Below are 57671 nucleotides of genomic sequence, written 5' to 3' on the forward strand. Positions count from 1 at the left end.
GTTTCAGGTTTCAGGTTTCAGGTTTCAGGTTTAATGCTCTAACTTTGTCAAAGTTTAAAACTTTGACAAAGTTTACATTTCTCATTCTCTAATTAGCGTCACACTCATCAAACCAATCACCACATCATTGGCAATAGTCTTTAAAGTCAAGCTTTTTAATGTCTTATTTTTATCTAATGGTAAATCTAAAATCGTTCCTGCCCCACCATCGACTCCATAACTTGTGAATCCTTTTATGCTTTTAAAATCTTTGAAATCTCTGGAAATTTCTCCTGTTTTAAAATAAACTCTTGGTGGTTTTGGCGCGCCAGTTGTAAAGGCTAAACCATCAATGAAATAATCCTGTTCGATTGGCCACCAGTTTTCAGGATTTTTTAAAGGCAGGATTTCCGAAGTTCCATCAGTATAATTAATGGTTATTTCTCCGTTTGTGATTCGGCTTTGCATTGGGTTTGTCGTTCCGGCCAGCATGAAATACGCATGTGACGCTTTTCCGTTTAGCGGAATATTGATACTCTGAGGAAAATTATCCCACATGGAGGTGAAGATGATATTTTTTTGATTTTCATCAGAAGGCGTTTGAAACGGAATTCCGTTTGGCGTTGTAATCTGTCCATTTGCTTTTGCTTTTTCACGTAAACCTTTATCATCTATTTTTACCGAAATATTGGGATAACACCAATTTCCAATTCCTTGTTTTGGCAGCTGTAAAGTAACTGTTTGTGGTCTTGGCGATAGATATTCATAATTGAAAATATCGACCACTTTTGAATTGAAAAATGAAGTAAGCGGAATTGTTTCTACACCTGCTGATCTATCCAACGGCAGATCCCAGTTTGTACTCTCTTTATTGAATTTATTTTCTTCTTTTACATTTACATGAATGGGTTTCCACCAAGATAATTCACCTTGCTTCAATTCTACAAAAAAGAGTTTCTTACCTGCCGAATTCACTTTTGCCCTGAGCGAATTTTCCGTTTTTGAAATTTCACTTAAAACGAATTGCGGATCGTATATGGATACAATTTTAGCCTGAGAAGTCTTCAAATCTAATATTTCATTGACAGCATAATTTTCTTTTGGCTGAACATCTTCTATTCTATTTCCTTTCCATTTAATGGTAATATCATAAACGGTATTATACGGAATTTCTATACTGATTTTAGGATCTCCTATGTTATCGGGAACCGATTTCCAGGAAACTAATTTTCCATTAACGGTAATACTTTCAACAGTTTCATAAGACGAATTCAAAACCAGATTTAAATTCATTTTAGTCGAAAAATGGTTTTTGATCTGGTATTTTTCCTGCTTATTTTCTCTTTTAAAATCAATTGAAATATCCGGAATTGCTAAAGAAGCCCGATTCCATTTTTCAGGAAATCCGGGTTTGATGGTTAAAACCTCAGCCAAAGCATCGGGCTGAATCCCGAAAAGTCCTTCAACTAGCGTTCTTGAGGCCATACCAATTGGGTCCGCAAAATCGCGATACAATTCCCCACGCATGGCATCCTGATATAAAAGCTGCTCGAATCCACCCGGTGAAGCGCCTAAATACATGCTCTCGACCAGAGCGCTTTCCCACATTGTAAAGGCTTTTTCTGATTGTCCACCTTGCCAAAACGCCAAAGAAGTATGCAATTGTTCGGCCAGTGCCACATTATTAGTTGACCATGTATAAGGCTGCCAATTGGTAGTACTAATGACATATAGGTCTTTTTTATCCAATCCTTCCGCCGAAATCGGAATGTGCAGAATCTGATTGTTGACATAATCCAGCATTTGATAACTCTCAAATGGATTCGATAATTCTGAATCGATGGTGTGGTAAATACTCCAGATTCCCGGCGTATCGTGCAATAATCTGTTTCCTAAAGCATCTTTATATTCGGCAAAAATTCCTTTATTGGCCACCCAAAGCTGGCTATTAGTAGCTGTTAAAATTTTATCTGCTTCTTTGGTAAACGGGTTTTCATCTTGTTGAATTTTCTTCGCAATTTGCGCCACTGTTTTATTGGCATAATAATTATAAGCCGAAGAATGAATGACTCCACCTCCGCTGTATTGCAAAGCATCACTGGCCCAAATTGACGCATAAGCATCGTATAATCCGTCTGAATCAGGATCAAAATTTCTTTTTTCCCAGTTTAAATGTCTTTGAATGGTTGGCCACATTTCTTTTATGAATGCGGTATCACCCGTCCATTTAAAGTGTCTGAGCATTTGATCTATAAAAACCAGATTCATATCATAATGATGCGGCACGTTATTCTTGTTTGGACTTCGGCTAATATACCCGCTGCTAAACATCGATGTTCCTATTTCTTCTTTTTGGCGGGCTAAATTTCGTTCTTCATCTAATACAATCGGGCCACTCTCAGGACTTGTTACCTGAGAATTGCTATAACTGGTAAAATGTGTTTTTGCCCTGTCATGCCAGCCTAAAGGATCAGCTGTATAAGCGCCTCGCCAGGCATTTAGATACATTCTCCAGGCAATGGCACCATGAAGATAAGCTGGACTCTCCCAAATTGCGTCGGCAGCGATGGCAAGCGCAGCTCCTAAAGTATTGATATAAGGATCCGGAGTTGAAACCTTCACTCTATTGGCCAAAAGCTGTGTTTGCTGAACTGACTTTTGGTAAAGTTGTGCTATATTTTTCTGATTGTAATTTGTTTTAGAATCTTCTGCCAAAAACAGCCAATAATCCCCTTTCTCACTAATTGATTTTATTTTTCCTGTAATGAGACTCAGTGATTCGGGATTTGAATTATAAAGTTCTAATGGGGTTTTCTGAGACTTTGCATTGGCTAAATGTGTTAAAGATTCCGGGAAAAATCCGGTAAGGTTTTTATTGTTTCCTGTTTTTTGTTTATTGCTTTCAGAGCCATATTCTAATAGAAATGATTGCTTTTTGATCGTGTATTTATTATTGACACAATAATCAGGCTGCAGATAAAAAACCGATTCGGGATCAGCACCAATATCCCCGTCCCGGCTAAACTTTTTTCCAGTTGCTCCGCCAAAAGCCCAAATTAAGCTGATGTTTTTAGATACATTTTTACCGTATACTTTCACGATAAAGCCTTCACTTTCTTTTAAGGCGGCCACATCTACAAATAGTTTTCCGTCTGCTAAAATCGGGTCTTCAATAGTATAATGCATCGTGCCCAAAACATATCGTGTATCAATTTTTGAAGTTTCAGTAATCCATTTGCTTTCATTTCCCTTTACCAGACCTAATTTAAAATTTCCTCCCATACCCGGCATATACATGGCAAACTCAGGCAAATCGCCAGTTTCTACCCTAAATCCTGTATTAGAGCCGTACAATGCTCTGTTGAATTTTCGGGTGCCATTTTTTAAAACAAAACTATTTCCCTGCGGCACATAATGTATTTTGCGTGGTGTTTTATTCTCTTGTGCAAAAATCATCATTGAACACATTAAAAATAAAGCTGTCAGGATTTGAATAGATTGTTTTTTAATTTCCATAGCGTTGTAAAAAATGAATTATCCTTAAATTCGGATAATAAAATTAATAGGTTCTAATTTTATTAATTCGGTAATGCCGATGCAATTTCTTTGTTTTTTAGTGGTATAGTATCCTGTACCTACCTGATTTTGCAATATAATAATTTAGAATACTCTTTTTTTTTTAACATCATAGTACAGGATACTTTATAAAAATAGAACTACTAGTTTTGAAATATCATCAAATTAACTATGCTATAAAAAAGTTTCAGGTTTCAGGTTTCCTGATAATGGCTTTTGCTTCGCTCTGCATGAAAATGTAAATGACTTTTACCACAAAGAGCGCTAAGGTCTAGGCAATCCCGAAGATTCGGGACATAAGGTTTTATTTTTCGCTTTGCTTTGAGCTCGCTAAGGGATTGCGAAAAAAGTACGCAGATGAAACGAGTCGATTGAAATTAAAAACTTCATTGACAGCGAAGGTTGGAGACTGGTTTACTTTTTTGAGTTTAGATTATTAAAATGTGCTAAATATTACTTTAAACAAAATACCTATTTCATGAAATCAATTAAACTATTAGCCCTGTTATCTCTGGCTTTCCTTTTTTTCAATTTCACACTAAAACAAGAAAATAAACCAACTGTTTTTATGGTTGGCGATTCGACTGTAAAAAATGGTAAAGGCGATGGTTCCGGCGGACTTTGGGGATGGGGCGATTATATTGGGCAATTTTTAGATACCACAAAACTCAATATCGAAAATCATGCTTTGGGCGGTACAAGCAGCAGAACTTTTCAGGATAAAGGTTTGTGGATTGCGGTTTTAAATAAACTCAAAAAAGGAGATTATGTCCTGATTCAGTTTGGGCATAATGATGATGGGCCTTTAAACGATAGTCTTCGCGCCCGAGGAACGATCAAAGGAATCGGAAACCAAACTCAGGAAATTGATAATATCCTTACTAAAAAACATGAAATTGTTCACAGCTACGGCTGGTACATTCAAAAGGTGATTCGTGAGGCAAAATCAAAAGGGGCGATTCCGATTGTTTGCTCTCCGATTCCGAGAAACGACTGGAAAGAAGGGAAAGTGCCGCGCAACAATAAATCATACGGTTTATGGGCCAAACAAATCGCTGAGAAAGAGAAAGTGACTTTTATCGATTTGAATGATAAAATGGCCCTGGAAATGGAAAAGTTGGGCGAACAAAAAGTGACGGGAACTTACTTTTATAAAAAAGACCATACGCATACCTCAGCAAAAGGTGCGGTGCTTTCTGCTTCGGTAATTATTGATCAATTAAAAGAAAGCAAAAACTCTTTGAAAAATTATATTTTAAAAAACCCAAAAATTGTGCTTCCTGCCAAAAGGAAAGTGTATTTAATTGGAGATTCTACAATGGCCAACAATAATGGCGATCAAAATGCTGTAGGCTGGGGAGTTCCGTTCCCCACGTATTGTGATACAACCAGAATTGAAGTCATTAACAAAGCCAGAGGCGGCAGAAGTACCCGAACTTATGATCATGAAGGCCTTTGGAATGAAGTTAAAAATGAGTTACAACCCGGAGATTATATACTAATTCAGTTTGGGCATAATGATGCCGGGGCTATTGATAAGGAAAAATTTAGAGGTTCCCTTAAAGGAAATGGCGATGAAACACAAGAAGTTACCCTTACAGATGGCTCTAAAGAAACTGTACATACTTTTGGATGGTACATGACCAAATTTATTCGCGAAGCCAAAGAAAAAGGTGCTATACCTATTGTTTTAAGCCAAACGCCAAGAAATGAATGGCCAAACGATAAAGTAGAAAGAAGAAATGATACATACGGAAATTGGTCGAAAGAAGCTGCTGAAAAGGAAAATGTCTTTTATATCGATTTAAATGAAATAGTTGCGCTTAAATATGAAGCTTTAGGCAAAGAAAAAGTAAAAGCCTTTTTCCCAAAAGATCATACGCACACTGGCGCAGAAGGCGCTAATCTCAATGCATTGACCGTAGCGGAAAGCATTAAAAAATTAAAAGACTGTGCACTTAGGGATTATGTGTTATGAATTTTGAATTTTGAGTTATGGGTTGCGTGACAATTTTAATTCATTCATAACTTCTAACATCTAACTTCTAAAGTCAAATTTTTCCCATAAAAAAACCTCGTTTAATTGCTTAAACGAGGTTTTATTTTGAATAAAAATATTATTTTTTTGATTCTTCGATAGAAACTTTTCTAAACTCTTTTAAAAGTTTTTCGATTTCTAAAGTAGCTTTACGAGCTCTTGGTCCAGCAGCTTTAACACCTTTTTCTGTTAAAGATTCAGCTTCTGCTCTAAATGTGTCAATTTCGGCGTTGATTTTTACTAATAGATCTTTCATGCTTATAATGATTAAATTAAGCCGCAAAAATAAAAGTTTGATTGATAGTTACAACATATTTCACGTTAAAATTATCAGTGTTTTTCAGGCTTCGGGTTAACATTAAATTTACTTCACTTTTTTTCGTGAAGCCCAGAAGAACCAAACAACTACTAATCAATCACTTATTTATCCAACTCTAAAAACAGAGGCTTACACGACGTGTAAAAACCCGTTGAAAATAATTTTATTTTTTTTCTCCAAATCTTAAAAAACAGTCTCAAATTTTAACTTTTAGGCAATAAACAACCTGAAATAAGATGAGAATTTGAGGAAAAATTACTCCACTAGCTGTTTATTCAGGTAAACATTTTTAAAATTCACCCCATTTATTATGCTTTTATCAATGTCGGTTTTGGTTGCCTGGATGTTAAAATTCTCAAATGTAAAATTGGATAAACGAACATTTGGATCATTTTCTACTCCGTAAAAAGTATCACACTTAAGATCGATATTTTTTAAAGTAACATGGTCTGCATACGACAACGGAACATCAGGGCGTCCTTTTAAGTCAAAAAATTGTTTCCACGCAAAAACAGCCAGACAGGTTTTGGCTTCTCCCTTAATATCTTCTACTCTAATATATTCATATCGTTGTGGTGTATCAGGTCTCATTTTGAGCCATAATAATCTCGAAGCTCCGTCTATTTTACAATTACGCATAATTACGTTTTTGTTATGAATAGATTCGCTTCCGTTTGTTAGCGCCGAATGACAGAATCCAAAATTGCAATCTTCGATGATAATATTGGCATTGGGTCCGTTGTTTTTATCCTGATCTGCATAAGGTCCTTTTCCTCCTTTTAAGGCAATTGCATCGTCATTAACAGACAAATAACAACCTTTTACCAAAAAGTTAGTGCAAATATCAATATCGATCGCATCTGTACTTGGCGCTTTTGAGGTAATGTGAGGAGAAAAAATATAAAGATCAAGCAGTTTTACATTATTACATTTATAAAAATGATTCGTCCAGAAACCAGAATTAATTAGTCTCACATCCTGAAACTGCACGTTATTGGAGTTCCATATAAAAACCAATCGCGGTCTTGAAACTTCGAGATTGGTGCATTTAGGATTCTCTTTGCGTCGCGCCCAAAAAGCATCCCAATACTTTTTTCCGTTTCCGTTAATGGTTCCTTTTCCTGAAATCGAAAAATTATCGACTCCGTATGCATTGACCAAAGCGGGGAAATAATCCAGATTTTGACCTTCCATTCTCGATGGCATTATTGGGAAATCGTCGATATTATCAGAACCTTTCAACACTCCGCCTTCAGAAACGTATAATGTAGTTTTAGGTTTAAAAAACAACGCGCCGCTTAAGTAAACTCCTTTTGGAATTACAATAACTCCGCCACCATTTGCAGCAGCTCTATCAATTACTTTCTGAATAGCAATTGTTTGAATTTTGGTACTGTCCTTTCCTACTCCAAAATCTGTAATAGTATATTTTTTGCCAAGATCTTTTAGCTGAATTTTAGAATAATCCTTAAACCAATTGGTGATTTCGCTTCCATCCGGAAATGTATCATTGGCATAATTCTGTGCAAAGGAACTCTGCGAAAAACCGATCATACAGATTAAAATTTTAAAAATATTTTTCATTTTGGTTATGTGTTAGTGTTAGTGTTAGTTGTTTTTTTAGGAGCCAATCCCACTATTAGTCTTCATAATAATATTTTATCTAATCGTGTAGTTATCTTACTTCACCTCAACCTTAATTTTAGCCGAAAGCTGCTTGGCTAAAGTCGTGACGTAATTGGTAAAATACTTCGAATCTTTAAAATTACTATCTGCGCTTAATTCCCAGCCCGCTATTGGGTAATAACTCACTTGTTGATTGTTTTTTGCAGAAAGTTTTATCAAATAAGAATCTGTTAACTTTCCTGTTTTAGGCGCTTCGATGTAACCTTTATAAACCGATTTTGGCACAATTACAGCAGTTCCTAAAATCCATTGGCGTTCGTAGGTCAGTTTATCATGCAATATGAAACATACAAAATCTCCGGCATCAATTATCTGCAAAGGGTTTTGATTGTTTAAATTCGAGTATGCAATTACAAGTGTTTCTTTTCCTTTTAAGCCATTAACCGAAATAGTGTTTTTATAACCGTACATTCCAGGCCAAATCGATGTAGTTTCCTGTGCCTGATATTTATTTCCTGAAGCTTCCCAATTTTGATAGTTATAACTTAAAATCGAATTTACCGGACCTTCACTTACGATTTTGAATGTTGTTTTTTCGATATTGTTTATGGTATCGCTTCCAATAATTCCAAGTCTGTTAATTTTATTATCGATCAGTAAAGCAAACCCCCCAAGTCCGGCTGAATTTCCGACAGGAAAAATATCTCTTCCCCAATCATGCATCACGTGATAATTGTCTTCAACAGCACCTTTGCTGTTTATACCAACATCTTCAGGAGTAATGGCAGGTATTTTTTTTCCGAAAACATCTTTTGAATTTCTTCCATCCAAATAATGCCTGAAGCCTACTTTATCATTTTCCCAAGATGGGCCATCGGTTTGGTATTTTTGATATCCTAATTTTTTATGTACCTCAGTGGCCATCAAGACTTCATCTCTTGCCGGATGAACAGGCAGGTTCTTGGCTTCTCTCTTTCCGAATCTTACACTTGTTTTTATTGTAAATTTTGGATCTGTATCAGACCAGCTTAAGGTGGCTGTTTTAACTTGTTTTGGTGAAAAATCAGTAACGATAAATAATTCATCCCATTTTCCATCTGCATCCAAATCGTTAACCTGCGCTGGAATTGTATCGTTTTTATAAATTAAAACAGGATACGTTCCTGTTGGGTTATTTAGGGAAAGTTGGTTTCTTTTTATCGAAATAGCTTTTTGAGGCACCTCTATATTAGAAGTATTTTTTAAAACAATGGTATTTGTGTTTGATTTTTTCTGTGCATTACAACTGGCAAAAATCAATACTGATAATGCAATAGGGGTGTATAATTTTACAGTATTTTTCATTCTTTTTTGTTTTTATTTAATGACAATTTACTCATTTAATCCAAATGAAAAACCTCTTTAAGCACAATGGTTTTTGGCGAATTATCTGCATTTGTTTCCATTATATCTCCCATATAGCTCCACCATTTCTTTACAAGGGGATGATTGGGCAAAAAATTCGTATCGAAATCTTTACTGAGTTTCTGAACAGCAAAAAGCGTTAAGGTTTCCTCGTCTAAAAAAATACTGTAATCCTGAATTCCGCTTTCTGAAAGTAAGGTTTGTAATTCAGGCCAGATTGCATCATGACGCAATTTATACTCGGCCTGAAAACCCGGTTTTAATTGCATGGTAAAAGCATTTCTCACTGTTGTATTATTTTCCATTTTTTCTAATGATTTTTATTTTTTTGTTGGGCGTAATTGTTTAAACACATAGATACATAAGTTTTAAATTGTCTCAAAAAGGCGTTTCACTTGTTTCAATTCACATAGCTTTGACCCTTTTTACCTTTGCCACTTTGTTCCTTGTAAATCAGCACCTTTTAAACTATTTTAAAAATGAATGCCGAAGCGGTCTGGTATTTTCCTCCTTGCGAAGCGGTAAATAAATAAGTCGCTTTTCCGTTTTGAAACAACAACTGGGGACGCTCTACCCTACCATACCGATTTAAATGCTTAGGCGCCTGGGGCTGATTGATATATTTGTTTAAGGGCTGATAGGCAATTTGCGGATCACTCCAATTCTTTCCGTCCTCAGAATCCATGTACAATCCGTAATCGATCCCGAAAACGCCCATATCTCTTGCCAGCATTTTGAATTTCTTATTTTCATACCAAACAAAGGCATCCTCGCATTGTTTATTATCTCCCAGTTTAGAGAAATCAATAACCGGATTGTGTTCGTATTTTTTATAAGGTCCTTCAAGGGATTTAGCTATCGCCAGTCCGTATTTTCTATTGCCTTTTACCGGAAATTTTGGATGCTCGTAATTTTCTGTATCCAATGATTTATAATAAAGCCAATATTCACCGTTTGGATGTTTTAAAAACGAAGGATTTGTAGTTAAAAGATCATCCCACTGGCCTTCTTTTCCCGGAAGTAATAATGGCTCATCGGGTCTTTGCCAGGGTCCGAAAAGAGAATCGGAAGTGGCCAGTCCAATGCGTTTTGTATTCATTTTTCCGTTGGAATTTCCCATGAAAAAAAGCGCATATTTTCCCTCTACAAAATGAATACTTGGATTATGACAGGTTGTTGCATCCCAAAAACCTTCGCCTCGGGGCGCTAATATAGTGCTGACATATTCATACGGACCTTCAGGATTCTGGGCAACTGCATGAGCAATTTCAGAGCTGTTGATCCATCCGCTCATTCCTTTTGCTTTGGGCCATCTGGAAAAAAACACGTGAATTTTACCATCGGGACCTTCAATTGGGCTGTTGCACCAAACATAATAATCCTCGAATTCTAAAGCGCGTCCCACTGGCCGAAGTCTTTTCTCGAAATCAGAAAGCTTTGGATCATCCCATAAAGTAATGGCTTTCGCTGAAAATGGAAGACACAGCGCCATCGCAGCGAGAGAATTTCCGATTATAAATTGTCTTCTATTCATTTTATATTCTTAATTTTTCTGCGAATTAATTTCCCAATCATCTGTTCTAAAAGGTGACGCGGGTAAATTTTCGTTATTGAATAAATTAGGCTCCGGTATGGCTTTCCATGCAAAACGAACGGCAAGAGGCTCTTTTACTTTTGAAGAGGAAACTACAATTGTTTTTCCTTCAATTTTGGCATCAGCCGGATAAAAAACCTGATCGTTTCCTGATATTTCGAATTCTTTCAGCACTTCTCCATTTTGTTTTAAACCCGATTCTGCGTAATCAAAAAACAATTGTGCTTTTTGTTTTTTAATTTTCATATGGTTAAAAATAGGTCCTGAATACACCAGTTTATTTTCTCCATACGTTTTCGCACGGGCAATTAAAGCCAGTCTATAACCCACGGTTTGTTTGTCTATTGGGTGAATGTTATTGGCATCTCCAAGATCTGTTGTCACGACCATTCCTGTATTTGGAATTGTTTTTAAAGACATTAATTGTGCTTCGCGTATTTCGGGATTTTGTCCTTTGTGAGGTGTAATTTGTACATAATAAAAAGGGAAATCACCCTGTTTCCATTCTTCTCTCCAGCTCTTTACCATTGCCGGAAATAAAGACCGGTACAAATAGGCTTTTGCTGAATTGCTCTCTCCCTGATACCAGATAGCGCCTTTTATAGTATAATTTACCAGAGGGTGAAGCATGGCATTGTAGAGGACATACGAGGTTTTGTTGGCTTCTTTTTTAGGCTTTTTTAATTGTGCTTTCTCGGCATTTGCAGCAGCTGCAATTCGCTCGTTGGTAAGACCTAAGTAATAGGCTTCGAGTTTTTCCTGATATACTTTTTCATTTTTTGCATCTTCCTGTAAAATCGGTAAAAAGGCAACATCCCCTTCTAAGACACTCTGAGCGGTCCAGGCTTCTGCTTTTGTTCCTCCCCAGGACGTCGAGATTAATCCGATGGGTACATTTAGTTTTTGATATAAATCCCTGCCAAAGAAATAGGCTACGGCAGAGAATGTCTGAATACTTTCAGGCGTACACACTTTCCAGCTTCCACTAACATCTTCAAGCGGTGTTTGCGCAGCATTAACCGCCACGGTAAAGAATCTAATATTAGGGAAAGAGGCGTTTTTAACTTCTTCTTGGTAATTTTTAACTCCGGTTTTCCAGGTTTTATCTTCTCTTCCCACAGGAAAAAACATATTGGACTGACCCGAACAAAGCCAGACTTCGCCAATTAGAATATTTCTTAAAGAGATAGTATTTGATGCATTGATCAAAATATCGTAGGCCTTGTCACTTCCATTGGGCGTGTCAACTGCTGTTTTCCAGTTTCCATTGACATCTGCGGTAATAGCCACCGGGGAGTTTGTCCACCCTAAATGAATTGTTATTTTTTCCCTTGGGGCTGCCCATCCCCATAAATTAACTTTTGCATTTTGCTGCAATACCATATTATCAGCCACTAAAGCTGGAAGTTTAACCTGTGCCCATACGCAGTATTTTGTACTAAAAACCAGTAGAATTAACAGAAGTCTTTTGAAATGCATCATTGGAATATTTTTAAATACTAAAACTTTAAATTTAAAACACTTAAACGGTAAAGGTATCCTGTGCTTTCCTGTTTATTTTGAATTTTAAAGCTAAAAAAAAGCTGTCTGAAAAAGACAGCTTTGTTCTAAAAAACAAAAATAAAAAAAATCAAAATATTAATCGTAACCCGGATTTTGATCATAAAGGCCAGGAACTGCTAAGATCTCTGATAGAGGAATTGGATATAACAACGAGTTGTTTTCGATTGTTCTAATTTTTCCTTCAGTATCTTCTGCCGCTTTCCAGGCGTTCATAGTAGTTACTGCTTTTCCTGATCTTATAAGGTCAAACCATCTTGTTCCTTCTGAGAAGAATTCTTTTCTTCTTTCTGTAAACAATTCATCGAGTTTAATATTAGATGCATTTGCCGCAACACCTGCTCTTGTTCTTACTTTATTTACAATATCATCTACTTCTGCCTGCGACCCCCCGCCACCGTGAAGCGTACACTCGGCCATCAGCATCAGTACATCGGTGTAACGTGTTACCATAAAATCAACACCCCAGTCTTCACGACCGTTTCCGTATCTGGCAGCATCGATGTATTTTTTGAAAACCGGCAGCGTATAACTTCCTTTATAGGTTCCCGTTGCAACAGTATAACTGGTGGCAATACCATATATTTTTCTTTTGTCTGTTGCTTCAAATAAATTCAAAAAACCAGTTGAAATTGGTTTTGCTTCCAGAGCTCCCTGCGCTGATAAATTTAATGAGGCAAAATAAGGCTCGTAACCTAACTCCACCATGAAATTACCTCCTACGGCAAGTGGCAAACTTTGAGTATAAGGAATCGTCAATACATTTTCTTTATTGGTAATTCCTTCTACTTTAAAAATAGATTCGTAATCTGTATTAAAGACATATAAACCACTTAGCTTAATATCGTTTAACTGTTGGTAGGCTTTGTCCCATTCGTTTAAGCCAAGTGTAGCCCCATCAATATTATAAGTTGGGCTTGAGCGGGTCATGTACACTAAACCTAATAATGCCTTTGCTCCATATTTAGTAACGCGGCCAAAATTGGCTGCATCGTATGAGGGAGCAAGATCCGCAATGGCTTGTTCAAGATCTGAAATGATCAGTTTATAAACATCTACCACCGGGGTTCTTGGTATTTTTGCAGCTTCGGTAGCCGTCATTGTTTTTTCCATTAAAGGAACCCTTCCAAACCATCTTACTAAATCAAAATAACAGAATGCTCTAAGAAAACGCGCCTCGGCAATCATGGAGGCTTTCTCAGCCGGATTGGTAAAAATCTGATCTCCTTTTTCAGCGATTTTCTCCAGTAACTGATTGGCTTTATTAATGGCATTATAATTACTCAAATAGGCTTCTTTCACGTAAGTGTTCGAACTTATCGAGGTGTAGAAACTATTGATTCCTTCCCAATCTCTTGAAGCCTGAGTGGTTGCCAGCAAATTATCTGATCTTACTTCACTTAAATTCAAAACCCTGTTGGCATAACCGTAGGTTCCCATTCCGTGAAAAGCTACAGAATAGGTTGCATTTCTAGCCTGAACAAAATCCCCAGGTGTAGCATAGAAATTCTCAATTGTTCCCTGTGATAATGGCAATTGATCCAATTCATCGGTGCAGGATGTCATTGCCAATACAATTGTTAGTAAATAAATATATTTTTTCATTTTATTTTAATTAAAATTAATGTTAAGTCCTATCACTAAAGATTTTGCCAAAGGAGCTCCTCCATAATCTACCGGTACAGAAAAATCGCTATTGGAACTTCCTGAGGTATTTACCGCTTCAGGATTAAAACCTACTTTATATTTGTTCCAATAGAACCAGTTTTCTCCTGTTACATACAATCTCATATTATCGATTCTGCTGAGTCCTTTTATGGCTTGTCTGAGGTTATATCCAATGGTAATATTTCTAACACTCACATAATCTGATTTGTATAACCAGTCTGAATTGGCCTGATATCCAAAAGAGGTTCTCCAGTTTCCTCTCACCGATGGATCTACATTTAATGAGTTTTCAACTGATCCCATTCCGGTACGGTCAATTGCTCTTCCTGTGAGTCCATAAACTGTTCCTCCGTTTTGTCCCTGAACCAGTATGTTTAGATCAATATCTTTATACTTGAAGGTATTGGTAATTCCCCAGGTATATTTTGGAGTTGGATTCCCTAAATCTACACGGTCATCTGCATTGATTTTTTTATCTCCATTCTGATCAATATATCTTGGATCTCCCAGAACCAGTTTGTTTCCTCCAATTGTAGTTCCTCCCGCGTCGATATCAGCTTGTGTCACTACTCCGTTTTGTTGTAATCCAAATATGGTGTACATGGGTTTTCCAACTTCTAATTTTACAAAGGGAACTCCTCCATCGTAGGCATTGCTAATTTCAATTTTACTCTGACCCGGGCCTAATGCCAATACTTTATTTTCGTTATGACTTAAATTGGCTGATGTTCTCCATTCGAAACTTGGTGTTTTCACATTTAAAGAACTTAGTTCAAATTCCCACCCCTGATTTTGTACTTCTCCCACATTGGTCAGGTAACTTGTAAATCCGGTCGCCCCAACGATAGGTACTCTTAAAAGTAATTCACTATTATTTTTTCTGTAGGTCTCAAATGTACCTGTAACTCTGTTTTTTAATATCCCAAAATCCAATCCGAAATCGACACTTCTTGATTCTTCCCAGTGCAATGAAGGGTTGGCTATTGATGATGCTCCTTGTCCTATTGCAGCAGCTCCGCCAATAGAATAATTATAAGTAGCCAGTGTTGCATAAGAAGCATAGCTGCCAATATTATTACTTCCGTTAAGACCTCCACTGGCTCTTAGTTTTAAATCACTAAGCCAGTCGATATTTTGCATAAACGCTTCCTGTTTTACTCTCCATGCTAATGATAACGAAGGAAAAACTCCCCACTGTTTGTCTGATCCAAATTTTGAAGAACCATCACGTCTTACACTTGCAGATAAGATGTATTTTTCTTTGTAATTGTATTGCAGCCTTGCGAAATAAGATAGTAATGTACTTTTTTCTGCATTTGTAGATCCTAATGATCCTGTTGGCAATGTTTCTACAGTTGAGCTGTTATATAATGCTCCAGAAGATAAGTTGGACCTCATGATTTCATAGGAACTAAAAGACTGTCCTAAAAGCACATTGAGGTTATGATTTCCGAATGATTTATCCCAGTTCAGGGTATTTTCATTTACTAAATTTTGTCTTCTGTACGTGTTATAAGCTCCTCTAATACTTGCCTGAACATCGTTGGGTGTATAACTCTCTGTTGTATTGTCTGAGTTATCAAAATTCAATGTTGTTTTCCATGTAAATCCTTTTGCAAACTGATAACTTGCATAGGTAGAGATCAAAGTTCTGTACATGGAGTTTTTTCCTGTTCTGGCCAGTGCGTTTAGCATATTTGTGGTGCTGCTTCCCCAGGCATATCTTGTGGTGTATTTTTCTCCTGCCGCATTAGAGGCGCTTTCAAAAACCGGAGTTGCCGTAAGGGCCTTAAATAAGGTATTGTCTTTTCCTTCTACTCCCGGATCATTTTTGATCGAATAGGAAGGGGCAATGTTTATTCCTGTTTTAAAATTTTCTGATAATTTAAAATCTACGTTGGCTCTGGCAGAAAACAAGGTGTAATCAGTTCCCACAATATATCCTGTATTTTTTTGATAATTGGCAGACACATAATAATTCACCACATCTGTAGCTCCCGAGGCCGATAATTGATAGTTATTGAATTCTCCTGTGCGGAAAACTTTATCTTGCCAGTCGATATAATCAAGTCCAGGATGTCCGGGAATATCCCATCTCTCATCATACAAATAGGAATAATACCTTGTGTTGGCAGTTGTAAGAGGCGCAGTTGGATTTTTTGCGTTATAAGCTGCAATTCTCTCGGCATTGTTCTGGCTTGCAGAAGCTCCCGCAATTCCTGATCCTACCCACTGGGAATCAATCATGGTTTTCGCCCTGTCAATCCATCCCTGAGCAGACAACATATCTACTCTGTTGGCCTCTTTGTTTACACCGCCATACATATTAAAGGTAAATTTAGTTTTTCCCTTTTTACCTTTTTTAGTGGTAATCAACACCACTCCGTTTGAAGCTCTTGATCCATAAATAGAAGCTGCCGCGGCATCTTTTAATACTTCGATCGATTCTACATCATTTGGGTTCATGTTATCCAACGGGCTTCCGCTTGAGAATCCCCCGTTGCTATTGGATCCTTCGGTATAAATAGGAAATCCATCCACCACATACAAAGGCTCGTTTCCTGCCGTAATGGATCCTGATCCCCTGATTTCTATACTAAAAGGCTGACCTGGTAATCCTGTTGTTTGCTTGACGCGCACACCGGCTACCTGACCAATTAAACCCTGATCGATTCTCGAGATAGGTCGTTCTGTAAAATTTTCTGTTTTGATTCCTGAAATGGCCCCCGTAGTTAATTTTTTCTTCTGGGTTCCGTAGCCTATCACTACCACTTCATTTAAGTTAGCGCTTTCTGCATCCAAAGAAACATTATAAGTAGTTGAAGTACCTACTTTTAGTTCTTTTTTCAAAAATCCCACGAAGGAAAAAACCAAAGTTTCTCCCTGGGATGCTTTTATGGTGAACTTTCCATCAAAATCAGTACTGGCTCCCCTGTTGGTTCCCTTAACAATTACGTTGACTCCCGGAATGGAGAGTTTAGAAGGGTCAGTAACTGTTCCTGTAACCGTTTTTTCTTGCCCATAAACCGATCCGTGCAATAAAGCAAAGAGGGTCATAATCAGCAAAAGATTAAGCTTATTTTTCATAAAAGTTAAATTTTGGTTAGTTTAATAGTTTTTCAAATTTATCCAGAACTTATTTCCGTGGCATCCTGTAGTATCCTGTTAGATTTCAATGCTTTATAGGAAATTTATATTTATTTTAAGACAAAAATCTCACAACTGGTTGATTTACAATCTTTAAAATAATTGAAAGATTATCAAATATCATATCAAAAAATTAATTAAAACATTTTTTAGCATTTCATAATTATTTTTACAAAAAACAAAGAATTATAAAACAAGTAACTGCATTGATTAAACATTCCGTTTTTTGAATATAATTATCAAAAACAGGATGCTACAGGATAGCCTTTTGATACCTTACTAATACTTTTACTTCATTGCTGCTACTAAAAAATTATCCCGACATAATTTTTTAATGCTGTGAAGTGATTAATTTAGTAACCACTAAAACTTTTGAGTAAATAATGAAACTAACCCAATCCAACCTCTTTATTGCCTTATTGTTTTGCGGCGCTCTTAGCGCTTTTGCGCAAGAAACCTCCACTTCTCCCTGGCCAGAATCCACAAACATCAATCAGCCTTGGGCGCGATGGTGGTGGATGGGAAGCGCTGTGGATAAACCCAACCTGAAAAAGAGCCTGATAGACTTTTATAAGGCCGGAATTGGCGGTGTGGAAATTACCCCCATATACGGTGTAAAAGGAGAAGAAAACAATTTTATTGATTATCTGTCTCCAAAATGGATGGACATGTTAGATTACACGATTCATATTGCCGATAGTCTTCATATGCAGGTTGATATGGTCCTAGGAACAGGCTGGCCTTACGGAGGCTCACATGTTACCTTGCCTTATGCTGCAACAAAGCTAATTGTAGAGAAATATCCCCTTAAGAGAAATGAAACTTTCAATAAAAATATTACCGTTTCGAGCACCAAAGAAAAATTGCCAGCAGAACTTTTATATGTTGTTGCCTACGCAAGTGATGGCACGTACATCAACTTAACGGATCAGTTAAAAAAGAATAAAGTAAATACCAAGGATAAAGGTATCGAAGGGAATCCTGTTGCTTTATCCAACCCATCAGAACCTAATAAACTAAACTGGAAAGCCACTAAAAAAGATTATACTATTTACGCTGTTTTTAGCGGAAAAACAGGGCAAGAGGTAAAAAGGGCCGCCCCTGCAGGCAGCGGCTATACTTTAGACCATTATTCCAAGGAAGCACTAAGTGCTTACGTGGTTCCTTTTAATACCGCTTTTAAAGGTCGTGAAGGAAAAATAAGAGCCATTTTTAATGATAGTTTTGAGGTATACGGAACTGACTTTACCCCTAATTTTTTCGAAGAATTTAAAGCCCTTCGTGGTTATGATCTTAAAAAAGAGTTACCTGTTTTACTAAGTGAAACCGATAATGAAGTGGCTAACCGAATCAGAAGTGATTACAGAGAGACCATTGGTGATTTATTACTGAGTAAATTTGATAAGTCTTGGACTGCATGGGCGCATTCTAAAAACTTTAAAACCAAACTTCAGGCCCACGGATCTCCGGGAAACCTGATCGATTTATATGCCTCGGCAGATATTCCCGAGTGTGAAACTTTTGGCTCGATGCCCTTTGATATTCCGGGTTTCAGACGTGAGAAAGAGGATATCCGCGAAGGCGATGCTGATCCGGTAATGCTCAAATTCTCTTCATCTGCAGCTCATATATCAGGTAAAAATTTAGTTTCATCAGAGACTTTTACCTGGCTGAGAGAGCATTTTAAAACAGCATTATCACAATGTAAACCTGAGGTTGAAGATTTAATGCTAAACGGAGTGAATCATGTTTTTCTTCACGGGTCGACGTATTCTCCACAGAGAGCTGCATGGCCAGGATGGCAATTTTATGCTTCTGTAAATTTTAATGCCAATAATAGTATTTGGCAGGACGCCCCTGCTCTTTTCTCTTATATATCCAATTGCCAGTCGTTATTGCAACAAGGAAAATCTGATAATGAAATCCTTTTATACTGGCCTATTTTTGATACATGGGACAAATATCAAAAAGGTACTTTATTCTTTCAGTTCAAAATACATTCTTTATCAGAATGGTTATACAATACCTCGTTTTATGATACTACCAAAAGTTTAATGAAAAAAGGATATGGCGTAGATTTTATTTCTGATAATTTTATAGCAGATGCCAGCGTTATAGGTGGGAAAATTGTTTTACCCGGGGGTAGTTTTAAATCACTTATTGTTCCATCTTGTAAAAAAATGCCTCTTGCCACCTTGCAAAAACTCCTTGAACTTAAAAAAGCGGGCGCATCTATTATTTTTGAAGGATTACCTCAGTCGGTTCCAGGATTTAATGATTATAAAAAACAGGAACAAGAGCTCCAAAATATTTTAACTACAAATGTAGCATTACTGCAACCTACATCAGACATTTTTAAGGCTTTAGAGCATATAAAACTGTATCGCGAATCACTTGTCGATACAGGTTTAAAATATACCCGAAGAGATATTGACGGGGAAAAAATGTATTATTTGGTCAATCATACCCCAAAAACTATTGATACTTTCATTGCCCTTCAAATCGGAAATAAAGAGGTTGTCATTTTCGATCCCCTGACCCGGGCTTACGGTAATGCTCTTGTGATTAAAAATGCCAATACAACACTGGTTAAAGTAAAAATAGAACCGGGTGAATCTTATTTTTTAAAAACAGAAAATACAGCTTCACAAAAAAAATGGTCCTATTATGCGCCCGCTGCTGGTGCCATTACACTGAAAGGAAACTGGAAAATAGCCTTTGACAAAGGCGGTCCGGAGCTTCCTGCAAATGCAACAATAACTACTTTAGAATCCTGGACAAAATTAGGTCCTCAGGCAGAAGCATTTTCAGGAACTGCAACTTACAGCTTAGAATTTGACAAACCAAATACTAAAGCAGAGCAATGGAGTCTTAATTTGGGAGATGTTCGCGAAAGCGCCAAAGTCTGGCTCAATGATGAATTTATCGGTACGGCCTGGTCTGTTCCCTATCAATTGAATATTAACAAACTAAAATCCGGAAAAAATACGCTGAAGATTCAGGTTACCAATCTCTCTGCCAACAGAATTAGGGATAAGGAACTTAAAGGCGAAGAATGGAAGATTTTTTACGAAATCAATATGGTCGATAAAGATTATAAAAAATTCGATGCCACAAAATGGACTCCAATGCCTTCGGGATTATTAGGCCCTGTTACAATTACGCCATTAAAACAAGAAAACTAATTACTAAATAACGAATATTAAAATGAAAAAGTTGCTTTTATTTTTCGCTATATGCCTGTGCTATACTAACTCTACAAATGCACAAGAAGCCTTTGATAAAAAACTGGTACTCAAACAAATGATGCTTGCCAATGATTATTTCATGCAAAAATGGCCTGAGACCGGCAAAACCATCATTACCAATAAAGAACGCCCCAGTAATATCTGGACGCGTGGGGTTTATTATGAAGGGCTCATGGCATTACACGAAATTTACCCTAAGGAAGCGTATTACGATTATGCCTACGCGTGGTCTGAGTTTCATAAATGGGGTTTTAATGGCGGAAATACCACCCGAAATGCCGATAATTATTGCGCGGCACAAACTTATATCGATTTGTATAATCTGGAGCCTGATGCTAAAAAATTAAAAAACACAAAGGCGAATATCAATATGCTTTTAAATACACCTCAAGTAGATGATTGGTCATGGATTGATGCCATACAAATGGGGATGCCGGTTTTTGCAAAACTAGGGGTTTTAGAAAAAGACAACCGCTATTTTGAGAAAATGTATCAGATGTATATGTACTCGAGAGACAAACATGGCGATCACGGGCTATATAATCCTAAAGATGGCCTGTGGTGGCGTGATGCTGATTTTGATCCTCCTTACAAAGAACCTAACGGCGAGGATTGTTACTGGAGCCGCGGAAATGGCTGGGTAATTGGAGCCCTTGCAAAAGTGCTTTCTATTATTCCTGAAAATGCGCCTGGCAGGGCGCAATATGTAAAAGATTTAAAAGCGATGGCTGCAGCCCTGGTTCCTATCCAGAGAGCTGATGGTTTTTGGAATGTGAGTCTGCATGATCCAACTAATTTTGGCGAAAAAGAAACTTCAGGTACAGCATTATTTGTCTATGGAATGGCCTACGGAATCAACAGCGGAATTTTAAAAAAAGAGACTTACCTGCCTGTAATTCAAAAAGCATGGAATGCTATGACAACCGAGAGTTTACACACCAATGGCTTTTTGGGCTATTTGCAATCCACAGGAAAAGAACCAAAAGATGGCCAGCCTCTGTCTTATGATAAAATTCCGGATTTTGAAGACTATGGTCTGGGATGTTTTTTACTGGCAGGCTCTGAAATTTACAAAATCAAATAATGGCAATTGTGCTGATGTCAACGGGCTCTGAAAATAAAAAATAGTAAAGAGAATACCTGTAACCAAAAGCCTGCTCCACTTTAAAAAAGAGGGCAGGCTTTCTGGTTTAGCGGGTTTTGATTTTTGTGTTCAATTAGTTAGCCTATCGCATGCTCCCAGCAAATAAATACAGCTGGGCTTGTTTTTCTTAAAAGAAGCCTCGTACTTGATATAGCCGTACTGGCTTAGTTCGCCAATGTATTTGATATAGGTCCGCGGGGCCGATATTTTGGCCAGTGGCATGATCTGATAGCTATACGCATTGATGGGATTCACAAACCCACTAAGACTATAATAGTGTAGCAGGGCTGCAAATAAACCAAGGTGGATATGGCCAATGCGCAAATCTTTTTCTGCGCCAGCAAAAAATACACTCAGTGATTCTTCAACAATTCCCTGCTTAGAGGGAATTAGCGCGTTTTTGTCTTCTCTTACTCCCTTCTCTGGGTTCTTCATCCTCACTGCTCTGGGGTCGCTGGCTTTTTTTTTTATGCTCTCCTACCTCTTCATAAACCACTAGAATCTGTCCGATGTCCTTGTAATGGCGGTTATCGAGTTTTTTTAGATCCTGATCGTAAATTCCGATGGTTTTAAATTGTGGGCTGGCCTCTATAAAAAGTTTAGATTCCTCAGACCCTCTTAAAAAAGTAACCTGGTGCAAATTCCCTCTTTTAAGGGAGCGCAAAAGATCCTCTTTAAAAATATCGTTACCTAGCTCCTTAATGGGATATTTATCAAGAGTGGCCTCAAGGTCATAGCCGTAATTTTGATGGTACTGTTTGAATTTAAAATTTTCATTTTCATCGCACTGTATAAAATCGATCTGCACCCAGGCGTTGTAGGTGTGTCCCTCTTTGCTGGCCAGTTCTTTATAAACAGATCTTCCCATCAAAAGATTATAAGACTCTTTCATGGTAATATTGCCTGTCTTTCCCATATAAAAGGTATGCTCCAGAACATCTGGGATATTCTCTTTTTGAACTTCTACCGTGTAGGAGTTAAAAAAATAAAGATCCCCTTGCTTAGCCTTATTGAAATTCAGTGTGGCCCTTGCTACCCGATCCTCATAGTAGGTCTCATGGTACAAGGTAAAAGAGGGTTCTTGCTGGTGAAGTTTTTGTTTTAATTCCATTTGCAATGCTTCACCAAATCCGGTGTATTTGAGCTGATCGCTCAAGTACTCAAAATTTTTCTCATTCATGATATTTAAGTTTTAAAATTCGTTTTTCCTTACAGGGCCCCGAGTATTTCAAGATCCATTAGCTGGTGATCTTTAATATCAAGTCCCAGTTGTCTCTGGCCGTTTTTCTCCAGAAGCTCTACGGTGAGGTATTTTCTCTCACCGATAGTAAACTTAGGCAAGGCGCAAACAAGGGAAAGCTCCGATCTCTCAGGGATTTTGATCAGCTCTGAGGTGAGCAGAAGGGGACTCATTTCAATTTCCTGGGATGCCGTACGGGTGGACTTGCGCTGGTCACCGATAAAAAAGCGCAGCTGGTCGATATCAAAATTAATTTTGGATTTGTTACCCAATAAAAGCCTTAGATAGATGACATCCTGATGGATGTATACCCCTGTAAGGCGAAGGCTGATATCAAACTTGCTCTTACTTATCCCACTTAGTTTTCTCTTTTTCATCAGGGCCAACTGGGCATACTGCTGTATTTTTTTTTGATTTTCATTATCAAGGGTAAAAACAATATCGCCATTTAACGCTGATGCGCTCTGTACCAAAAAATTCAGATCAGGACACTGCTCATCGTAATTCAAAATAAAGCCGTAGAGATTGCCCTCTGTGGTTACAACTGTTAGATTGGTCTGTGAGAAATTCTCTTTACCGGCTTTTACCAAAAGGATATTCTCCACCCCTTTGGCCTTTTGTATTAATACTTGCGAGCTTCCCTTATCGATGCTCTTGATGGGATAAGGAAAAACCACACTGGTGGTCTTCATCTGGGCTATTTGCAGATTTTTAAATTCAGCCTGACTACTGCCTCTCTGTCCAAAGACTGCCATTGAGATCAAAGCCATAAAGGGCACAAACCATAAATTTCTATTTTTCATCTCTTTCAATTTAGTGTTCAATGGGAATTATTTTGCTTTTTGTCATATAAAAGCACCCGGTAGCCTGCCTTTACCATGACTTTTATAAGTTTTACTTTTTTACTCATCAGGCTCTTGGCAGCTTCAATACCCATACCGGCTGCTTGTGCTCCCCAGGAGTCCGTAAGAGATGCTACCCCCAGGGTCTGGATGGAGCGATCTGCAGAGGCTTTGGCTACATCGCGGTTAATGGCCCCGGGTATATAAATCCCCTCAATCCCGTCCAGGTCATACACGGCTAGTTCAACGGGAAAAATCGAATTGCCATATTTTATATTGGTAATTTTAATTTCTAATCGCTCTGCTTTTAAAAGGGCCGTTCCAAACAAAAAACTGTTTCTGGGAATCTCTACACCTTGAATTAAAACCTCATTGCACAGGCGCAGTTTCACTAGCGAGCCGTCTACAATACTCTGGGTGAGATGTATCACCGCCTCAATGGCATTTTGCCCCTGATGTGTTGTATCTACTTGCTGAAGGGAATAAAATGAATTAGATTGTAAAGCCATCTGCTCATTGCCCACATAATTATCGATTGCAGCAAGATTATTTTGCCCATTTTTACGCACCACTCTGAGCGCTTTTTCTTTTCTACCCTCAGAGGCCTTGTTTAATTTTTCCTGCATGCGGGCCGGATGCTGAATATCGAGAATATTTTCAAGCATTCCCCCTAATTGCCTGAGCTCGGGATCCTCCCCTTGAGGCTGACCCATAACCGAGATTAGCTGCTCGAGTTTTCTCATGTCTTCTGACTCAGGCGATGAGCCGTAGTGTTCAAACTCGCGCATGTCGTGCTCTTGCTTCTCCCCCACACTGGGCTGCTCAATGGCTTTTTGAAGTGCCTGTAATTTTTGATATACCTTTTTCGTGTTCTGATCCTGGTATGAGAAGGTGTTAAGGCCCGACTTGCCTCTTGGAAAACTTCTCATCTCGGGCCCTTTTGACCATCCAGAGATGGAATCACCTATTAAAAGGGTACTGGAGTAGTTGGGATCCTTTCTCATTTGTTCGCTTCTTTTTAGCGAATCCATAGCAGCCTTCTGGTAATAACTCAATTTATCCAAGGTAATCTCTTCTTTGAACTCAGGGCCAGGAAGTGCGGTATTGAATTTCCTTTTCTCTAGTATCTCTGCACTTATAGTTGGCTCTTTTCCTCCACCCAGACTCCAGAATAAGAGCGTTATAAAGGGCAGGGCCAATAAAAGGAGTACCAGTAGCATTTTTCGTTTTTTTAACTCTTTAATTGAAATTGTTTTTCTCTCCATGGCCTTACTCTTTTACATTGGACTTATAATAATTTTCAATAAAAATCAGGCTGTCCAGAAGTCCCGGACGCCTATGCATAATACTATCATATGATGTTTTACCTTCCGCGCTTGCCTTTAGACTATCCAGGTACTGCCGCGCGCCAGTGATGCTTTTATATTCCGCCGGTGAGATAAAAAAAGATTTTCTTTCTCTTTTTATCACTCTCTCATGGGGCTGTATCCTCTCAGAGATCCGATCCATAGAGATAACAGAAGAGGTATCTGAAACAAGCCCCCTGTAGAGGATAACCAAACTACTGGCGCTACTAAGCCCTGTAAATACAAGCAAAAACACAATGAGCTTTTCTCTGGATAACCCTGAGGTAATACGGCTCATTTCTCTGGCCCACTTCTGTTTTAAAAGCTCATAATACCTATTAGCTCCTTTGCTATTGATACGTTTTTTAAACCAAGGTTCCATCACTTTTTATTTTCGGGTCTCCATACTGAGATCTTTGTTCTCCAGGGTACTGAGGCGCTCTATTAAAAAGCCATGCGGATTATTATCACTTCTCGATACGTTTCTTAAATTCCCCTCTGTGATAAGACTCCGGTTGACAACACTCGTGGAACGGACTATTTTTTGTCTGGCAAAACATTTAAAGAAGTACGGATACTGCCTCAAATCAATCTGGATACTATCAATGGTAATGCTCTGGCTAATATTTCCCGAGATAATTCCCGAGTAGTAACCGTTCTCTCTCAGATCATCGTAGATCCTCTTGGCACTCTTATCGGCCAGGTAAAGCGACCTTGTAATGTTTGTTTTGATGACCTTATCATCGGGATCAAGGGTAAAGAAATAACTATGGAAAGTCTTTACGTGATCACGCGCCTCCACCACAACATTGTCTTTCCTCTCCGAGGCGTAAGCCTCCAGAGCTTTACCGTTGGCCAGGATATACACCTTGTCCTGCAATAGACTTACAGTGGTAAAACTTTTATGCAGGGTATAGCAGCAAATTACAATACACCCCACAATAATTAGCATAGTAAAGCCGCGCACATAGCCAAAGGCGGTATCGATATTTTTCATTTTGGTAAACATCTTTTCTATTGGTTTTATGATTTGGAATTTCCTTTTAATCTCTGGGACATATAATTTCCTTTTTCCTCAAAGTAAGAAGAACTCCCCGATGAGGAGGACATGCTCTGAGACATTCTGCCCGGGGCATCTCCCATGACGTCCATCACCATTGCATTTCCTTGTATGGTTCTGTTATCTCCTGCACTGGCAGTGCTGTAAAACAGGTTGGTTGCTCTTTGAGAAAGGGCATCACCCCCTGCGGCGTGCACAATGTAATTGGCCACCGAGGGTACGGTGAAATAACCAATAATGCCGATGATCATAAAAATAAGGTAAGCCATATCGGTCCTGCTAAAAAAAGTATCCCCGCCTTGATTGACCTGCGCAATATCAAGCTTTAGCATCTGCTGCTGTACCTTGCCTATAATACTTCCAAAAATATTGGCCACGGGAAGCCACAAATAAATATTGATATAACGCGCCAGCCAAATAGTCAGAGTATGCTGAAAGCCATCAAATACAGCAATTCCAAAGACCAAAGGCCCCAGTATAGATAATACCACCAGCTGAAAGGTACGAAGGGTATCAATGCAGAGCGCTGCCGCTTCAAAGAGGACATACAGAACCTCGCTCATCCATTCCTTTACCGAATTTCTAAAATTGTACGAGGCTTTTTCCATGGCAAATTTCACATCATTTCCAATACCAGCAATGACCCCTTCATCGGCAGGATCTCCGCCATGGCTGGTGTACCTGTACCACTGCTCGCGATTACCCATTCCTGTCTCCCCTACATACATTTTCCAGGGATCGGTTTGCTTGATGGCTTTTTCTTTCTCTTTTAAAAGAACTTCAATGGCTTTATTGGATCCTTCTACCATCGCGGAGGTGGCAGTGACTGTAGGCTTCATCACCCCGTTGATAAGGCCAAGAACCGATGGGAAAATCATAATACAAAAGCCAATGACAAAGGGCCGGAAAAGCGGATAAAAATCTATGGCCTCGGCCCTTGCGATATGCTTCCAGACGCGCGCGGCGATATACCAAATGGCGGCAAAACCTGCAATTCCCTGCCCAGTTGCCATAAGGTTACTGCAAAGGGGCATCATCTCATCGTAGAGCTGCTCGAGTATCTGGTGCAACCCTTTTGAATTACCCCCTGCCCCTTGCGCCTGCAGGGTAAAGGACACCAAAAATGCTCCCAGTATAAAGCAACTCCTTTTACTGAATTTCAACATATAGATCAATTATTGGTTTTTAAGGCCCTGGATTGCGCGGGCTGTACTGATATCATTAGATTCCCTGGCCCTTTGGATGACCAGCACATTGGAAGAGGCATTAAAATTTCTCATAAAAAGCAGCTTATCTTGCATCTGGGCATAGATTCTATCAATGGACTGCAGCCTTTCATCATCGGACATCCTGAGCGTGTTAGCGCTGAGGATCATCAAGAGTTCATCGAGATTTCTAAGGCTCTGGCCCAGCAAATTCTCATACACTTTTTCAAAGTAAGTGATCTCTTGAGGTGTAAAACTCCCACTTTTGCTGTAGCGAGCAAAAGCTGCCTTACTTTCCTTTACCAGCAGGACCTGGAATGTGATAATATCCCCAACTTTTTTGTAATTTCTCACCAGAGGACTCACCTGAAAAAGCGCATCTAAAAACCTCTTATGCAAGGTGAAATTTCCCTGGGAGAGATCCCTTACCGCGTTGTAGCCCCCTGATAAAATATCATAGCCTTTTTTCATGTCTTTAAGGATCCCTTTGAACTGGCTTAGCTTTTCAATATTTAAAACAAGCTGCTGGATCTCCTGAGACTGAGCCTGGGCTTTTACAGGCAATAAGATTGTTATTGCCAGAGTTATTTGTAGAATTAGTTTTCTCATCCTATCAATTTTATAATCCATTTAAAGTGCGGCTCCAAATAATATTATTTCTCTGCTTGGCTTTCCACAAAGCAAGCATCTTGGCCTGGTGACTAAAGGCCAAAGAGAACTCATAATCAGATACCATCGTTGCGTATAGCGCATCGATACGCTCCAGGCGCTCATCATCTTTCATCTCCAGCTTGTCATTACCGCTAAGCCGTAAAAGCGCATCCAGGGTACTGTTGCAATTCTCAAACAAACCCTCAAAGGATCTTTGTATAAAATCAATTTCATCGCCATGAAAAAGATCATCCTGTCTCAAGCCCCTTAGCGTATTATTGGAAATTTTAATGATCCTTAACTGCAGTGCTATAATTTCTGCCACCCTGGAATATTTTTTTATCTTGGGGTTTATTTTCTTTAGCGAGGCCAAATAATCACCATGCAGGCTTACTTCTCCTTTTTTGAGATCACCTATGAAATTCAGCCCTTTTCTGGCAACATTGTATCCTTTTTTAGCATAATCCATATACACCTGAAGAGCCGCGATCTGCAATAGCAATTCCTTGCGCCACTTGGCCTGAGCCTGCAGGTTTTGAAAAGAAACTCCCACCAGTACGACTACTACAACTAACTTTTTCATGATTTACCTCTATTAGGGAACTGCGTAAAACTCCTTGACTTTATTTACATCATTACTCGTTTTGGCCCTTTGAAGGCGCAGCATCATATTTTGCCTATTGAATAGCATCAGGCTCTCATAATTATCATCGATCCGATCAGCGGCATTGTTGATAATCTCAAGCCTTTTAAGATCGCTCATCTGGGTGGTAAAAGAATCCAGTACCAAAAAAATCTGATCGATGTTCTGAATACTTTCCCCTAAAATGCCTGAGTATATCTCTTGCATATAATCCAGCTCTGAGGCATTAAAATGATTATCCTGCCTAATGAGGTACCAGGCCCTTTCATACTCGGAGATTAGCCTGGTTTGTTTGGCGGTGATTTCTTTAATGCGCTTGTAATAGGTAATGGCTGATTTTACCCTCATAAGCTCCTGATAGTAGTCCTTATAGAGATCACGCTGTTTTTGGGTCCACTCTGAGATCTGTTCTAGTTTTAATTTAGATAGGACATTCTCAATTTGTTTTTGCGCATTCTGAAGCCAGATAGTTTTGTTCTGGAGTCGCTGTATCCTCAGATCAATGGCCTTGATCACTTTTTTGGTAACGGCTTTTACTATTTCCAGGATGGGAAGCGCCACAATCTTACTGGAGGCTCGCACCGGGCTACTTACTAAAAATAGACAGAGTAGCCCCATAATAATTCTTGACCTTGTTTTCATTTTTTCTTTATTTGATTTGGTTTCTCATCTCTTGGGCCAGCGCGGCAATGCCTTTTTTAATATCACCCCCGAATTTTCTGGCATACTGCTGCACCTTTACTTTTTCAGGCTCCTCGGTGGTATACGCCCAATATTCTTCAAGCGACACTTCGGTTCGAAATACCTTCGATATTATGCCACCTAATGATATGAAAACCTCCTTATAATTTTTATCGGAATCATTACTCTTGTTCACCGAGAGCACTAGTGCCTTTGCTTTGTCAGTGAGTCCCAAAAGCTCCTGAATCTGCTCGAATTTATTTTGGTACTTGCTCTGGTCCAGCAGTATAATGCAATCACTGCTATTGATAATAGCCTGCTTGACTATGGGAGAAGAGATAATATCTTCCACTTCCTGAGTCACCACAATGGCCTCGCCAAAGAATTTGCGAACAGTCTTAAAAAGATATCGTATATATTCGGCCATACCCTCGCGGGCAATGGCCTTCCAGGCCTCCTCAATTAGAATCATCTTGCGCACACCTTTGAGCTTTCTCATCTTGCTGATAAATACCTCCATGATAATAATGGTCACCACGGGAAAAAGAATCGGATGGTCTTTAATGTTATCCAGTTCAAAGACAATGAGCCTTTCTTTTAAAAGGTCCAGATTCTCTGTGGCATTTAATAGATAATCAAACTCGCCTGCTTTGTAATAGGGACGCAGCACATAGAGAAAGTTATTGACATCAAAATCCTTGTCCTTTACCTTGTCGCTTTCCAGAATCGGCACAAAATCCTCTTTCAGGAATTCATAAAAACTATTAAAACAGGGAAATATCTCAGTGTTTTTCTCCAGTTTCTCATAGTAGAGCTGCAGGGAATTAGACAGGGCCACATACTCACTCCTGTTGAAAGTCTCATCATCTTTTTTCCACAGCGCCAAAAGCAGGGTTTTAATACTTTCTTTTTTCTCGGTATCCAGGCTATCTCCATCGCCTATATAAAAAGGATTAAACCGGATGGGATTATGCTCATCATAGGTAAAATAATACCCGCCCACCATATCACACAGTCCCTTGTAGCTGTGCCCGACATCCACCAGAACAATATGGGTTCCTTGCTCATAATAGCTCCGGACCATATGATTGGTAAAAAAGGATTTGCCGCTTCCCGAAGGCCCTAATATGAACTTATTGCGATTGGTACAGATGCCCATTTTCATGGGTTCATCACTAATATCCACATGCACGGGTTTTCCTGTCTGTCGGTCTCCAAGTCTTATCCCTACAGGACTAAGTGAGGAGCGGTAGGAGGTTTCCATACTCAGAAAACAAGCAGCCTGTTCAATGAAGGTGTCAAAGGTATCATTCATGGGGAAATCTGCCTCATTACCGGGTATTCCAGCCCAATATATCTGGGGCGCCCCAACAGTTTCCTGCTTGGCGGCCGCATCCATCTGGGCCAGGGCTGATATGACTTTGTTTTTGACTTCCTTGAGCTCTTCTTTATCGGTAGACCAGGCCAGTACATTAAAATGCGCCTTTACCGGTAGCCTTTGCTGGGCAATAGCCTCGTTTAAAAAATCATTGGTGGCATCCCGCGCTATCATGTTCTCACGGCTATAGGCCGATAGGGATTGCAGGCGCAGTCTTTTGCTCTCGAGTTTCTGAATGGTTCTCTGGGCATCCTCTATAAAAATGTACTGGTTATAGATATGATTGCACGATAAGAGCTGGCCAAGGGTTGAGGCAAAACCCACACTGAATTTTGTTTTATCGCTGCAATAGCGGTCAAAATTGATTCTCGAGCCGCAAAGGGCAGGAAGATCAGCGGCATCCCCCAGAGTAAAGAGCTGGCAATGCTTGTCTCCGACCTCAAGGCCCTTGTCAAACTTCACATCCTGATAGACAAAGGAATCTGCATCCTGGGATAAAAAACAATACTGTTCAACAAGGCCCATTTTTCTGCTCTGGCTCTTAAGGGCATTATTATCCAGACGCGTGAGCTTTACAAACCCACTGTCCTCCATAATGCGTTTGAACTGGCCTGCGCTATCCATAAAATCCTCAAGGAGCTCAAAGCTCAGGGTCTCCTGGGGCACTATGGAATGCCTGATAAGGTTTGAAAACAGGGAACTCGAAGTTTTCCTTCCCAGAGGCTTTTTGGTAAGCATAATATAACAGGAGTGATCCAAAAAAGGGCGCCCGTTAAAGAATCGCTCACTGGATCTACTCAGAAAACTACTGTCCTCTTTTGTAAAGTCAGCTTTGTAATTACTCTCTAAAAACCAGTCCTGCTTGTGAAAAACACAAAATTTTGGAAGCACTTTCAGAGCCTTTATCCACGACTGATGGAAGGCTTCATATTCCTGGTCCGAGAGGGTGAAAATCTCTGGGAGTTCCACCTTAAATACAATAGTTATATCTCCTTGCTTTGATACTATACAATCATGCTCCACGTCCATAATGGGCAGCACATCCTCCATCTTTCTCTCCATCCCTTCTCATTTTTAACATCAACTCTCTACGACTATCACATTATAAAAACTCCCCTGCTTTGCAGCTTTATAACTTTTGGAATTTGTTTTCTAGCCAAGGCTTTCATCATACCGTACTGACCAAAGCGATTGCTCATACGGTAGATCTGAAAGACAAGAAATCCTCCAGAGCTTCCAATAAAACCAACACAGATCACAGAAGGAAGCCCAATAATAAAAAGCACTGCAAAAAGGATCATTAGCCCTACCACTCCTGCCCCCAGATACCAGATGTACTGTGCCTTGAGTCCTTTGAAGTGAATGCTCTGGTTGATTCCCTTATTGATTGGGTATACACTGTTCATCTCTTTTGCTGCATTTAATAAGCTCTGGCCTAAACCCCGAAAAAGGATTTAATGACCGTGGCTACTACCACCAAAAACACGCAGCTTCCAAACCAGGCCGCTGCCACTTTTCCCGTATCGGGATCCCCGGCATTCCATTTCTGATAGACCTTCACAGCCCCAATTAGTCCCAGTATGGCTCCCACAGCGTACATGAGTTCTGTTCCGGCATCAAAATAGCTTCTGACTTTTTGGTTGGCCTCATTTATTCCTGCCACACCGTCCTGGGCTCTGGCACTGAAATGAAAAACAAACAACATTACAAACAGGCAAAGTGCCATTGCCTTTTTTCTTTCAATTCTTTTTAATTTCCAATTGTACTTTTCCATCTCGCATCATTTAAGTTTTGGATAATCACTTGTTAAAAAAGCGGAGGAATACCGCCGTTGCATAACTCTATTTCCTGTCACATTATGCCATACCGCACCAGAGAGAACAGGGAATATTCCTCCACTGTGTCTTATTTAAATACTCTCTTCCCAAAGGAGATCCACCTGAGAAAGAGTCAAAAGCAGCGCTGGGTAGCTCGCAGAGCTCTTCACTATTATAGCATTGATATTCTCTCTAAGGGTAGAGATCCTCACAAAGGGATACTCACTTAGCAGTAATTTGAGATAATTTTGGAATTCTTCCAGTGAGAGATTTCGCTCTGCGCTCTCCTTAATTGCGCCTTGAATCCTCCCGGATAGTTCCTCGGCGTCAGCCAAGGTATCAAAAGATTCTTTGTACAAGGACAATTCTTTGTTTTCAACGCTGCTGCCTTTTTGAAGATGGACAGCTAATTTTTCTTGCGGATTGCTTTTAAGACTCAGAGACTGTAGGCTTTTCTCACCGCTTAAAATTGCTCTTAGATCAGGATAATAGCATCTGAATCCTAAAATCAAATACCAGATCAGTAAGAGGATACTAACGGCAATTATATAATTGCCCCATGAGATATTGGTAAACATATCTTTTTCATTTAATCGTTCCACATCTTCTTTCTCTCTATGTAAATCATATAAGATATATGATTTATTCTATAGACCAAAGGAACAAATGCAATATAAATACTACAAGTACAACTTTGTCTTGTACTTTTTTGTACCTTGGATTCGACGCTGAGATCTTTATTATTACTATTTAATTAGCAAATAAAACAGCTAGTTTATGACAAGTGTAATTACTTTATAATTATTAGTCAGCACAAGTCAACAATCAAAACCTTTATTTGTGCTCAGATACCACCTCTCTGGTATTTTCTTTTAAAATACTTTCTGCTATTTTATCAAAATCATTATTATAATGGTGTGAGCCTGGTAATTCAATAGTTTTAATACCTGATTCTGAAAATCGCTTGCGAGTTGCAGGATCTTCCTCTGTACCAAAAAAACAAAAAGGATTTAAAACTTTAACCTTTTTCATTTCAGCAATGACATCATAGTTGTCATCTGCACTACCCATACTCAGCATATCTGCAATATGGATTTCAAAATCAGCTTTTACATCAGGAGATAAACAATAGACACCTTGTAGTTTTTCTTTTAAAGGTTGCGATAAATTAGCAGCGGCAAATGGAACTACAGATGCTCCAAACGAGTAACCTGCAAGTACAAATGTTTTTCTATTCCATTGCCCCATGTAATGTTCAACAACTTTAGCTATCATACCTGCTGTTTCTACAGGAGTTTTTGCATTCCAAAAATATTTCTGCGCATCTAATCCTATTACAGCTATTCCTCTCTGAGCAAGAGCTTCACCCAAAGATTGGTCAAAGCTTGTCCACCCGCCATCACCGGAAATCAAGAAAGCAATTGGCAGGATTTCATCTTTACTTTTTGTGGGAATTAAAGTTAAAGGCGCTTCAAAAGGCAGAGGTGCAAGATGCTGTTCTTTAAGTAAAACATTTTCCTGAGATTTTTGTTTTGTATAATTCGGCGTATTTAAAATTTCCCTGTAGGCATCTGTAAATTGTGTTAGCCAATTTTTAGTTACAGAAAAACCATGACCAACTTTCGCAAGTGTTATTAATCTGCCTTGCTTCATTCCTTCCATATATTTTTTTGTATCGGCATAATTACAAACCTGATCTGTTGTTCCCTGCAGCACAATAAATGGTGCTGTTAATTTTTCTGTTTTCTCAAGATAATACGCTTTCCCTTCCTTTAAAACATGAGAAGTCAAACCTGATCCCTCGCATAATGTTTTATCTGTTTCTATATCAGGACAAAATCCCAGGCCAATGGCACCACTGAAAGTATTGGCCGGAGCTTGTGCCAGCATGCCATAAACTAAAGTTGCCCCTGAAGAATACCCAATTAATATGGGTTTTAGATATTGCTTCATCTTTAATTTTTTCTGCAGCATCAAACTTAACTCTTCAAAATCTCCGGCAGGATAATAACATTTTGATTTTTCTTTTTTAATTTCTTTAAAATAATGCTGAATGTCTACACCTGCAACTACAGCTCCCTGATCTGCAATATTTTTAGCCATTTCAACTACCCCACTGTTCCAGCCTCCGTCTCCTGAAATAAACAAAACAACCGCATTGGCCTCTGTTTTGGGCTTGTAGATTGTGACTTTACCAAATATCCCAACTTTTATGGTATCCGTTTCAATAGCAAAAACGCTAGTACTAAACACAAAAATCGCCAGAAGGAGTATTATATTTTTTTTCATCTTAAACATTTTTTGCATTGTGAAATATACTTTTCTTATAATACATTATAACTGAAATTGTGATAAAATAAAGGTATAGATTGAGCATAAAAAGCCGCTGCCATAATCCTCTGTAAAGATTGATCAGGTTATCCTTAGAGGAAAACCTAATTGTAAATAAAAACATGGTAATAAGTCCGATAACAAAAACAATCCATGAGAATAAATAAAACCCACACCTGTTTTTCTTCGTCATTGTTGTAAGCATTACTAAAGGTAAAATCAGTGCCGCAATAACTCCAATACCACCTAAAATATTGTGCATAATAAACGAACCAGTCATTCTACCTGCTATAATATCAGCTTTAAATAAACCTGAACCAATACCTTCTCCTAATCCGTAGAGCATAATCAATACCGAAGCAAACTTTACATTTTTTAGTTTTTTATCAAATGCCTTTCTAAAAACAAATCCAAAAAAAATAAATATAATTCCAATTAGTGTCCACCAAACAGAAATGAGTTTTGATACCGGACTTATGGAGGCTCCCAACAAACTGATCGTGTTTTTTAACTGGCTGTATCGCGGATAATAACTACCATATAAAAATAATATAGCAAAATCAACAATGCAGGCAGTAATACAGATTATAGCCGCGACCCTGACCAGTTTTAACTGACTTATTCTCATGGTTTTTATTTGTAACTATGGTTTTACAACTTTATTTAAAACTATTGGAACCTGCAGTAAATCATAATCGTGAGTATAGATTAAATATTTATTATACCATACGGGAGAAAATTTCTCCTTAAAATCCCGCAAACTTTTAAAATGAGAAAAAAATTTAATTCTTTCATAAGCAAACTTCATTGATTTTTCCGGAAAGGTATCGGCCTGCTGTATTCCGCTCATTGTAGCGAATCCTAAATTTACAGCAGTACAGCCCTGAGATTTCAAATAGGTAAAAAGCTCTAGAAGAATAAAATCCATTATACCGTTTGGAGCATCATTGGTTTTACGAATGAGATCATAAGTCCCCTCACCTTGTACATAATCTGGAATAACATTTAGAAAAGCAACGATTTTTTCTTCAGTGTTTTCAACTGTAATAATGGTTTGCCCTTTGAGTTCTTCCCAATCAAACATACCTTGTGAAAATATTATTTCACTTCTTTCTGTGCCTGCCAGCCATTCGTCACTTACTGCCTTTATCTTCTGCAGCAATCCATCTTTTATGGGCGCAGTATGCACTACTGCTTTAAAGCCTTTCTCCTTTACTTTGTTTACAGCATTACGTAGTGATTTCTTTGCACTGCCTTCCAGTGTAAATAATGATAAATCTACAACTCCTTCCTGGCCTATAAACAGGCTCTTTTTATGCATTGAGGAATATATTTCTAAATTTTCTTCCGGTACGCGATAATAAATACTTCGCAGTCCGTTGTTATAACAATAACTATCAAACTCAAGTATACACTTGCGCATTTCCACAGCTGATTCTGCAGCCGGGTTTTCCAGAACTACGGCAAAATTATCACTGATACGATAAGCTAAAAAAGCTTTTTTACTATTGGCTATAAAAATAATTTTATCGCTGTAGGTTTTAAAATAATCCAAAGATGAGTTTGCATACTGATCCAGAATTGTCTTTGCGGTTTGAAAATCATCTTCTACTGCTTCTTTTTTTATTGTATAAGGACGAATTAAAACAAAGATTAAAAAAGCCAATGATAGAAAGCCGCAGATATTTATAGAAAGTAGAAAACGTCTGGCAAAACGGTCAAGAGGAACTAAATCTGAACTTAATAAAAAATAATTCTCAATCGAATATTTTATTGACTCAAGCCAGTTAAAATCAATATTGAAGTGTTTTTTATCTAAAAAATAAAAACCTATAACACCATATGCTAAAACGGCAAAAATGCTTAGCAAAACCGTTTTTAACCCCACACTCTGAAGGCGTAAATTGCTTTTTACGTAATACTCCTTCTTAGTAACAATTAAGCTGACCAGCACTACTAATGCTATTATGGCCTCCTCATAATCAATTGCCTTTGTAAGATGTCCAATAACCGAAATCCCTGTTAAAATCACAGCAGACCACCAGGCATTTCGTAATCCTTTGAGCATAAATGCGGCGTTAATGAGCATAAATAAACCGGCAGTGATAACAAAATAGTTTGATGCTTTAATGGCAGAAACAGGAATTATATTCTCTAAAGTATGCAGACGCTCTGAAATTGCTGGGGTTAGGACAGAAATTATATTTATTAATCCCAGAGCAAAAAGCAGAAAAGAAGGAACTATCCGCATCAGTAATTTATTGGCGCTAAATAAAAAAAGTGATGCTCCAAGTAGTAAGGGAATCCAGAATTCTAAAAAGCGGTACAAAAAAGTAATGGCTATAGCGTTGACGTTTTCAAAGCCAAATTGCATCAATATAAAACCCATTGAAATTTCTATCGCTCCCAGTCCTCGAAGAAAAGGAGAAACAATCAAGAATATAACCGAAATAATATAGCCCATTACAGCAGCAGATAACGATGGGGCAAAACCCAGAGCAATCATTGCGATATACAAATGGCCGATTCCGACAAACTCAACAAGAACGGAATAAAGGACGATTTGCCAAAACTTTTTTTTATCTATTCTATTGTTACTAAAATCATCCATAAATACCTCAGCAGATGGTGAAAATTTTATAATGAGGCGATATATATATCCTTTGTTTAAAATGGATTTATAAATGTAGAAAATAAAAATACTTAACATTACAATGGCGCTAAATGCATACCATTCCCCTGATCCTGCTGTTCCTTGAAACAGGGAATAAATTAAGGCTGGTACTGCTACAATAACTACGGAAAGAATTCCCACAAAGCCGTATAGTATTGAAGCAAAATGAATTTGAGTAGGCTTTACACCTCTCTTTTCAATAGGTTTTGTAAAAAATGCTAGAGAAGATATTCCCCCTGCCGGAAGAAATACGCTCACAAAGTTGCGTTTCAAAAATAAAATAACTGCTTGTTTAAATGAGATTCTACTCTGAACAGCCTGAAAAGAAGCAAAATACATCAACCCCTGCAGTAAAATATAAATAACAGTAAGCGCAATTCCGCACAGCACCCAAAAAATGCCGGCATCTGCAATTACATTTTTCACCTGTTCTAACTCTGAGCGTTCGTGTTTGATAAACCAGATTCCAATTCCAATAAAAAAAATAGTGAGTATAAACTGTCTGATAATTTTATCATTTTCACGTAAAAAAGAAATCCCTTTTCTCTCTTTAAAAAAACTAAAAAATGTATTGGAAATGTTTAGTACTTTCATATTGATTATTTATTAAAATCAAACTGCAGATATATAAATGTACAATAATTATCTATTATTTAAAGTGCTACCTCACCATTTTATAAATTCTCAAAACATGTTCCATTATCAAGAGCACTTTCTATTTTAAATTCTTATCTGAAGATTGTCTGATAATCAATTCTGGTTCCAAAAAAATTCGTTTAAACGTTTTTTTCTTAGGATTATTTATTCGTTCCAAAAAAGCCTCTGCAGCTAATTTCCCAATTTGTTCACTGTGCTGATTCACTGTAGAAATGGAAGGCTGCGTTAGTGATGTAAATGGCTCATCACTAAAACCAATCAAAGCAATTTCTTCTGGAACTTTAATATTATTTTCTAAAAGCACCTGTAAAGCACCCAATGCAGCAATATCTCCAGCTACATACACTGCGTCGGGTCTTTCTGGAAAATCTAATAATTGTTGCATAATTCGACGTCCATCCTCAACACGCAAATTACTCTCTATAATCCAGCTTTCCCTAATTTCTAAATTTGATTTTTCCAGTGCATCTTTATAGCCCCGAATCCTTTCCTTATATATACGAATATGATTAAAACCAGCAATATGAGCTATTCGTTTGCAATTTTGAGAAACTAAATGATCAATAACCAAATGACTACTTTTATAATCGTCAATCCCTACATAATCCACATTCAATTCCTCTTCTCCTCTATCAAACAAAACAAGTTCTGTACCTTTAGATTTTATTTTTTTGTAATATTCTAAATCGATGGTTTCATTCGCCATCGAAGCAATAATACCATCCACTTGAATTTTCAATAAGGTATCTATTTCTTGACATTCCTTCTTGTACAATTCATTTGACTGTGTCATGATAATATTGTAACCGTTGAGGTTGAGCACTTTTTCTATATTCTCTACCACCGATGAAAAAAAATGACTGTTAACCCTCGGAATAATAACACCTACTAAATTGCTCTTTCCTTTGCGTAAAGCACTCGATAAATAATTGGGCTGATAGTCCATTTGCATGGCTATTTCTCTGACCGCTATTTTAGTCTTGTCACTAATTCTGGGATGATTATTCAATGCTTTAGAAACTGCCGAAGGTGTCAAACCCAGTACTTCAGCAATATCTTTTATTGTGTATTTTTTTTTATTCTCCAATTATTTTATATTTGTTCAATCGATTGAACAAATATAAGACTCTAAATAAAAAATACAATGCCTTTTAATTGTATTTTTTATTTTTAAAACTGTTCAAACGTTGGAACAGAATAAATAATTTTTATAAATATGAAATATATTGTTTGCGAAAAACCCGGTGAATTTGTTTTAAAAGAAAAACAAGCCCCGGTTAGAAAAGAAAATGAAACCTTATTACAAATTAACAAAGTAGGAATTTGCGGAACCGATTTGCATGCTTACGGCGGAAATCAAGCTTTTTTCAGCTATCCTAGAATTCTGGGACACGAATTAGCTTGCACAATACTAGAGATTGGAGAAAACCCCAGAGGAATCAAAGCTGGTGACAACGTTGTGGTAATGCCTTATATAAGTTGTGGTACTTGTATTGCCTGCAGAAATGCAAAAAACAACTGTTGCACTAATATTAAAGTATTAGGTGTTCACGTCGATGGAGGAATGCAAGAACAAATTACAGTTCCCACTTCCATTCTTTTACCCGCTAATAATTTATCTGACAATCAAATGGCAATTGTTGAGCCATTGGCTATAGGTGCACATGCTATACGCAGAGCTGCCATTGCTCCGGGGGAAATCGTGGCTGTGGTAGGTTGCGGCCCTATCGGAATTGGTATTATGAAGTTAGCTCAAATTGCAGGTGCTAAAGTAATAGCCATTGACATCAATGAGCAGCGTTTGGCCTATGCTAAAGAAAAAATTGGTGTAGATTATACCCTAAAGGCAGATGCAAATACAGTTGAAGAAATCACCAAAATTACCAATGGCGATTTATGTACTGCTGTTTTTGATGCTTCGGGACACAAATACGCTTTAGAAACATGTCCCAGTTATATGTCACACGGCGGTCGTTTTGTGCTTGTTGGATTATCCAAAGGAGAATTGACCTATAGTCATCCTGCTATTCACGCTAAAGAGATGACCTTAATCTGCAGTCGAAATGCTACTACAGAAGATTTTCAATACATAATCAGTATTTTAGACCAATTCCCAACAGAATCCTACATTAGCCACAATGTCCCTTACACTGAAATGATTGCCAATTTTGATAGTTGGTTAGATCCCGCAACAGGAGTAATTAAAGCTACTGTCGATTTTAAATTAAAATAGTTATGACAATAGATTCGCATCAGCATTTTTGGATATATGAAGCAGAAAAACACGCCTGGATCGACGATGATATGAAAGTCATTCGCAAGAATTTCTTGCCAGAAGATTTAAAATTGGTTTACCAAACTAACCATATTGATGGTTGTGTGGCTATACAAGCCGATCAAACATTAGCTGAAACAGATTTTCTTTTGGATTTGGCCCAAAAAAACGACTTCATCAAAGGAGTTGTAGGTTGGGTGGACCTTAGAGCTCCAAATATTGACACTGTTTTAAATCATTATAGCAAATTTATAAAACTAAAAGGTTTCAGACATGTGCTTCAAGACGAAGACGACCATAATTTTATGTTGCGTCCTGATTTTTTAAACGGAATTGCCACTTTAGAAAAATATAGCTTCACTTATGATATTCTTATTTTTCCGCATCAATTAGGAGCAGCATTGGAACTAGTAAGACGTTTTCCAAATCAAAAATTTGTCATCGACCACGGTGGAAAACCATACATAAAAGAAGCATTCTATGATGGTTGGGCAGCTTTAATAAAAGAGATTAGTAAATGTCCAAACGTATATTGCAAACTTTCGGGAATGACCACCGAGGCCGATTACAACAATTGGACTGCTGAACAAATCGAACCTTACATGCAATTGATTTTGGACGCTTTTGGTGCAAGTAAAATCCTTTTTGGTTCTGATTGGCCAGTGTGTCTGGTTGCTGGAAATTATACAAAAACAAAACAACTAGTAACCAATTTCATTTCAAAATTAAGCTCAGAGGAGCAAACTGCCATTATGGGAGGCAACACAATTAAATTTTATGACTTATAAATTATGGATTTAGCATTAAAAGGAAAAGTAGTGGTAATTACAGGTGCGGCAGGTATCCAAGGAAGTATTGGAGAGACTATTTTGCAACATTTGGCAGCCGAAGGAGCAATTCCAGTGATAATTGATAGAAACGATCGAGGATTTGCCTACATCGAAGAAATTAAAAAACAAGGAATTGATGGTTTGTTTTGTAAAACCGATTTAACAAATCCTACACAAATTGAAGAGGCAATTGTGAAAATCGTTGCTAAATATGGTCGAATTAATGCCTTGATTAATAATGTTGGTGTTAATGACGGAGTTGGTCTTGAGGCTTCATACGAAGAATTTATGGATTCTTTGAAATTGAATATGGTGAGTTACTTTTTAATGGTCAAGCATGCTCTTCCCTATTTAAAAACTTCCAAAGGTCCAATTTTAAATATTGGTTCTAAGGTAGCACTAACAGGTCAGGGAGGAACTTCTGGGTACGCCGCAGCCAAAGGTGGTGTTTTGGGCCTAACCCGCGAATGGGCGGTGGATTTAATCAAATATTCTATAAGAGTAAATGCTATTATCATAGCTGAAAGTTGGACTCCTGCCTACGACAATTGGATTAAAACACTTGAAAATCCGGAGCAAAAATTAAAGGAAATCACAGCTAAAATTCCCTTTGAAAATAGAATGACAACTCCCGATGAAATTGCTCATACTTGTTTGTTCACCATTTCTGAAAGATCCTCACACACTACTGGACAGTTCCTCTTTTGTGATGGAGGCTATGTTCACTTGGACCGTTCATTATTGAGAACATAAAAAATTTAACACTTAAAAGAACAACTTATATTGATTATTTATTTGTTGTTTTCTAACCAATCAACCTAACGAATTAAATTTATACAAATGAACCAATCTTTTCCAATTCCTATAGTAAAAAAGGAATTACTTTTTCAGTTTATTATAATCACTACTTTATTTGCCCTTTGGGGAATCGCCAATGATTTGACAACTCCAATGGTTTCAACTTTCAAAAAAGTGATGCCCGAACTATCCCATACGCAAGCCTCATTGGTTCAATTTGCCTTTTATTTTGGCTATTTCTTGATGGCCTTACCCGCAGCTTTATTCATTAGAAAATACAGCTATAAATCAGGAATAATAGTAGGACTCATATTGTACGCCACAGGGGGCTTTCTTATTCTATCCTGCAGCACATTACCAAAGTTACACCTTCTTTCTTATCTCTCTATGGGTAATTACCTGTGGTTTAGCCTTTTTGGAAACCACTTCAAATCCGTTAATTTTATTCCTGGGCAATAAAGAAACAGCCACGCAACGATTGAATTTAGCTCAGGCATTCAACCCCATTGGTGCCATAACCGGATTAATTATGGCCCAATTTTTAGTGATTGACAAAATCAAATCAGATGATTACACCTCAGAGGCATTCAAGGCGTTAAATTCAAGTGAATTAGCTGCAATCCGCAAAAATGATTTAGATGTTATTAGCGTCCCATATATCGGACTGGGAATCTTTGTCTTAATCATTCTAATTATCATCAGTTTAACCAAAATGCCCAAAACGGCACACGAAGATAAAATGTCTATCGCAGAATCTTTTAAAAAGTTATTTGCTAACAAAAATTACAAACATGGGGTTTTAGCACAGGCTTTTTATGTAGGCGCACAAATTATGTGTTGGACTTTTATTTTTCAATATGTAGACAACATAAATACAACATTCGGGCTAGAATTGACCGCTACGTATTATAACATAACTGCCATGCTTTTATTTCTATTAGGCCGATGGATTGGAACGGGCTTGATGAAAAGGATAAACCCTTCTAAAATATTAATGGTATTTGGTATTGGAGGTGTTTTATGTGCAGCAGGCGCAATTATTTTACAAGGCATGCCTGGACTACTTTTTTTGGTTTGTATTTCTATTTTTATGTCCATTATGTTTCCCACAATTTATGGTATAGCTTTAAAAGACATGGGAGACGAAGCCAAAATTGGTTCTGCAGGATTGGTTATGGCTATTGTTGGGGGCGCATTAATGCCTGTCTTACAAGGAAGCATTTTGGACTGGGGTGGCCCAGGATTTTCAGATATTAAGCTATTAGGATTCATTCCTGAAGTGAATTTTTCCTTTATTTTGCCTTTAATCTGTTTGGCTGTTGTAGCTAACTACGGTCGTGCGACTTTAAAAAATTAATTCCAAATATCCTTATAACAAAACCTCTAATATATTGTTTTGCCTATTGAGCAATACAAAAGAAAAACTTTGGTTCTCTGTTAGCTGTGAGAATCAAATATAAGATGTTAAGTAATTTAAAGTTAATCCCCTAATTTACAGAATGATTTAAACATAGATATCCCTGGTCTAAGTATCTGATACCCTCTAAGTATATCAACAAGCTTAATTCCGCTCCATGTTCCCCTGGCCCATTCCAAACTTTTAAAGTATAATGAGTTTTCTATACGCCACTTGGTAAAACAATTATCCTGTTATATAATATTGTTGAGATATTTACATTGCCGAATTTTAATCTTTGAGAACTAACAACTGTTATATGATCCCTGCAGTACTAAAGCCTCTTTTATCTATGTTTATCACTCTTGGCCTGCAGTTAGTACTTAATTGCTTTAATTAGAAATCAACTGTATTACCAGAGCCTTTCAACTGCTCTATATAAATAACACTATTGCCCTTTAATCTTACTATTAAGTCTGCTGCATTCTCCAACTACCACCAACTTGTACTTTGCGTTTCTTGATTTGCATCTCTTTTAAAGGTGCAAACTTATATCCCCGGCACTGAATCCATAGCATGATCAAGATGAACTCCTCGCATTCTTATAATCTCTTCCATATCCCGGTAGCTTAAATGTAAACCTAAACTTAAAAATATACTACCTGCAGTATAATAGACCTCGCATAGCAATGACCTTTGGTATTGATTCTTCGATGGGTTTAAAACCCTAAAAATGAAAGTTATTTCAAGATGTAAGAAGCCCCCCTTTTTCTGTATATTAGTCAGATCCTACAGAACGGTACTCAAATCCTATCAAAGTGGTTTGTATAAATAAAGTATTGTCATTAAAATTTATGAAAATTAAAGACATATTCTTTTCTGAGTAGCCTATCATAGGCTAGGGCATTAAATGTATAAAGTCGTTCATTTGAAGAAGAGATAATATTCTCTTTTTTCACAACTGGCTTCAAGATTCTTTTTTGCACTAATTTTTTACAAAAACCAAACCCATCAGCCTGATTTCCTGAGATTTCCTTATAAAGATTTAATACATCCTCTAATGTAAACTTCTGGGGTAATAAGTCAAAACCAATAGCTGAATTACAAATAAAATGAGCCAACTGATAAAAGCTTAAATCAATAATGACATTATCATTATTGATCAAATATGGTACTTCACTAATTGAACACCATCTTCGATTATGATCTAAATTTTCAGAATTTAATTTATAATTTTCCATATTAATCAAGGCGTAGTAACTTACAACAACTATTTCTTTTGTATTCTCGACATTGGGCTTAACAAAAGTCTTTAATTGTTGTAAAAATAGATTTTTAGTAACACCAAACTCATTTAATAACCTCAGGGCAGCTTTATCTACATTTTGGTCATTTTCTAATCTTCCTGATAAAATCCTCCAATTTGTTCCTACTTCAATTTCTGGTTTTGACAATAGAACTTTAAACTTTCCTTGATCATAAGTAAATACTGCGCAACTAATTCTAATTTTATTCATATCCCATTTTTAAATTAGATGGCCAACAAAAAATGGAGCTTGAGTGAGGATAAAACTATCTTTAACTCTATTTTTTGTTGGCATATCTACTGTTTAGTTTTGTGCTAAATTCACAGATTTCTTATAGACTTTCTGGATATAATTGCTTTGTTTTTATCATTTTTCTACCAAAAAATTGAATATAAGGCCACAAGTACGCCAACAATTAACATTGCCCCTACTGCAAAGCCATTGCTTACTTTAAACATTTTTGAATCGATTTCAAGTCCTTTTGTTTTAAGCCCTTTTTTGGCATCATACAAACTTATAATAACCATTAACAAAATACATATTGTAAAAACAAATCCCATTCGGTCTAAAAACGGAATTTCATAAGCCATTGTTTTATCTTTCTGCTCTACTAATGTGGCAAATCCCGTGCTGCTTAAGAATTCTAAATTCATAAAATTAGGCAGGAACTTAAATATAACTGATAATACAAATCCTCCAGTAGTAGCAAACATTGCCGCATTGGAACTTGTTTTTTTCCAGAAAAAACCAAGAATGAACATCGCAAAAATCCCTGGACTTACAAATCCGGTGTATTCTTGTATGAATTCAAATCCGCCTTTTTTATCAATTCCCAACATGGGGGCAATAATAACTGCCAGAAGCATAGTTGTTACAACGGTAATTTTCCCTACTTGTACCATTCTTTTTTCAGTGGCCTCCACATTAATTTTCTTCTTGAAGATATCCAGGGTAAAAATGGTGGAAATACTATTTACTTTACCTGCCAGTGAAGCCACCACAGCAGCCGTCAAAGCAGCAAAAGACAATCCTTTTAACCCTACTGGCAACAAGTTCAACAATACCGGATAGGATCTGTCCGGGTTTATGATCCCGTCAGGTCCTAACATTTCGGTCTGTAAACCACCTTTTGTGTAAATTACATAGGCCGCAATTCCTGGTAAAACCACAATTACCGGCATTAATAATTTTAAGAATGCTGCAAACAAAATTCCGCTTCTTGCCGTTTTTAAATCAGCTCCTAAAGCTCTTTGGGTAATGTATTGGTTACAACCCCAGTAATTCAAATTCACAATCCACATGCCTCCGAGCAAAACGGTCAATCCAGGTAAACTAGGAAAATTAGCATTGTCTTTTTTGAATATCATGTGAAAATGGTCTCCTGATTGATTGATCATATAATTAAAACCTTCGACCATTCCGTGTTGTCCGTTTAATTCCGCTACTTTGTCTAATGCTAAATAAGTGGTTACCAAACCTCCAAATATCAAAAATACCACCTGAACTACATCGGTATACCCAATTACTTTCATACCACCCAACGCAATTACTATGGCGAAAAATGCCAATCCATACATACATAAATTGATTTCAATTCCCGAAATCCCATTAATGGCTAAGGCTCCTAAATAAAGAATAGAAGTTAAATTCACAATAACATAAAGTAACAACCAAAAAACAGCCATAATCATAGCCACGTTTTCATTGTATCGTTCGCTCAAAAATTGAGGCATCGTATAAATCTTGTTCTTTAAATAAACGGGGATAAAAAACACAGCTACAATAATTAAGGTTAAGGCCGCCATCCATTCGTAGGTAGCAATTGCCAATCCCATTTTGAATCCATTACCTGACATGGCAATAAATTGTTCAGACGAAATATTAGAAGCAATTAATGATGTTCCAATTGCCCACCAAGTCAAAGAACCCTCTGCTAAAAAGTAATCATGTGATGCCGAAATAGATTGCGTATTTTTTCGTCTATACACAGAATAGCCATATCCAGCTACTATAAGGAAATAGACTAAAAAAACAAGGTAATCTGTTAATTGTAATGTATTCATAAAATATTGTGGTTAAATTAGTTAATAAAAAAAATATTGTTTTTTGTTGAAGTAGAAAAAAAAGATATCTAAAAAGCTATTCATTACTAAATAAAATAGCCCCGAGATCTTATTCAAGCTAATACAACACATTTAAAAATATGCAGTATAATTAAGATCGTAATTAATCCTATTTTTAAAATGAGAATTCAAAACATATTACAGGTAGAAAAAATTTAATCTTACTCGATGAGTTATTTTTGCTTGTAGTTTAAATTAGATACTAAAGAGAACTGAATTATTTCTTTTTAGTTTTTTTAGAATAAGACTCTGCTTTTGCTTCTTTAGCTCCCTGAAACATCGCGCTAATCACTCCTTTATCTAAAACCTTAGCTGTGTCACGATTCAATAAATTCATTGGGGTATCCCAGTAATAGGGAATAATTCCATTAGTAAGGCAAGATTTTACTACATATTTATTGAAATGTTCTACTGATTTATAATTGAGCTGCTGATTTTCGGGATCCTCAATTTTTCGACGATAAGCTCCAAATTCACCCAATATTACAGGTATGCCTTTATCAACAAACTTTTTTTTCAAATCACTGAAAAGTTTATCCACAGCATCTTCCTCACCCCATGTACTGTTACGCTCTGTATCGGTTTTAGAATGAAAATCCTTTCCCCAGTAGTAAAACATTTTGCCCCACTGGGCATCATCGTTCATTAAACAAAACTGAAAAGGGGAATAAAAATGTACCTCTACCATCAAACGATTATTAATCTTGTCCTTAGGCAGGGTATTCATCAACTTAAGAGTTTTTTCTATATCAGTTTCAGGTCCTTGAATAATGAGTGTTCGGGATGTATTATTGCCTCCTGTTGCGCGAACGGCATTAATAAAAGTCTGATAGTAAGATAACAGAACAGACATTTGAAGTGCATTTGAAGCATGGGGCTCATTTGCTCCTGCGAAGAGTAAATGCTCATCATATTGCTTAAAATACTCAGCTATTTGAGTCCAATAGGCCTTTTGTCTTTCATTTACTTTTGCTTGCTGTTTTGGATCGACCCTGTTTTCAAGCCATCCTTTATCCCAGTGCATATTAATAATTACATAAAGGTCATCTTTAATGCAATAATCTACTACTTCTCTTACACGGGCCATCCATTGAGGGCTAATTGTACTTGAAATTGTATCGGAATGGCAAAACCATGCCGTTGGTATTCTTATTGTATTGAATCCTGCAGTCTTTATAGAATCAATCAATTTTTGCGAAGTTTTGCCGGCTCCCCAGGCATCCTCACTGCAAATTGCTTCAAGTGTATTTCCTAAATTCACTCCTACATGCATGCGTTTGGCCAATTCTGGGGCTGTTGGTAATTGAGCAAAAGCATTTAAGCTCATAAAAAAACCACTGACAAAAAGTAATACTTTGACTTTTTTAATCATTTATAAATATTTATACAGTTATTATTATTTAATAATTCTTATTCGATCCAAACTAGTACGCCTGCTGGTTTGAGCATTTTTTCTCCTACAAGTATTTTAGCCGTAGCCGGCAAATTCATCCTATAATTATCTGAAGAATAATTAACACCAAAATTAAAACCATCACGCCAATAAGTATACACCCCTTCAGGGTAGTCTTCGGTTGTAGCTCCGGCCATTGTGTAAATTTGCTTCAAAATATTTTTTTCCAATTTAGAATCATCAGTATCTACACCAATATAGGTTACAGAACCTTTACCCATGTTATGACTTACAACAGCAGCTTTTCCTTTGTAAAATTGATTGTTGTAAGTTGCAAGTATTTCTGTGCCTTTACCAGGAGTAAGCAAATCGGCCCAATTGTTCCAACTATAATTTATAGAATTCATTAAAACTTCCCCTTTCTTATACGATGAAAGCATATCGGTTGACTCAATATGTGCGCCGATAAGATCCGATAATGGCGCTGCCCATTCGCCTTGCCAGATATGTCCATCTCTGTTTCTTGTTGCAGTACGGCAAGTTAAAATCAAATGACCTCCATTATTTACATAGTTTTTCCACTTTTTAACCAAAAGAGAATCTACTAAATCATAAGCAGGTACAATCAAGAATTTATATTTAGAAAAATCAGTGTCTTCCGCAATCACTTCAGTAGGAGCTCCCAGAGATTTGGTCAATTCCAGAAACTTTACAGGATATCCCCATGTATCCCACTGATAAGTCAATTTTTGTCTGTCAATAGCCCAATAATTATCCAGATTCCAAAGAATAGCTGTTGATCTTGCTGCCAAATTTTCAGGTATTTTTTGATTAGGCTTGTATTGTTTTCTAAGTGATTTAATCTCCTTTATAAATTGCATATATTCATTCCCTCCAGTAGAAGCGGTAACTCCATCTGGTTTGATGATACCTGCATGGTATTGCTCAGCACTATAATTAATTTGACGAAACCTATAAGAGCATGCTATTTTAGCTCCAGCAGCAAAAGTATGATACAGCCACATCCGTACAGTACCTGGTAATAATAAAGGATTATAACTTCCCCAATTCACTGGGCCTGGTTGGATTTCCATAACTCCTGAAACACCACCAACCGATTTATAATATTCGCCTGCAAAAAGGATTACCTTACTATCTCCTAACCTAAAACCATCTTCCCCTATATTATTACTTCCACCATTAGGATAAGCTGTATAGGCCGCAAAATCAAGTTTAGTGGTTCTTCTTGGATCGGCGCCTGTACATATAGCCGTATAATTTGTTGTTATGTATTGATTCTCTAAAATATGTTCCCTTAAAATCCCTGCTTGAAAATCAAGACAATCTGCCTGTGAATCTGCTGAAAAACGCTTAAAATCAAGCAATGCATGAGGATTATTACCCCACCACCCCACTAAAGTGGTATTAGGTATTACAACCTGGTCAAAACTATTAAACCATTGACTCCAGAAAGCTGTTCCCCAAACTGAATTCAGGCCTTCTATTGTTTTGTATTTGTTTTTCAGCCATTTTCTGAATGAATTCTGAGAGTCTGGACTGTAATCAGCTATGGCGGGTGGTTCATTATCAATTTGCCATCCTACCACATTCTTGTTCTGCCCATAACGTTTGGCAAGCTCACTGACAATCTTTGCAACAAACATTCGGTATTTAAGGTTGACCGTAGAATTTAAACCCCGGGTACCATTCTCGGCGCGAATATAATGATCATCCATAATAAAGGTCTCAGGATAATTAATACGCATCCAAGCCGGAGTTGTCGCCGATGGCGTACACATGACTATTTTCAGGTTGTTTTTCACGCAAATTCCCACTACTTTATCCAGCCAGGCAAAATCATATTTTCCTTCAGTGGGTTCCATTTTATACCAGGCAAATTCTGCAAGATGCACAAATTCAAATCCCATCTCTGCTATTTTCCTGATATCACGTTCCCATTGGTTTTCATTCCAATGTTCGGGGTAATAATAAATTCCTGTAGATATTAAATCTTTTTCAGGAAAAAATCTGCTGGCATTTTGTGATCTCACGCTCATTCCGGTAATGATCAGTAGTAACAGTAAAAATTTAGTATTTTTTCTCATTTTTATAGTAAATCGATTCATTTTATCAAAGGCAACCTATCTAAGACCTAGACTTCAGGCTGATATTAAAAATTATATTAAGAGCTTTATAATGAGCTATTTTTTGCTAATGGATAACTGATATGAACAATCAAGAAAAACACAGAAGGACATCACAACAAAATAATTTTGTTAAATCCAGCAGCCAAAAGTATTTATTTCTTTTTCTTTGTTTAATATACTTATGTATCCAATTGGGTATCAAAATCGTGCATTAATTTATTTTTCACTCTTCAATTCAATCCCCTTTTTCTGATTATCAAAATTTTTAATGGTGAGTTTTTCATTTGCTTTTCGCGAATCCTCGGATGTAAACACAATAGGCTTATCTAAATAATAAGTTCCTCCTGCTAAATATATATCAACATTTTCTGAGATTCTTCGTGCCTGGGCTATGGCTTTACCTATCGAAGTAAAAGACTTACTTGTGGTTCCCTGATAAGTATCATTTCCTTTAAGAGGAGCGACATACAAACTTGTCTGGGCAAACAAATTTGTTGAACACAAAAGAACTAATGTTATAATTATTATTTTTATTTTATTCATCTTATTTTGCATACGCTTTTAAAAAAGTTAAACGATTACTAACTTGTTTAATCCACTCACGAGCCATGAGTTCATGACCAAATACAGTTGGATGCACACCATTCCAAATCCAATAATCAATTGAAGCTAACTTTGCCAAAAAAAATATCACTAACCAATTTTAAACAGACCAAAGTCAATGCTATTTCTTTTACATTTTTAATTTTTATTATAATACTCGTTCATAATATACCATGCCTTTTTCTTTTCCCCGTTTTCAGAAATCAATCCTTTTCTATTATAGCCTTTTTGATAGACTGGATGCATCCTGCCCAATGATTTGTAATCATATAATATCCATGGACAAACACCGCTCAAATTAGGAATGGTCTTAAACATTTCTAGCTGATTCTTATAGATCTGCTCTTGATATTCTTCAGACCAAGAAGAAGCCTGGTCAGTTGGAACATTTTTATTCCCATATAAGGCCTCTGCGCCAAATTCAGAAATAAACACTGGTTTATCAGGAAAATCGACTTTCCATGTCGCCTCTGAAGGTTTTCCCTGCCAGGAAACATACCAGCCTATGTACTCGTTAATAGCAATTAAATCTGAATAATTATATAGTTTGTCCCAAACATTAAATGAGTTATTAGTATAGCCTTGAGTATTTATAACATGTGTTATTAATCTTGTAGAATCTATTGCTTTGCACTTTTCAGTCAGATCAACAAGTGCTTTATCTCTATTTGGAGTACTCGAATAGGTTTCGTTGGAAAGACTCCAGAGAACAACTCCACAACGATTTTTGTCTCTGCTAATCATTTCTTGCAACATGATATCCATTTTTTTAGGAACAAGACTATCCGAAAATTTAATATTCTGATATACCGGAAGTTCACTCCATACCATTAATCCCATTTTTTCTGCTTCTTTAATCATATTTTCGCTATGTGGATAGTGCGCCAGTCTAACAAGATTACAACCTAATTCTTTGGCTGAATTGAGCAATAACTTGGCATCTTCCAATGAAAATGCTCTGGATTTCTTCAATGGATTTTCCTCATGAATATTAACCGCTTTAATAAAAATAGGTTTATTGTTCAGTAAGACTTCACTTCCTTTAACTTGAATACTCCTAAAACCAATTTCATCAACAATAGAATCGGTTTCACTCTCAAGAATTACTTTGTAAAGTTTAGGACTCTCAGGTGACCATAACTTGAAGCGAGAAGAAAAATCAATCTTTGCATAACCGCTGTTATCCGTTTTGGTTTTATAAACGATATTTAGTTCAGGTATTTTTACTTTAATTTTTTGGTTCGTTTTCTCTCCATTTAATTGAATCCAGCCCAGTACATTATTCAAACTTCCTTTTTTTAACTGAATAAAATAATCGTCAATGTAGGTGTTTCTGGTTTCAATAATATTTACATCGCGTGTTATCCCTCCATAATTCAACCAATCATAACCATAACCGGGAATTCCATTCTCTAAACGGTGGTTATCTACTTTTACAATTAATGTATTATAACCTTCTTTTATTCTATCAGTGATTTCAAATTGAAAGGGAGTGAAGCCTCCTTCATGACTTCCGAGTTTTTCTTCATTCAGATACACATCGGCAATATAATTGACTGCTCCAAAATGCAGGAACTGCCTCGATTCTTTTTTCTTAGAAACAGTAAATGTTTTTTTGTACCAGACAGCACCTTCATAAAAAGTAAGCTCACACAACTGTGAATTAAAATCACCCGGAACATTCAACTTTGGTGCACCAACAAAAGAATATTCAAAAAAATCAGTCTTTTTCTCAGGCTTTGGTTCTATCCAAAATTTTTTCCAACTTCCAATATTCCCTGGATCCAGCAATACATTCCATTTCCCATTTAAACTTGTTAAATGCCTGGCTTGAACATTAACCATTGCTGTTTGTGCCTGTACATGATTACAGAAAAAAACAATTAGAGTAACCAAGATCTCTTTTATAAACACTATTTTCTCTCTTTTTTTATTCATGATACTTCTTATTGTTTTTATTAATCCCACCAAACAGATAAAACACCATTAAAACAACATTAATCTAAAGCTGCCGGTTTGTATAAAAACTTATCAAAATCAGCATAAGCTTTAGTCTTTTTATTTTGTGATGTGGCATATAATCCGATATAAACTCCCGTAAAACCTCCATTGGTTTCAGAACTCAGATACCATATATTTATCTTTCTTAAAAAATTAAATTTCTTACCATCCAGAGAATAATAAAATGAGTAATAGTCTTTATCTCCTTTTACTTTCAAATAAATTTTATCCTCAGGAATTTCCATCTCGTATGCGATGTGGTTCAGCGCTCCCATACGATAATGTACTACTAGTTTACATTTGCCTTTTTTCGATTTTTTCAAAAAGATCTCATAATGCGCCTGAGGCGAATAGTAAATGGTCATTCCTGCTTCGTCACCTTGCATTGCATCGTTTAACGACAGCACAGTGACAGTGGAAAAATCAACATGTTCTTGTCTGCGTCCCACAAAAGTGGGTGAATCATTATCATCTAAAGAAACCGCGCTGGCTTTCAGCCTCAATGAACCTTTTTTCTCTGTTAGAGAATAATTAGTCATAAACGGATTTCGAAGGTAGTTCCAATCTACGCCTAATTTCGCTTCGTCAAAATCGGTAGATAAGTCTTGCTGTTTTACAGGTTTTAAAGGTAAGGTAGCAACATTCATATCTATATCAACAGTACCATTGCCATTTATAACGGGCCAGGCATTTGTATCCCATCTTACGGGAGCTAAAAATGTTTCACGTCCCAATACATGATGCAGTAAACTTTGAGGACGAAAACCCAAAAATACTATCCACCAAGAACCATCATGGGCCTGAATAAAATCGCCATGTCCAGTACCTTGAATTGGGTTGTTTTGAGAGATTTCATTTATGTGCGTAAAAATCGGATTAGAAGGGTTAGACTCATAAGGTCCATAAATAGATTTGCTGCGCGCAATGGTCATTTTATGTCCATACTCGGTACCACCTTCAGAAATCAATAAATAATACCATCCATCTTTTTTATAAATATGTGGTGATTCAGGATAACGTCCTCCTGTTCCATTCCATACAATTCTGCTTTCAGTAAGTTTTTTCCCTGTTTTTACATCTATTTCAGAAATGGTGATGCCTTTTCCATTCGATATAAAATAACATTTAGCGTCTTCAAAATATAAAGTAGGATCAATACCTCCCTGCTCAACAAAAACAGGCTCAGACCATTCCCCGGCGGGATTATCTGTGGATACATAAAAATTTCCGCCACCCGATACATTTGTGGTAACCATATAAAAATGACCTTCATGATAACGAATTGTAGGGGCATAAATACCAGCAGAAGGTAGGCATTTGTCTAATTTGAGTTGGGAAGGACGAGTCAGACAATGGCCTATTTTTGTCCAGTTAATTAAGTCTTTGCTATGAAAGACCGGGACCCCCGGAAAATATTCAAAACTACTGGTTACTAAATAATAATCATCACCAACCCTGCATACACTCGGGTCAGGATGAAAACCTGAAATAACAGGGTTTTTATATCCCTGAGCGTTAGAGTACTGATAGAAACCGAAAATACAAATTAGAAGAATTATTATTTTTTTCATGCAAAATCTATTTATTTAAAATCAATTACAATGTCCTATTTCAAAATAAAGTCTTCCCTACCCCTTATATCGGTGGCCGAAGCTCCAATCATAATATTGAATTTACCGGGCTCTGCAACCCATTTATTTTCTTTGTCATCATAATAAGAAAGGTCCTCTTTTTTTAAGGTAAAACTCACCGTTTTTTCCTCTCCCGGTCCTAAAGAAACTTTCTTGAACCCTTTTAGTTCTTTAACCGGACGAGACAAACTTGACTTTTCATCGTTAATATACAATTGAACTGTTTCCTTTCCCACAACTTTACCTGTGTTTTTTATTGGAATTTTTATAACTAATGAATCGGATGGTGTAATTGACTTTGAAGAAATGACAGGCTTCCCGTATTGAAATGTCGTATAACTCAATCCGTATCCGAATGGGAAAAGAACAGGAATATTTTTAGTGTCATACCAACGGTATCCAACTAAAATATCCTCTTTATAATACACACTGACACCGTCACCCGGATAGCTAAGTTTGTCAAAGGCATGAGCGCCGACATCTTCCAGTTTTTTAGGAAACGAAATAGGCAGTTTCCCTGAAGGGTTTACTTCGCCAGAAATAATATCTGCCAAAGCATTTCCTGCCTCTGAGCCAAGATACCATCCTTGCACAACAGCAGGAACTTTATCTAACCAAGGCATAGAAACCGCATTTCCGCTTAATAAAATTACAGCTACATTTTTATTGACTCTCTGTATCGCTTGAATTAGTTTATCTTGTCCGAATGGCAAACTAAGAGATTTTCGATCGCCACTTTCACAATCCTGATAATAATTTTTATTCAACCCGCCTATAAAAAGTACCACATCGGCATCTCGGGCAACGGCAAGAGCTGCGTTTTGCAAGGAATCTATGTTTAACTTAGAAGGTTCTTCTGCTCCATAAAGCGGCCTACCTGACGCATATCCCATGCTGTAAAGAATATGATTTTCACCGTACTTATTTTTTAATCCCTGTAATGGTGAAATTTCATAAGCAGCTTTAAGCGATGTAGAACCTCCTCCAAGAATCAAACTGCGTGTGGCATTTTCGCCTATAACGGCAATCTTTTTGTATTTTCCTTGTGTGATAGGCAAGAATTGTTTGTCGTTTTTAAGCAGAACAACTCCTTCTTCTGCTATTTGTCGAGCTGCCAGGCTATGCTCTGGTGATACAAAACGTCCAAAAGGACGGTTTACACTCATGGTAGTGCGAAGAATCATTCGCAGGATTCGGGCTGCTTTATCATCAAGTTTAGAAATTTCGTATTCCCCTGATTTAATTCCTTTTAGGAACGGATCTGCTAGATAATAGCTGGAAAAAGGGAAATGACCTTGTGTTGTCAATCCATTGGTATAGGTACCCATTTCAATATCAAGTCCGCCATTAACTGCCTGATCGGTATTGTGTACACCACCCCAATCACTTACCACCACGCCATCGAACTTCCAGTCATTTTTCAGAATTTTATTGAGTAAAAGGTCATTATGACAGCAATGCACGCCCCATATTTTGTTATAAGCGCCCATAATAGACCACACATTCCCTTCCTGAACAGCAGCTTTAAAGGCCGGAAGATAAATCTCGTGCAATGCCCTCTCACTTATATTCACATTAATTTCACCGCGGGAAATTTCCTGATTGTTCAATGCAAAATGCTTTACACATGCAGCAACTCCATTGGACTGTACACCCTGAATATAGGGAACCACCATGCGCGAAGCCAAAAAAGGATCTTCGCCCATATATTCAAAATTCCTTCCATTGAGCGGTGTACGATAAATATTAACTCCTGGTCCCAGCAACATGGTTTTGTTTCGGTAGAGGGCTTCTTCTCCAATAGATTTACCATAAAGCCGCGATATGTCGGGATTGAATGTTGCCGCAAGACATGTTAATGCTGGAAAAGCAGTGCAAGAGTCATTTGTCCATTGCGCGCCACTCCATTCATCCCATAATTTCTCATCACTCACACCATGCGACCCATCTGCAGACCATACATCCGGAATCCCCAGCCGAGGAACTCCTTTTGAACTGAATTTTGACTGAGCATGGCAAAGTGCCGCTTTTTCTTCTAATGTCATCCGTGACAAAGCATCTTTTATACGAGCGTCTATAGGCTTGCTTTCATCCAGGTAAACAGCCTTTTGTGCCCATCCGCAAAAAGACAACAGACTAAATAGTAATACTAAAATGCTAATTTTTCTTTTTTTCATAATATTCTTTCGATGCAGTATCATACTACATCATTATTCTATTTTATTATACCAGCAAACCCTCCTCTTGGAAGACATTTAATTTTTAATACATCTCCTTTTTTAACTTTCATTTTTTCTGAAGAAAAAGATGTAGAATCATTTCCGTCTTTGATAAGCTGAAAACTGTGGTTTCCTTTGCCAAGAAAATCAAATCTTACCAATAAGGTCTGTTCTACATCTTTACCGTTTAACCCAGCGATATACCACTTATCTGCTTTTCTGCGAGCAATAATAACTTTATCCTCTGGGAAACCATCAATTAGTTTTGTATCGTCCCATGCAGTCGGCACCTGTTTCAAAAAATTTTTAGGTTCTGCCGGCAAAGATTCATATGCTGATGGCCTGTCTGCAAAATGCTGTAATCCTGATTCAAATACAACAGACAATGCCAACTCATGGCCATAAGATGTTATATGTTGATGCTGCGAATTTGAAAAGGTAACAGGCGTATAATCCATCGAACCAATTACATTTCGTGTAAAGGGAAGCGTAGTATTATGAACTGCGGCTTTATGGGTTAATACTTCATTATTGTTGTACCATTCGGCACCATATACGGCTTCTGTTGTCATCAGGTTGGGATAAGTTCGTGCCCAGCCACGAGGCACTGTAGCACCGTGAAAATTCACTAGTAAATGATATTTGGCTGCATCTTTGAGTATATCAATGTAATAGTTGATCATATCCTGCTGGTCACCGGCAAAAAAATCAACCTTGATTCCATAGACACCTATTTTATTGAGCCAGGAAAATTCTTTGGCACGTTTTTCTGCTGTAAGTAAACGATCATTTGGTGTAGGGTCAAGCCATATTGTACCGGAATTGTACCACATCAATGGTTTTATTGCTTTGCTTTTTGCATAGTTTACCGCATCAATTATATCTCCTCCATTACTCATTACATCCCATTCCCAATCAATCAACACATAGGGCCAATTCATTTGCGCAGCTAAATCAACATATTCAACAATCTTTTTGTAATCCTTGGAACCATGATTGTTTGCCCAATAAATCCAAGAAACCGCACCTGGTTTGATCCAATGCGTATCTTTCAATTGGGTTGGCCCACTAACATCGCTAATCAAAGTTGATTCGACAATATCTGATAACTTACCAATGA

The 57671-nt window shown here is 37.4% G+C and carries 41 protein-coding genes and 1 pseudogene (1 of these 42 running past the window's edge); 7 read left to right on the top strand and 35 right to left on the bottom strand.

What is annotated here, in order from left to right; translation table 11 throughout:
* Positions 1-81 precede the first annotated feature (81 nt).
* Positions 82-3495, bottom strand: a complete 3414-nt coding sequence (locus IRZ78_RS23370) for a DUF4450 domain-containing protein (RefSeq protein ID WP_194619480.1) — start codon at positions 3493-3495, stop codon at positions 82-84.
* A 538-nt stretch (positions 3496-4033) separates the two neighbouring features.
* Between IRZ78_RS23370 and IRZ78_RS23375 the strand changes: the two genes are divergently transcribed.
* On the top strand, positions 4034-5533 hold the full coding sequence (locus IRZ78_RS23375; RefSeq protein WP_194619482.1) for a rhamnogalacturonan acetylesterase: 1500 nt from the start codon (positions 4034-4036) through the stop codon (positions 5531-5533).
* A gap of 139 nt (positions 5534-5672) precedes the next feature.
* Here IRZ78_RS23375 and IRZ78_RS23380 read toward each other — a convergent pair whose 3' ends face one another.
* The 8 genes from IRZ78_RS23380 to IRZ78_RS23415 form a co-directional block, all read right to left on the bottom strand.
* The gene (locus IRZ78_RS23380) at positions 5673-5849 is read right to left on the bottom strand and encodes a histone H1 (protein ID WP_055095391.1); all 177 of its coding nucleotides are present in this window, start codon (positions 5847-5849) and stop codon (positions 5673-5675) included.
* Positions 5850-6167: 318 nt separating this feature from the next.
* Entirely contained in the window at positions 6168-7496 is a 1329-nt protein-coding gene (locus IRZ78_RS23385) for a glycosyl hydrolase family 28 protein (protein WP_194619484.1), read from the bottom strand.
* A gap of 96 nt (positions 7497-7592) precedes the next feature.
* Positions 7593-8882: a DUF4861 domain-containing protein gene (locus tag IRZ78_RS23390; protein WP_194619487.1), complete on the bottom strand. Its 1290-nt coding sequence runs from the start codon at positions 8880-8882 to the stop codon at positions 7593-7595.
* Positions 8883-8917: 35 nt separating this feature from the next.
* On the bottom strand, positions 8918-9247 hold the full coding sequence (gene rhaM / locus IRZ78_RS23395) for an L-rhamnose mutarotase (protein WP_194619489.1): 330 nt from the start codon (positions 9245-9247) through the stop codon (positions 8918-8920).
* 158 nt (positions 9248-9405) lie between these two features.
* Positions 9406-10476: a glycoside hydrolase family protein gene (locus IRZ78_RS23400; RefSeq protein WP_194619491.1), complete on the bottom strand. Its 1071-nt coding sequence runs from the start codon at positions 10474-10476 to the stop codon at positions 9406-9408.
* A 9-nt stretch (positions 10477-10485) separates the two neighbouring features.
* Positions 10486-12018, bottom strand: coding sequence for a sialate O-acetylesterase (locus tag IRZ78_RS23405; protein ID WP_194619493.1), 1533 nt, complete (start codon positions 12016-12018; stop codon positions 10486-10488).
* 156 nt (positions 12019-12174) lie between these two features.
* Positions 12175-13701, bottom strand: a complete 1527-nt coding sequence (locus IRZ78_RS23410; protein ID WP_194619495.1) for a RagB/SusD family nutrient uptake outer membrane protein — start codon at positions 13699-13701, stop codon at positions 12175-12177.
* Between the two features lie 6 nt (positions 13702-13707).
* Positions 13708-16851, bottom strand: a complete 3144-nt coding sequence (locus IRZ78_RS23415) for a TonB-dependent receptor (protein WP_194619497.1) — start codon at positions 16849-16851, stop codon at positions 13708-13710.
* 443 nt (positions 16852-17294) lie between these two features.
* On the opposite strand from IRZ78_RS23415, the gene IRZ78_RS23420 reads away from it, so the two are divergent.
* Positions 17295-20096, top strand: coding sequence for a glycosyl hydrolase (locus tag IRZ78_RS23420; RefSeq protein ID WP_194619499.1), 2802 nt, complete (start codon positions 17295-17297; stop codon positions 20094-20096).
* A 22-nt stretch (positions 20097-20118) separates the two neighbouring features.
* Complete coding sequence (locus IRZ78_RS23425; protein WP_194619501.1) at positions 20119-21243, top strand: glycoside hydrolase family 88 protein; 1125 nt, start codon at positions 20119-20121, stop codon at positions 21241-21243.
* Between the two features lie 439 nt (positions 21244-21682).
* Here the strand turns inward: IRZ78_RS23425 and IRZ78_RS23430 are convergent, their stop codons facing one another.
* From IRZ78_RS23430 to IRZ78_RS23510, 17 genes are all read right to left on the bottom strand, one after another.
* Entirely contained in the window at positions 21683-22483 is an 801-nt protein-coding gene (locus IRZ78_RS23430) for a hypothetical protein (protein ID WP_194619503.1), read from the bottom strand.
* Positions 22484-22512: 29 nt separating this feature from the next.
* A complete protein-coding gene (traN, locus tag IRZ78_RS23435; RefSeq protein WP_194619505.1) occupies positions 22513-23346 on the bottom strand; it encodes a conjugative transposon protein TraN in 834 nt (277 codons plus the stop codon).
* A 17-nt stretch (positions 23347-23363) separates the two neighbouring features.
* A complete protein-coding gene (gene traM / locus IRZ78_RS23440; protein ID WP_194619507.1) occupies positions 23364-24650 on the bottom strand; it encodes a conjugative transposon protein TraM in 1287 nt (428 codons plus the stop codon).
* Positions 24651-24654: 4 nt separating this feature from the next.
* A complete protein-coding gene (locus tag IRZ78_RS23445) occupies positions 24655-25113 on the bottom strand; it encodes a hypothetical protein (RefSeq protein ID WP_194619509.1) in 459 nt (152 codons plus the stop codon).
* 6 nt (positions 25114-25119) lie between these two features.
* Entirely contained in the window at positions 25120-25728 is a 609-nt protein-coding gene (traK, locus tag IRZ78_RS23450; protein WP_228520594.1) for a conjugative transposon protein TraK, read from the bottom strand.
* A 26-nt stretch (positions 25729-25754) separates the two neighbouring features.
* On the bottom strand, positions 25755-26957 hold the full coding sequence (gene traJ / locus IRZ78_RS23455) for a conjugative transposon protein TraJ (protein ID WP_194619513.1): 1203 nt from the start codon (positions 26955-26957) through the stop codon (positions 25755-25757).
* Positions 26958-26966: 9 nt separating this feature from the next.
* Positions 26967-27605: a TerB family tellurite resistance protein gene (locus IRZ78_RS23460; RefSeq protein ID WP_194619515.1), complete on the bottom strand. Its 639-nt coding sequence runs from the start codon at positions 27603-27605 to the stop codon at positions 26967-26969.
* Between the two features lie 10 nt (positions 27606-27615).
* Positions 27616-28230 (bottom strand): hypothetical protein, encoded by a 615-nt coding sequence (locus IRZ78_RS23465; protein WP_194619517.1) that lies wholly within the window; start codon positions 28228-28230, stop codon positions 27616-27618.
* A gap of 12 nt (positions 28231-28242) precedes the next feature.
* Positions 28243-28932, bottom strand: a complete 690-nt coding sequence (locus IRZ78_RS23470; RefSeq protein WP_194619519.1) for a conjugal transfer protein TraI — start codon at positions 28930-28932, stop codon at positions 28243-28245.
* Between the two features lie 7 nt (positions 28933-28939).
* Positions 28940-31411 carry a TraG family conjugative transposon ATPase gene (locus IRZ78_RS23475; protein WP_194619521.1) on the bottom strand — a complete coding sequence of 824 codons (2472 nt, stop codon included), beginning with the start codon at positions 31409-31411 and terminating at the stop codon, positions 28940-28942.
* Between the two features lie 35 nt (positions 31412-31446).
* Positions 31447-31755, bottom strand: coding sequence for a DUF4133 domain-containing protein (locus IRZ78_RS23480; RefSeq protein ID WP_194619523.1), 309 nt, complete (start codon positions 31753-31755; stop codon positions 31447-31449).
* Positions 31756-31784: 29 nt separating this feature from the next.
* Positions 31785-32075 carry a DUF4134 domain-containing protein gene (locus IRZ78_RS23485; protein ID WP_228520600.1) on the bottom strand — a complete coding sequence of 97 codons (291 nt, stop codon included), beginning with the start codon at positions 32073-32075 and terminating at the stop codon, positions 31785-31787.
* A 183-nt stretch (positions 32076-32258) separates the two neighbouring features.
* Positions 32259-32744, bottom strand: a complete 486-nt coding sequence (locus tag IRZ78_RS23490; protein WP_194619527.1) for a hypothetical protein — start codon at positions 32742-32744, stop codon at positions 32259-32261.
* 256 nt (positions 32745-33000) lie between these two features.
* Positions 33001-34455: an AcvB/VirJ family lysyl-phosphatidylglycerol hydrolase gene (locus tag IRZ78_RS23495; RefSeq protein ID WP_194619529.1), complete on the bottom strand. Its 1455-nt coding sequence runs from the start codon at positions 34453-34455 to the stop codon at positions 33001-33003.
* A 1-nt stretch (position 34456) separates the two neighbouring features.
* A complete protein-coding gene (locus IRZ78_RS23500; RefSeq protein ID WP_194619531.1) occupies positions 34457-35125 on the bottom strand; it encodes a DUF998 domain-containing protein in 669 nt (222 codons plus the stop codon).
* A gap of 15 nt (positions 35126-35140) precedes the next feature.
* Positions 35141-37765: a bifunctional lysylphosphatidylglycerol flippase/synthetase MprF gene (mprF, locus tag IRZ78_RS23505; RefSeq protein WP_194619533.1), complete on the bottom strand. Its 2625-nt coding sequence runs from the start codon at positions 37763-37765 to the stop codon at positions 35141-35143.
* 121 nt (positions 37766-37886) lie between these two features.
* Complete coding sequence (locus IRZ78_RS23510) at positions 37887-38915, bottom strand: LacI family DNA-binding transcriptional regulator (protein WP_194619535.1); 1029 nt, start codon at positions 38913-38915, stop codon at positions 37887-37889.
* Positions 38916-39044: 129 nt separating this feature from the next.
* Between IRZ78_RS23510 and IRZ78_RS23515 the strand changes: the two genes are divergently transcribed.
* From IRZ78_RS23515 to fucP, 4 genes and pseudogenes are all read left to right on the top strand, one after another.
* Positions 39045-40061, top strand: a complete 1017-nt coding sequence (locus tag IRZ78_RS23515) for a zinc-binding alcohol dehydrogenase family protein (RefSeq protein ID WP_194619537.1) — start codon at positions 39045-39047, stop codon at positions 40059-40061.
* Between the two features lie 2 nt (positions 40062-40063).
* Positions 40064-40891, top strand: a complete 828-nt coding sequence (locus IRZ78_RS23520; protein WP_194619539.1) for an amidohydrolase family protein — start codon at positions 40064-40066, stop codon at positions 40889-40891.
* 3 nt (positions 40892-40894) lie between these two features.
* Positions 40895-41686, top strand: a complete 792-nt coding sequence (locus tag IRZ78_RS23525; RefSeq protein WP_194619541.1) for an SDR family oxidoreductase — start codon at positions 40895-40897, stop codon at positions 41684-41686.
* Positions 41687-41773: 87 nt separating this feature from the next.
* A pseudogene (fucP, locus tag IRZ78_RS23530) lies at positions 41774-43088 on the top strand (L-fucose:H+ symporter permease).
* Positions 43089-43972: 884 nt separating this feature from the next.
* Here the strand turns inward: fucP and IRZ78_RS23535 are convergent.
* The 9 genes from IRZ78_RS23535 to IRZ78_RS23575 all read right to left on the bottom strand — a co-directional run.
* Positions 43973-44644 (bottom strand): hypothetical protein, encoded by a 672-nt coding sequence (locus tag IRZ78_RS23535; protein WP_194619543.1) that lies wholly within the window; start codon positions 44642-44644, stop codon positions 43973-43975.
* Between the two features lie 164 nt (positions 44645-44808).
* On the bottom strand, positions 44809-46497 hold the full coding sequence (locus IRZ78_RS23540; RefSeq protein WP_194619545.1) for a sodium/sugar symporter: 1689 nt from the start codon (positions 46495-46497) through the stop codon (positions 44809-44811).
* Positions 46498-46774: 277 nt separating this feature from the next.
* Entirely contained in the window at positions 46775-47929 is a 1155-nt protein-coding gene (locus tag IRZ78_RS23545; protein WP_194619548.1) for a glycoside hydrolase family 5 protein, read from the bottom strand.
* 38 nt (positions 47930-47967) lie between these two features.
* The gene (locus tag IRZ78_RS23550; RefSeq protein WP_194619550.1) at positions 47968-50055 is read right to left on the bottom strand and encodes a beta-galactosidase; all 2088 of its coding nucleotides are present in this window, start codon (positions 50053-50055) and stop codon (positions 47968-47970) included.
* 258 nt (positions 50056-50313) lie between these two features.
* A complete protein-coding gene (locus tag IRZ78_RS23555) occupies positions 50314-50640 on the bottom strand; it encodes a DUF1565 domain-containing protein (RefSeq protein ID WP_194619552.1) in 327 nt (108 codons plus the stop codon).
* Positions 50641-50838: 198 nt separating this feature from the next.
* On the bottom strand, positions 50839-52638 hold the full coding sequence (locus IRZ78_RS23560) for a glycoside hydrolase family 2 TIM barrel-domain containing protein (protein ID WP_228520596.1): 1800 nt from the start codon (positions 52636-52638) through the stop codon (positions 50839-50841).
* A 59-nt stretch (positions 52639-52697) separates the two neighbouring features.
* Positions 52698-54272: a glycoside hydrolase family 43 protein gene (locus IRZ78_RS23565; protein ID WP_194619554.1), complete on the bottom strand. Its 1575-nt coding sequence runs from the start codon at positions 54270-54272 to the stop codon at positions 52698-52700.
* Between the two features lie 35 nt (positions 54273-54307).
* Positions 54308-56377: a glycoside hydrolase family 3 C-terminal domain-containing protein gene (locus tag IRZ78_RS23570; protein WP_228520601.1), complete on the bottom strand. Its 2070-nt coding sequence runs from the start codon at positions 56375-56377 to the stop codon at positions 54308-54310.
* Between the two features lie 170 nt (positions 56378-56547).
* On the bottom strand, positions 56548-57671 hold the 3' portion of the coding sequence (locus IRZ78_RS23575; protein WP_228520597.1) for a glycoside hydrolase family 97 protein. Its footprint extends 784 nt past the window's final position; the window shows 1124 of its 1908 coding nt (coding positions 785-1908); the start codon falls outside the window, past its right edge; it ends in the stop codon at positions 56548-56550.

The organism is Flavobacterium sp. CSZ (assembly GCF_015350725.1).
In the GTDB taxonomy this organism is placed as follows: domain Bacteria; phylum Bacteroidota; class Bacteroidia; order Flavobacteriales; family Flavobacteriaceae; genus Flavobacterium.

Bases quoted from the DNA above. Each gene is read 5' to 3' on its own strand.
- IRZ78_RS23370 (WP_194619480.1), bottom strand. From the start codon at position 3,495: ATGGAAATTAAAAAACAATCTATTCAAATCCTGACAGCTTTATTTTTA.
- IRZ78_RS23375 (WP_194619482.1), top strand. From the start codon at position 4,034: ATGAAATCAATTAAACTATTAGCCCTGTTATCTCTGGCTTTCCTTTTT.
- IRZ78_RS23380 (WP_055095391.1), bottom strand. From the start codon at position 5,849: ATGAAAGATCTATTAGTAAAAATCAACGCCGAAATTGACACATTTAGA.
- IRZ78_RS23385 (WP_194619484.1), bottom strand. From the start codon at position 7,496: ATGAAAAATATTTTTAAAATTTTAATCTGTATGATCGGTTTTTCGCAG.
- IRZ78_RS23390 (WP_194619487.1), bottom strand. From the start codon at position 8,882: ATGAAAAATACTGTAAAATTATACACCCCTATTGCATTATCAGTATTG.
- rhaM (WP_194619489.1), bottom strand. From the start codon at position 9,247: ATGGAAAATAATACAACAGTGAGAAATGCTTTTACCATGCAATTAAAA.
- IRZ78_RS23400 (WP_194619491.1), bottom strand. From the start codon at position 10,476: ATGAATAGAAGACAATTTATAATCGGAAATTCTCTCGCTGCGATGGCG.
- IRZ78_RS23405 (WP_194619493.1), bottom strand. From the start codon at position 12,018: ATGATGCATTTCAAAAGACTTCTGTTAATTCTACTGGTTTTTAGTACA.
- IRZ78_RS23410 (WP_194619495.1), bottom strand. From the start codon at position 13,701: ATGAAAAAATATATTTATTTACTAACAATTGTATTGGCAATGACATCC.
- IRZ78_RS23415 (WP_194619497.1), bottom strand. From the start codon at position 16,851: ATGAAAAATAAGCTTAATCTTTTGCTGATTATGACCCTCTTTGCTTTA.
- IRZ78_RS23420 (WP_194619499.1), top strand. From the start codon at position 17,295: ATGAAACTAACCCAATCCAACCTCTTTATTGCCTTATTGTTTTGCGGC.
- IRZ78_RS23425 (WP_194619501.1), top strand. From the start codon at position 20,119: ATGAAAAAGTTGCTTTTATTTTTCGCTATATGCCTGTGCTATACTAAC.
- IRZ78_RS23430 (WP_194619503.1), bottom strand. From the start codon at position 22,483: ATGAATGAGAAAAATTTTGAGTACTTGAGCGATCAGCTCAAATACACC.
- traN (WP_194619505.1), bottom strand. From the start codon at position 23,346: ATGAAAAATAGAAATTTATGGTTTGTGCCCTTTATGGCTTTGATCTCA.
- traM (WP_194619507.1), bottom strand. From the start codon at position 24,650: ATGGAGAGAAAAACAATTTCAATTAAAGAGTTAAAAAAACGAAAAATG.
- IRZ78_RS23445 (WP_194619509.1), bottom strand. From the start codon at position 25,113: ATGGAACCTTGGTTTAAAAAACGTATCAATAGCAAAGGAGCTAATAGG.
- traK (WP_228520594.1), bottom strand. From the start codon at position 25,728: ATGAAAAATATCGATACCGCCTTTGGCTATGTGCGCGGCTTTACTATG.
- traJ (WP_194619513.1), bottom strand. From the start codon at position 26,957: ATGTTGAAATTCAGTAAAAGGAGTTGCTTTATACTGGGAGCATTTTTG.
- IRZ78_RS23460 (WP_194619515.1), bottom strand. From the start codon at position 27,605: ATGAGAAAACTAATTCTACAAATAACTCTGGCAATAACAATCTTATTG.
- IRZ78_RS23465 (WP_194619517.1), bottom strand. From the start codon at position 28,230: ATGAAAAAGTTAGTTGTAGTAGTCGTACTGGTGGGAGTTTCTTTTCAA.
- IRZ78_RS23470 (WP_194619519.1), bottom strand. From the start codon at position 28,932: ATGAAAACAAGGTCAAGAATTATTATGGGGCTACTCTGTCTATTTTTA.
- IRZ78_RS23475 (WP_194619521.1), bottom strand. From the start codon at position 31,411: ATGGAGAGAAAGATGGAGGATGTGCTGCCCATTATGGACGTGGAGCAT.
- IRZ78_RS23480 (WP_194619523.1), bottom strand. From the start codon at position 31,755: ATGAACAGTGTATACCCAATCAATAAGGGAATCAACCAGAGCATTCAC.
- IRZ78_RS23485 (WP_228520600.1), bottom strand. From the start codon at position 32,075: ATGGCACTTTGCCTGTTTGTAATGTTGTTTGTTTTTCATTTCAGTGCC.
- IRZ78_RS23490 (WP_194619527.1), bottom strand. From the start codon at position 32,744: ATGTTTACCAATATCTCATGGGGCAATTATATAATTGCCGTTAGTATC.
- IRZ78_RS23495 (WP_194619529.1), bottom strand. From the start codon at position 34,455: ATGAAAAAAAATATAATACTCCTTCTGGCGATTTTTGTGTTTAGTACT.
- IRZ78_RS23500 (WP_194619531.1), bottom strand. From the start codon at position 35,125: ATGAGAATAAGTCAGTTAAAACTGGTCAGGGTCGCGGCTATAATCTGT.
- mprF (WP_194619533.1), bottom strand. From the start codon at position 37,765: ATGAAAGTACTAAACATTTCCAATACATTTTTTAGTTTTTTTAAAGAG.
- IRZ78_RS23515 (WP_194619537.1), top strand. From the start codon at position 39,045: ATGAAATATATTGTTTGCGAAAAACCCGGTGAATTTGTTTTAAAAGAA.
- IRZ78_RS23520 (WP_194619539.1), top strand. From the start codon at position 40,064: ATGACAATAGATTCGCATCAGCATTTTTGGATATATGAAGCAGAAAAA.
- IRZ78_RS23525 (WP_194619541.1), top strand. From the start codon at position 40,895: ATGGATTTAGCATTAAAAGGAAAAGTAGTGGTAATTACAGGTGCGGCA.
- IRZ78_RS23535 (WP_194619543.1), bottom strand. From the start codon at position 44,644: ATGAATAAAATTAGAATTAGTTGCGCAGTATTTACTTATGATCAAGGA.
- IRZ78_RS23540 (WP_194619545.1), bottom strand. From the start codon at position 46,497: ATGAATACATTACAATTAACAGATTACCTTGTTTTTTTAGTCTATTTC.
- IRZ78_RS23545 (WP_194619548.1), bottom strand. From the start codon at position 47,929: ATGATTAAAAAAGTCAAAGTATTACTTTTTGTCAGTGGTTTTTTTATG.
- IRZ78_RS23550 (WP_194619550.1), bottom strand. From the start codon at position 50,055: ATGAGAAAAAATACTAAATTTTTACTGTTACTACTGATCATTACCGGA.
- IRZ78_RS23555 (WP_194619552.1), bottom strand. From the start codon at position 50,640: ATGAATAAAATAAAAATAATAATTATAACATTAGTTCTTTTGTGTTCA.
- IRZ78_RS23560 (WP_228520596.1), bottom strand. From the start codon at position 52,638: ATGAATAAAAAAAGAGAGAAAATAGTGTTTATAAAAGAGATCTTGGTT.
- IRZ78_RS23565 (WP_194619554.1), bottom strand. From the start codon at position 54,272: ATGAAAAAAATAATAATTCTTCTAATTTGTATTTTCGGTTTCTATCAG.
- IRZ78_RS23570 (WP_228520601.1), bottom strand. From the start codon at position 56,377: ATGACATTAGAAGAAAAAGCGGCACTTTGCCATGCTCAGTCAAAATTC.